Origin of the sequence: Oricola nitratireducens, from assembly GCF_014904745.1 — a bacterium.
Taxonomy (GTDB): Bacteria; Pseudomonadota; Alphaproteobacteria; order Rhizobiales; family Rhizobiaceae; genus Oricola; species Oricola nitratireducens.
This window is the reverse complement of record NZ_JACZCS010000031.1, coordinates 1-57,671: the sequence shown is the minus strand read 5'-3', so window position 1 is coordinate 57,671 and position 57,671 is coordinate 1. Positions and strand designations below refer to the sequence as shown.

The window sequence follows — 57,671 nt, the reverse complement described above, 5'->3', positions numbered from 1 at the left end:
CCCGACGGGCCGACAAGCACGATGAATTCGCTGTCGGCGATGTCGATCGAAACCGAATCGACGGCGCGTACGCCGGCCTGGTAGTCCTTGCTGACGCGGTCGATGGTCACATGTGCCATGTTTGGGTTCTCACTTGTCGCTTTCGGTCAGGCCCTTGATGAACCAGCTCTGGAAGATCACGACGACGAGCACCGGCGGCAGCATGGCCAGGATCGCCATCGCGAAGGCCTCGTTGTAGTCGGGGATCTGGCTGCCGATCCAAACGAGCAGGATCTGCTTGATGCCGCGCACCAGCGTGTAGAAGCTCTCGTCATTGGTCATCAGCATGGGCCAGAGATACTGGTTCCAGCCATAGACGAACATGATGATGAAGATCGCCGCGATCATGGTGCGCGACAGCGGGATCAGGATATCGATGAAGAACTTGAACGGCCCGGCGCCGTCGATGCGCGCCGCCTCCAGCAGCTCGTCGGGGACCGACTTGAAGAACTGCCGGAAGAAGAATGTGCCGGTCGCCGAAGCGAGCAGCGGGACGATCAGGCCGGTATAGGTGTTGACCAGCCCGAGCTTGGTCATGACCTCGTAGGACGGCAGGATCCGCACCTCGAGGGGCAGCAGCAGGGTGGTGAAGATCATCCAGAAGAACACGACGCCCAGACGGAAGCGGAAATAGACGATCGCATAGGCGGCGAGCATCGAAAGGACGATCTTGCCGGCGGCGAAGCCGATGCCGAGAATGAACGAGTTCATCACCATGCGCGCGCCCGTCACCTTGCCGGTGAAACCACCCTGCCGCGTCAGGACTTCGCGGTAGGTCTCGTCGAAATGCCCGCCCCAGGTGAGCATCAGTCCGTCGCGGTGTATTTCGGCGGCCGCGTGCGTCGAGGTCATGAAGGCGACGACGACCGGCGCGATCATCAGGAAGACGCCGGCAAGCAGGATGACGTGGTCGAAAAATTTTGTCCTGTGCATCGTCGCATCCCTCAATTGTAGTGAACGCGCCGCTCGATGAAGCGGAACTGGAAGACGGTGAGGACGAAGACGACGATCATCAGGATGACGGACTGGGCCGAGGACCCGCCGATGTCGTTGCCGCGAAAGCCGTCCATGTAGACCTTGTAGACAAGGGTGATCGGGTTGTTGGCCGCCTTGTCCTTCACGATCACGTCGATGATGCCGAACGTGTCGAACAGCGAGTAGGTCATGTTGATGACGAGCAGGAAGAACGCAGTCGGCGCCAGAAGCGGCAGCATCACCGTCCGGAAACGCCGCGCGGGCGACCGGCAATCGATCGCCGCCGCCTCGCGGATGGATACGGGGACGCCCTGCAGGCCCGACAGGAAGAAAATGAAATTATAGGGGATCTGTTTCCAGACCGAGACGACGATCATCGCGAAGGCGGTGTCGTAATAGTTGATGCCGACCTTCATGTCCCAGCCGGCCCAGGCCGCCAGTTTGACGAAGGGGCCGATATGCTGGTCGAAGAACATCATGCCGATCAGGCCGGCGACCGGAGGCGCGATGGCGTAGACGCAGATGAGCAGCGTTTTGTAGCTGCTCGATCCGCGGATGACGCCGTCGGCCTTGGCGGCCAGAAGCAGCCCGATGGAAAGCGAGAGGAACGTCACCACGATCGTGAAGACCGCGGTGAACCAGGCGATCTTGAGATATTCGCCCGAACCGAGCGCGTCGGTGTAATTGCTCAACCCGACGAAGGTCGAGCCGAAGCCGAAGGGGTCTTCCAGATAGAATGACGACTGGATGGCCTGGACCGAGGGCCAGTAGAAGAAGATGAACACCACCGTCATCTGCGGCAGCAGGAACAGATAGGGCAGGACGGGGGAGGAGAACTGGGTGCGTTTCATCAAGGGTTCCTGGCAAGGCAAATCCGGGGGCGGGAAGCCCCCGGATCGAAATTGTCGCGCAAGACGCCCTTAGCCGGAGGTCTTCGCGAAACGCGCCAGAAGCGCGTTGCCTTCGGTCTCGATGGTTTTCATCGCGTCTTCGACGGAGGTCTCGCCGGAGAAGATGCGGTTGTACTCGCGTTCCATGACTTCGCGGATCTGCGGGTAGAAGCCCATCCGGTAGCCCTTGGCCCATTCGCCGCCCGGCAGCGAAAGCTGCTGGATGCCGACTTCGGCGACCGGCTGCTCGTCGTAGTAGCCGTCCTTCTTGGCGAGCTCATAGGCGGCCTTGGTGATCGGAACGTAGCCGGTGCTCTTGTGCCAGAAATACTGGATTTCCGCCGATGTCAGGAACTCGAAGAAGTCGGCCGTGCACTTGTTTTCGGCATCCGACCTGCCCGACATGGCGAACAGGGCGGCGCCGCCGATGAAGCTGTGCGTGCCGGCACCCTTGATCTCGTTCCAGTAGGGCAGGAAGGTTGCCGAGAAAGGCATCTGCGCGGTCTTCTGCAGGCCGCCGAACGAACCGGACGAACCGATCCACATCGCCACCTTGTTTTCCTCGAAGGGCTTCTGGTTGTCGGACCATCCGGCGCCGAAATAGCCGAAATAGCCCTCGTCGTACCATTCCTTGAGCTTCTTATACATCATGACATGCTCGGGATTGGTCACGAGGATCTTCGTGCCCTCGACGCTGTCATAGCCGTTGTTGTTGGTCGCGAACTGGATGTTGTTGCGCGAGAAGAAGTTTTCGGTGAACTCCCAGGTCAGCTGCGACTGGACGAGCGGGATGTAGCCGGCTTCCTTGAGCTTCGGCGCGACGGCTTCGAACTCTTCCCAGGTTTTCGGCGGCTGAACGCCGGTTTTCTCGAACGCGCCGGTGTTGGTGTACATGATCGGCGCCGAGGAGTTGAACGGCATGCCAACGAACTTGCCGGTGGAATCGGCATAGAAGTAGCGGACGCCGTCGATGAAGTCGTCGCGGTTGAACGTGTAGCCGGCCTGGGTGATCAGGTCCTCGGCCGCAATGGCTGCGCCCTTCGCGTTGATGATCGTGGCGGCGCCGGCGTCGAACACCTGCAGGATGTTCGGCTGTTCGCCGGAGCGGAACGCCGCGATGCCCGCGGCCAATGCTTCCTCGTAGGTGCCCTTGGAGACCGGGGTCAGGGCGCAGGCGTCCTGCGATGCGTTGAACTTCTTGGCGATCTCGTTGATGACTTCGCCATTGCGGCCGCTCATGCCGTGCCACCAGGTGATGTCGGTCGCGGCGAAAGCGTTTGCGGAGGTGGAAAGCAGCAGAGAGGCTGCGAGGATGTTGCGGATCATAGGAATTCCCTCGTGGTGAGACCCCGGAATCGGAATCTTGACTGACGCCCCGCGACGGGACGTTGGGAAGCGCCTAGGAGAGTCCGGTGTAGCTTTCTTGACCGTTTGGTGAAAATACGGTGACAGGCGGAGGATTGCTGGGGATGAAGTTCCGGCAGGGCATGCAAGCGCGTTGCGCTTAGCGCCGCTGCGCCTCGGTGAAGCGCCGGAAGGCCGCGAGTGTCTCCTCGCTGACATGGTGTTCGATGCCCTCGGCGTCGCGCTGCGCCGTCTCCGGCGGAACGCCGATCGCGACGAGGAACTGCTCCACGATTTCATGCCGTTCGCGCGAGGCCTGGGCGAGCTCCCGGCCGCTATCCGTCAGGAAGACGCCGCGATAGGCCTTGCGCTGGACGAGACCCTCCTCGACCAGCTTGCGCAGCATGCGCGCAACCGTCGGCTGGGCGACGCCGAGCCGCGCCGCGATATCGACCTGGCGCGCCTCGCCGCCTTCGCGAATCAGGTCGTCGATAAGCTCGACATAATCCTCGGCCAGTTCGCTGCGCCGGGCCTCGCGCGCCTGCTGGAACGCTTCGGTGCGCAGGGCCGGGTCATTGGAAAGGTCCGGCTCTTGCGGCCTGATGGCGACATTTTTTTTCACGTGGCCTCCCTTGTTTGCAGTGCAAACTTAGCATATGGAAATAAATATAGCATATGCTATATTGATCTTGAATCCTGAACCTTGGATGGAACGAAGTGGCTGACATTGCAATGAAGGAAGGCCTGACGGGGCGGACCGAATTCGCGATCCGCGAAGTGATGGCGGGCCGGCGCAGCGGAGTCCGCGCAATATTGCCTTTCTTCGGTCCGGCGGTAATCGCGTCGATCGCCTATATGGACCCGGGCAATTTCGCCACCAACATCCAGGCCGGGGCGAAATACGGCTATACGCTGCTTTGGGTGGTGCTTCTGGCCAATCTGATCGCGATGCTGTTCCAGTCGATGTCGGCCAAGCTCGGGATCGTGACCGGACGCAACCTTGCCGAGATGTGCCGCGAGACCTATCCGCGCCCGCTGGTCTGGGTGATGTGGGCCGTTAGCGAACTCGCCGCCATGGCGACCGATCTCGCCGAATTTCTCGGCGGCGCCATCGGCCTGTCGCTGCTCGCCGGCATTCCGCTGCTCGAGGGCATGGCGATCACCGCGATCGTGACCTACGGCATTCTCCTGTTCGAGGGCCGCGGCTTCCGCTTCATGGAAATGGTCATCGGCTCCATGGTTGCCATTATAGGTCTTTGTTATCTGGTCGAACTGTTTCTGGCGCCCGTCGACTGGGGCAGCACGGCCGTCGGATTGGTGACGCCGAGCCTGCCCGACCAGGGCGCTCTGCTGATCGCCGTCGGCATCGTCGGCGCGACGGTGATGCCGCATGCGGTGTTCCTGCATTCCGGCCTGACCCAGTACCGCACCGTCGCGAAAGACGACCGCGAACGCAGCCTGCTGGTGCGGTTCTCGAACCGCGAGGTCGTCATCGCGCTGGCGGTCGCCGGCATGGTCAACATGGCGATGGTGATCATGGCCGCCGCGGCCTTTCACCTCGGCCACTCGGAAGTCGCCGAAATCGAGACCGCCTACCACACGCTGGCGCCGCTGCTTGGCGCGGCTTCGGCCTCGGTCTTTCTCGTCTCGCTGATCGCGTCGGGTGTCTCCAGTTCCGTCGTAGGCACCATGGCCGGCCAGATGATCATGCAGGGCTTCGTCAATTTCCGCATTCCGATCTGGTTGCGCCGCGCCGTGACCATGGTGCCCGCCTTCATCGTGGTGGCGATGAACACCAACGCCACCGAAACGCTGGTGATGAGCCAGGTCGTGCTCTCGATCGCCCTGCCGATCCCGATGATCGCGCTGCTCCACTTCACCTCGAGCCGCCGCGTCATGGGCGAATTCGTCAACAGTCGGAAAATCGTCGCCGTCTCCGTGGCGAGCACGGCGATCGTGCTGGGCCTCAACTTCGTGCTGCTGGCCGGCGTGTTCGGGCTGACGATACCGGGCTTCTGAGGGCCCGGATCGCCGGCCGCGCCGTCACGGCGCGTGCCTGAACACGCCGAAACGGTTGCCGGTTGTCGACCGGGCGCGCATGAGAACCGCGATTGCCGTAGCAATCGCCAGCAGCTCGGCCGTCGGCCCCGCCATCCAGATCCCGGTTTCGCCGAAGGCGAAGGGAAGCAGGAGGGTCAGCGGCAGGGCGTAGGCATAGGTTCGCGTCAGGCTCAGGACCGCCGCGCGTCCCGCTTCGCCGATGGCCTGGAAATAGGCCGAGAGGACCGCGAGCGGGCCGGCGGCGAACAGCATCACGGTGATGATCGGCAGGATCCGGGCGACCTCGGCGGCTGTCGCCGCGTCCTCGACGAAGAGAAAGCCGATCCGGTGCCGTGCCGCGAACAGGATCGCCTGGGCGGCGCCGTTGTAGACGAGGCCGATCGTTATCGCCAGCCGCAGGCTCGCGTCGGAGCGATGCCAAAGCGATGCCCCGAAATTGTTGCCCGTGATCGTCTGCATGGCCATGTTCAGGCCGAGCAGCGGCAGATAGACGAAGGTCAGGATGCGCGTGATGATGCCGTAGGCGGCAACCGTCACCGCATAGTGATCGCCGCCCCACCGGTGGATCGCCGCGATGATCGCGCCCGAGCCGAGCGAAATGCCGAGAAAGGTGAGGCTTTGCGGCGCGCCGAGCGCCAGGAATTTGGGCCAGCGCCGTACGAGACCGCGGCCTGGCATGCGGCGCAGATGCAGCGGCGTGTCGGCGGCAAGCCGGAAGGCGACGACCGCCAGAAGCGCGGACCCCTGCGCGAAGACCGTTCCCCAGGCCGAGCCGGCAACGCCCCAGTCGAGGACCGCGATCAGCACATAGTTGAAGCCGATATTCGCCAGCGACGTCGATAGCGCGATCAGGGCCATCAGCCCCATCCGTCCTTCGCAGCGCAGCGCGTCGGAATTGACCGACAGGAAGAACATCACCGGCGAGCAGAAAATCAGGACGGAGATGTAGTCGTATCCCATCAAGGACAGATCGTCCGAGCCGGCGGCAAGGCCGATCATCGCCTTGCCGCCGACGAAGAAGCCGGTGACCAGGATCATGCAGACCACCAGCGACAGCCCGTGCGCGCCGACAAAGGCCTCGCGCGCCTTCTCGTGCTCCGCAGCGCCGAGCAGGCGGGCCAGCAGGCTTGCCATGCCGCCCGCGACCAGCGTCGCCAGCGCCACGAGCAGCATGTAGACCGGGAACATCAGCGTGACGGCGGTCAGCGCGTCGGGACCGACATAGGTACCGAGGAAAAAGGCGTCGATGACGGTCAGGAGACCGTTCATGGCCATAATGAAGATGATCGGCGCGGCCGTGCGGGCGTAGAGCCCGGGCAGCGGCTGCGTCAGGAAATTGTTGCGTGGATCGCCAACAGGTCGGGTCATCCCAGGTCTCCCATGCGCATCGGATGTCTTGAATGGGGCCCGCTTTGCCATCGGTCCGATGCTTGGGTCGGATCGGGATTTCCAGGGAGGCTTCACCAGAGCTTGCGCTAGCGGGCGGCCGGTGCCTCTGACCGAGCGCTGCACATATGGATTTGCGGGGGTCCTGTCAATCGGTGCGGCGCAGCGCGATGCGCAATAAAAAAGGCCGGGCACAAAGCCCGGCCTTTCGCAAGCGTGGCGAGTAAGCGCGTGGCTTACATCATGCCGCCCATTCCGCCCATGCCGCCCATGTCGGGCATGCCGCCGCCGGCGGATTCCTTCTTCGGAATTTCGGCGATCATGGCTTCGGTGGTGATCAGCAGGCCGGCAATCGACGCTGCGTCCTGCAGGGCGGTGCGCACGACCTTGACCGGGTCGACGATGCCCATCTTGATCATGTCGCCATATTCGCCGGTCTGGGCGTTGAAGCCGTAGGTGTTCGACTTCTGGTCCATGATCTTGCCGACGACGATGGAGGCTTCCTCGCCCGAGTTCGTCGCGATCTGACGGGCCGGAGCCTGCAGTGCGCGGCGCACGATGTTGATGCCGGCTTCCTGGTCCGGATTGGCGCCCTTGACGGTGAGAGCCTTGGAAGCGAGCAGCAGGGCCGTGCCGCCGCCCGGAACGATGCCTTCTTCGACGGCAGCGCGGGTTGCGTTGAGCGCGTCGTCGACGCGGTCCTTCTTCTCTTTCACTTCGACTTCGGTCGCACCGCCGACGCGGATGACGGCAACGCCGCCAGCGAGCTTGGCAAGACGTTCCTGCAGCTTCTCGCGGTCGTAATCGGACGAGGTTTCCTCGATCTGGGCCTTGATCTGCGAGACGCGGCCTTCGATGTCGGACTTCTCACCGGCGCCGTCGACGATGGTGGTCTCTTCCTTGGTGATCGAAACCTTCTTGGCGGTGCCGAGCATGTCGAGGGTGACATTTTCGAGCTTGATGCCGATGTCTTCGGAGATCACCTGGCCGCCGGTCAGGATGGCGATGTCTTCGAGCATGGCCTTGCGGCGGTCGCCGAAGCCCGGAGCCTTGACGGCAGCGATCTTGAGGCCGCCGCGCAGCTTGTTGACCACGAGGGTGGCCAGTGCTTCGCCTTCGACGTCTTCGGCGATGATCAGCAGCGGACGCGAGGACTGTACCACGGCTTCGAGAACCGGGAGCATCGCCTGCAGGTTCGAGAGTTTCTTCTCGTGCAGCAGGATGTACGGATCTTCGAGATCGGCGATCATCTTTTCCGGGTTGGTCACGAAGTAGGGCGACAGGTAGCCACGGTCGAACTGCATGCCTTCGACGACTTCCAGCTCGGTTTCCGCGGTCTTGGCTTCCTCGACGGTGATGACACCCTCGTTGCCGACCTTTTGCATCGCTTCCGCGATCATTGCGCCGATTTCGGATTCGCCGTTGGCCGAGATGGTGCCGACCTGGGCGACTTCTTCCGAGGTCTTGATCTTGGTGGCCTTCTTCTGAAGGTCGCCGACAACTTCCGCAACGGCGAGATCGATGCCGCGCTTCAGGTCCATCGGGTTCATGCCGGCGGCAACGGCCTTGTGGCCTTCCTGCACGATCGACTGTGCCAGGACGGTTGCCGTCGTGGTGCCGTCACCGGCGATGTCGTTGGTCTTCGAGGCGACCTCGCGCAGCATCTGCGCGCCCATGTTCTCGAACTTGTCTTCCAGTTCGATTTCCTTGGCGACCGAGACGCCGTCCTTGGTGATGCGCGGCGCGCCGAACGACTTGTCGATGACGACGTTGCGGCCTTTCGGGCCGAGCGTGACCTTGACGGCATCCGCAAGGATGTTCACGCCGTTCAGCATGCGCTCCCGCGCGGTGCGGCCGAATTTGACTTCTTTGGCTGACATTATTCAAACTCCCGGGCGTATCGCCCATTGCCAATAATCAGAATGAGGGTGAGGGGGACGTGGGCTTAGCCAACGATTCCCATGATGTCGGATTCCTTCATGATGAGGAGATCCTGGCCATTCAGCTTGACTTCTGTGCCGGACCATTTACCGAACAGAACGCGGTCACCGGCCTTGACGTCGAGCGGCTGGACCTTGCCGTTTTCGTCACGGGCGCCGGGGCCCACGGAAACGACTTCGCCTTCGGACGGCTTTTCCTTGGCGGTATCGGGGATGATGATGCCGCCTGCGGTTTTTTCCTCGGATTCGACGCGACGAACGACAACGCGATCGTGCAGCGGACGGAAATTCATCTCTGCCATTGATTTTGAACCTTTGAAACGTTGGCTTTGGTTGGATTAGCACTCACTCCTCATGAGTGCTAGCGCGCCGGAGATAGTGATGCCTGCGGCACGAGTCAAGGACACCCGGTCAACCTTTTGCGCGCCCGGGCCTGTTGCCCGTATCGATGGTAAACGGCCGCGGCGGCTGGCGGCCCGTCAGGACGGGTTCGCCTCGCCAACGGTGTAGGTGACCGCGCTGTAGAAGGTTTTCGGAAGAATGATGCCGCCCAGCGTCAGCCGGGTCGCCGTGGTGACGACGACTTTCAGGGCGCCGTCGGCGCTGCGTGAAAAGACCGGCATGGTGGATGACTGGCCGTGCGGCAGGTCCAGGCTGGAGGCATAGAGCTCGCGGGCGCGGCCGGTGTCGATCCGGCCATCGGGATGGAAGGACGCGCTGACGGCCGTTTCGAGTGCCGATGCGGCGGCGTTGCGCGCATGGGCGATACGCTCGTAATCCAGGGAAAGCCCGGCACCCATGATGATAGGCACCGATAGCAAGGTCGCGGCGAAACAGAATTCGCCGCACCTTTTTCCCGAAGAGGAAGGGCGCATCGCCATCATGGCATCCTGTCTGACATTCCAACACCGATGGTTGGCCGTGACAGGTTAACGCCCAATCCTTATCCGCCGAGTAAGCCGGCGCGAAGAATTTTAATCATGCAAGATCTTGTAGTCCGGCCGCCGGGAGAGGCCCGGCGGCGGTGCCGGGCCCTACTTGACGATGCGCAATTTCGACAGTTCCGCGCCGATGGCGCCGAATGCGTTCTCCAGCGTCGCCTTGCCGGGCGCGTGATAGTATTTGCCCGGATCCGATGCGCAATCCTGGAACAGTTGCTGGGTGCTCGAACTCGGGCTCGATCCGAAGGTGACCGTGAAGATGAGGATGCCCTGGTTCTTGGCCGTCGTGCACAACGACAACAGCCGGTCGTCGACAATGCCCTTCGCGGTGTTCTTGTTGGTTGTACCGAAAATCGCGTCGGCCTGACTTTCGCCGAGCCGGCCATAGGCCGTGTAGTCGGAATAGCCGGGATGCGGAGAATTCGGACCGGCATTGCTCGGCAGGTCGTAGAAGAGGTTGTCGCCGTCGGTCATCATCACGATCGCCTTGCGCCAGCGCGGGCTGTCCCAAAGCGTGGCCCCGGTCTTCGGATCGATTTCCGTGCTCTGGTCGAAGGGAATGCCGGGCGACAGCGTGCGGATGCCCCAGGCCATGCCGATGTCGCCGAGCGTGCCGCCGCGGTTCCACGCCGACAGGGCGCTGACCGCCGCGGTGACGTCGTCGTAGGAATTGGTCAGCGGCAGGATCGGCGTCGGGCAGCCGATATTCGGTCCGGTGATCCCGTTGGAATTGTAGAGTCCGCCCGGATAGATCGTTGTCGGATCGGACAGTGTATAGTTGTTGTCGACCGACGGCTCCCAGAAGAAGGGCTTCCATTTTTCGACATCGGGTCCGGTGTCGGCGATGGAATTGGCGCCGCTGCGCTCCATCACGCAACCTTTCCAGGCGTCCTTCTGGGTCGGGTCCAGCGGGCCGTAGCTGTGCGTGCCGACGATGCTCGCGGCCTCGGCGCCGGGATTGACGGTCGCCGCATAGGGAACGATCGCGACGCGCAGGTCTTCCGGCGTGCTCTCGCCGTCGAAGATCGCGTCGACGAGGATATCGGATGCACCGCGCAGCGATTCGATCTTCGACGGGCTGTCGCTCCACATCGAACCGGTATTGTCGAGCACGAGACTGACGAGCAGGCCGCCGCCGGCGCGTTTCACCTGGGTCGATGCGGCCACCTGGACCTCGCTGACCTGCAGGATCGACATGAACAGCGTCTTCATCGTCGCCGTGCCGTTCACGGTGATGATGTCGCCGGAGACGCTGGTCGAAACGGAGGTCAGGCTGGCGTCGGCGAGCGAGAAGTTCTTGGCGACGAACTTGTCGGCGAGCGCGTCAAGCGTCGCCTGGTCCTGATAGACGGTGGCGACGGCCAGCGCCGACGCGTCGACCGCCGATTGCAGATGATAGCGCGTCAGGAGGAACCGCGATCCGTCGATGGAAAAGCCGACCGCGGCGAGGAGCGGAACCAGAAGAATTGCGAAACTGACCGCCGTTGCGCCGCGGCGGTCGCCGCCAAGCGCTTTCAGGCGGGCGAGCAAACGCGGCAGGTGTCGCCGCAGGATCGCTTTCGTTTCTTGTTCGTCTCTTGTCATCATGGCGGCGCCTCCCGGGTCGCTCTCGTCACGCCGGCGGGATGTAATCCCAGTTCGGGTCGTATTCGGAAACTGCCCCGTCCATGGCGATCGCGCGGGTTTCGCGCGGACGGAAATAGGCAACGGATGAAAGGGTGCGGGCCGTCGAGGCCCATACATAGTTGAACGGGCTCGTATAGTGCAGGTGCGCCTCGAACCGGAGCACCGTGTCGGTTGGAAGGCCCATGCCCGCGACGTCGCTGACGTCCGGTGTCACGGCCGTGGCGCCCGCCGCACGCGTCCACAGAAGCACCGGCGTGCCGTCGGCCTTGAAGCCGATGCTGGAGACCTGGATGTCGACGGTCCGGCTGGCGTCGAAGCCCTTGATCATCTGGTCAGCGGTGTTGAGGATCGACGTGATCGAAGCCGTCGTCAGGGTCGGCTCGCGCGCGAGGATGTCGCCGGACTGGTGCACGTAGCGCAGGAACTGATCCTCGGTCGCATGATCGACATAGACTTCGGCGAGCCCGAAAGCGAGAAGCATCATGACCGGCAGCAGCAGGACGAATTCCATCGCGGCCACGCCGCGCCGGTTGCGCGCAAAGCGCCGGATCAAGACCCGGAGGAACGATAAATGCCAGCGATGCGCAACGACAGTCTGCATGGCGGCTCCTAGAATGGCTCGTTCTTGAAAATGGAGAACCCGACCATGATGACCGGCGCGCCGTTCGGTTGCAGAATGTCCCTCAGGAAAGGCGTGACGAACTCGAACGTCGCCGAGGCGCGCATCGCCGTGATCTGGGCCGAGCCGCCCGGCTGGAAAACGAAATTGGTCGGCTTGCCCGTGGAATCGAAGGTCGCCGTCGGAAAGACGACATCGGCGACGGTCGCGAAATTGCGGACATCGAGATAGACCTGCGAGCAATCGAAGACGATTTTTGCCGCGTCGCAGACATTGGCGTCGAAATCGGCCTTGGGGGTCGCGCTCTTCTGGATCTCGCCGGTCTGGACATGGCGGCCGGCCTGAGACAGCACGAATTTAAGATGGCTCTGCTTGTAATAGTAGACGGATGTCTCGACGGTCGAGAAAACGAGAAACAGCAGGACCGGCGCGATCATGCCGAATTCGAGGGCCGTGGTCGCGGATGTGCTGTCCCAGAAGCCGCCGATCGCGCGGCGGACAAGCTGGACGGCGTTTGCACCGCCCAAAAGGCGTTTGTGGTGCATGAATTCCATCGGCCACGGCATCCGTTAGAGTCCGTGGTTTTATCAGCCGTTGCTTTTTGTCGGGTTCACGCCGAGGCGGGCATTCTTGCTCGCGTCTTCACGCGTTGTTAACGAACGCGTCGCGCTGTTACCGGGCGCAAGCTGAATCCGACGGCTTCCAATTGCGCCGGAAACACTCTAATCGGTCGCCGACCGCCCGGCCGGAATCCGGCTGGCGCAACGCAACTCTGGCGCCGTCATTGGCGCAAACCGGGAACAGGCAATTGGGCGTTCGGCAAATCGCATCCCTGGCGGAAATCACCGGCGGCTACGACGCCATTTTCTGTGACGTCTGGGGCGTCCTGCACAACGGCGTGCGCTCATGGACGGCGGCATGGAAAGCGCTTGCCGCCGAACGCGAGGCGGGCAGGGCGGTCGTGCTGATCACCAACGCGCCGCGCCCGAAGGGACCGGTCGCCGAACAACTGGCGAGCCTCGGCGTGCCGGCGGAAGCCTTCGACGACATCGTCACTTCGGGCGACGTGACCCGCGCGCTGATCAGCCAGAATGCCCGCATGGTCTTCCATATCGGCCCGGATCGCGACACGTCGCTCTATGACGGTCTCGATGTCGAACTGGTCGAGGAACGCGAGGCGTCGGTGGTTGTCTGTACCGGGCTCTTTGACGACGATAACGAGACGCCCGCCGATTACCGCGAGATGCTGCAGCGGCTGCGCGCGCGCGACCTGCCCTTCATCTGCGCCAATCCGGACATCGTCGTCGAGCGCGGCGACCGGCTCATTTATTGCGCCGGCGCGCTGGCGAAGGATTTCGGCATGCTCGGCGGCCGCACGCTGATCGCCGGCAAGCCGCACGCGCCGATCTATCACGATGCGATGGCACGCGCCGCCGCGGCGCTCGGGCGCGATCTCGACCGGTCGCGCGTGCTCGCCATCGGCGACGGGCTGACGACGGATGTGAAGGGAGCGATGGATTACGGTCTCGACTTTCTCTTCGTCTCCGATGGCATCCATGCGCGCGAATACGGAACGCCGGGCAATCCGGATTACGAGAAAATGGCCGCCCATCTCGACGGCTTCGGCGCCCGTCCCGTCGCCACTATGACGAAACTCGCCTGAACGGGGCAATGCTGTGATGTTCCGGTTCAAATCCCTGCAGGACCTTCCAGACGCCTTGCGCGGCTCCGTCGTCGCGATCGGCAATTTCGACGGCGTGCACCGCGGCCACCAGTCGGTGCTGGAAACGGCGCTCGGGTTTGCGCGTGACCACGATTGCCCGGCGCTGGTGCTCACCTTCGAACCGCATCCGCGCCAGTTGTTCCAGCCGGACGTGCCGCTGTTCCGCATCACGCCGGCGCATATGAAGGCCGACATCCTGCGCGCGCTCGGCTTCGACGGCGTCATCGAAATCCCGTTCACCCGCGAATTCGCCAGCCACACCGCGGACGAATTCGTCGACCGCGTCCTCGTCGGCGGCCTCGCGGCGCGCCAGGTCGTCACCGGGTTCGACTTCCATTTCGGCAAGAACCGCCAGGGCGGCCCGGCCTTCCTGATGGAAGCGGGCGAAACACGCGGTTTCCATGTGACCCTGGTCGACGCCTTCCGGGACGGCGAGGCCGAGGTGGTCTCGTCCAGCCGCGTGCGCGACAGGCTCCATGCCGGCGATCTCGCCGGCGCCAACGAACTGCTCGGCTATCGTTACCGCGTCGAGGCGGACATTGTGCGCGGCAAGCAGCTTGGCCGCACGCTCGGCTATCCGACCGCCAACATGGCCCTGCCCGAAAACGCCGCGCTGCGGCACGGTATATATGCGGTGCGGTTTTTCCGCCCCGACGGCGCGTCTTATGACGGCGTCGCTTCTTTCGGCCGCCGCCCGACGGTAGACGAGAACGGCGTCGCGCTGCTCGAGACCTATGTCTTCGGCCTCGACCAGGAAATCTACGGCGAGACCTGCACGGTCGCGGTCTGCGCCTTTCTGCGCGGCGAGGAGAAGTTCGACTCGCTGGAGGCGCTTACCGTCCAGATGAAGAAGGACGAGGCCGAGGCCCGCGCGATCCTTTCCGCGCTGGAGCCACTTGGCCACCTCGACCGCAAGCTGACTTTCTAGCCGGCTCTTGCCGCTGCCGGCTCTTCGTTTTCCTCCTCATCGCCCCAGGAAAAGAGCATTTCCAGAATCGGCCCGAGGCGTCTGCCGCGCGCAGTGAGCGAATATTCCGTCCTTGGCGGGATGGTCGCGAAGGCACGGCGATGCAGGATGCCGTCCTCCTCCAGTTCGCGCAGCTGCTGGGTCAGCGTCTTGTGGCTGATCGAGGGGATGGCGCGCTGCAGTTCCCCGAAGCGCATGGTTTTCAGGCTCAGGAAGTAGAGAATGGCGGGCTTCCACTTGCCGCTCATGGAATTCAGCGCCCGCACGGCAGGGCAATTGAGCGGCTCAATCGTGTGCCACGTGTCGAGATCCATGGTTACCTCCAGGTGCGTTTCGAACATAAAAGTGCATACTTTTCAATAATTTAAAGATCGGATATGGATCCTGCGTCCCGCATGAAACAGGAAGGCAGGCCATCATGCAAGCGCAGGTAGTCCGGGTTCCGATCGCCCCGATGCACATGATCAACGCCTATCTCGTCATCGGCGACGGCGGGGTGGTGATCGTCGATGCGGGACTGCCGGGATCGGCGCCGCGTTTCGAACAGGCGCTCGCCCGTCACGGCAAGCGCTTCGCCGACGTCCGGCTGATCGTCGTCACGCATGCCCATGTCGATCACGCAGGGGCGGCGGCGCGCCTGCGCGAACTGACCGGCGCCGCGATCCTGGCACATCGCGCCGACCGGCCCTTCTATACCCAGGCGGAGCCGGTCCGTTATTGCCCGACCGGGCCGTTCGGGCGGCTGTTCAAGGCGTCCGGCGTCGCCAATGCCGCCTATGACGGCTTCGAGGCGGATATCGAACTGACCGGCGACGATCATTTTCCGCTGCATCGCTTCGGGGTCGCCGGTACGGTGCGCTACACGCCCGGACACACGAGCGGGTCGCTTTCGGTGCATCTGGAAAGCAGGGACATGCTGGTGAGCGATCTCGTTTCTTCCGGCATTCTCCTTGGCGGCATCATCCGGCTCGGCAGCCCGAAGCGCCCGCCTTTCGAGGACGATCCGCGACTGGTCGCCCGGCAGCTCGATGCGCTGATCGCGGCCGGCGGCGAGCGGTTCCATGTCGGCCATGGCGCGACTCTGACCACGGACCGGATCCGACGCCATATCCGGATGCTTGAGCGCCTGCCGCATCGGTCCGCGAGCAAATAGGGGCCGGTTCGTCCGGCCTGCGGCGACATTATCCCTTTTCACGCAGGCACTGCGTTGCTAAATACCGCGCCATGACCACGGCCCTGATCGCCATATTCCGAATTATTGGCCCGGCCTGCCGCTGAAAAAGCGCCGCAGGGCCGGGAAAACGCGCATTTTTTCGCGCACCCCATCCGATTTTCCGTTATTGACCGCTCAACCTTTCCGCTGAGCCCTAAACGAATGCAGACGAATGACCGATTCCGCTGAAAATTCCGCGCTGGACTATTCCACTACGCTCTATTTGCCGCAAACCGATTTCCCGATGCGCGCCGGGCTTCCCAAGAAGGAACCCGAGATCGTCGCCCGCTGGCTCGACCTCGGCCTCTACAAGAAGCTGCGCGAAGACGCCAAGGACCGTCCGCGCTACGTGCTGCATGACGGCCCGCCCTACGCCAACGGCAACATCCATATCGGCCACGCGCTCAACAAGATCCTCAAGGACGTCATCACCCGCTCCTTCCAGATGCGCGGTTACGACTCCAACTACGTGCCCGGCTGGGACTGCCACGGCCTGCCGATCGAGTGGAAGATCGAGGAACAGTACCGCGCCAAGGGCAAGAACAAGGACGAGGTGCCGGTCAACGAGTTCCGCAAGGAATGCCGCGACTTTGCCGCCCACTGGATCAAGGTCCAGACGGAGGAGTTCCAGCGTCTCGGCATCGAAGGCGATTTCGAAACGCCTTACACGACGATGGATTTCCATTCGGAAGCCCGCATCGCCGGCGAACTGCTGAAATTCGCCATGTCCGGCCAGCTCTACCGCGGCTCCAAGCCGGTGATGTGGTCGGTCGTCGAGCGCACCGCGCTGGCCGAGGCCGAGGTCGAGTACCAGGACTACGAGTCCGACACGATCTGGGTGAAATTCCCGGTTGTGAATGGGCCCGACGACCTGAAGGGTAACTTCGTCGTCATCTGGACGACCACGCCCTGGACGATCCCCGGCAACCGCGCCATCGCCTATTCCGGCCGCATCGCTTACGGCGTTTACGAGGTCACGGCGGCCGAGAACGATTTCGGCCCGCAGCCGGGCGAGAAGCTGGTCTTCGCCGACGCGCTGGCCGAAGAGTGCTTCGCCAAGGCCAAGCTCGAATACAGGCGTCTGCGCGACGTGAAGGCCGACGAACTCGCAACCGTCATCTGCGCCCATCCTCTGGAAGGTCTGGCCGACGGCTATCAGTTCGCCGTCCCTCTGATCAATGGCGAGCATGTGACCGACGACGCGGGTACCGGCTTCGTCCACACCGCACCCGGTCACGGCCGCGAGGACTTCGACGCCTGGATGGATTTCACCGGCGACCTGATGCGGCAGGCCGTTTTGTCAGGCTCCGGCAAGACGCAGCACTTCTCTTTCGATTCCGCGCGCGAGTGTTTCGTTACTGCCGGCAAGGATTTCCATACGACGATCCCGTTCACGGTCGACGATGCCGGTTTCTTCACCGGGGACGCGCCGGGTTTCGGCCCGGATCGCGACGGCGGGCCTGCGCGCGTGATCGACGACAAGGGCAAGAAGGGCAACGCCAATCAAACCGTCATCACCGCTCTGATCGAGGCGGACAGGCTGTTCGCGCGGGGCCGGTTGAAGCACACCTATCCGCATTCGTGGCGATCGAAGAAACCGGTCATCTTTCGCAACACGCCGCAATGGTTTGTCCATATGGACATGGATCTCGGCGACGGCACGACGCTACGAAGCCGCGCGCTCAACGCCATCGACGACACCCGCTTCGTGCCGAAGGCCGGCCAGAACCGCCTGCGCGCCATGATCGAGGATCGCCCGGACTGGGTGCTTTCCCGTCAGCGCGCCTGGGGCGTGCCGATCTGCGTATTCGCCGACGAGGACGGCAATGTGCTGAAAGACGAGGCGGTCAACAAGCGCATCCTGGAAGCCTTCGAGGCGGAAGGCGCGGACGCCTGGTTCGCCGAGGGCGCCAAGGAGCGCTTCCTCGGCAACGATCACGATCCGGCCAAGTGGATCCAGGTGACCGACATTCTCGATGTCTGGTTTGATTCCGGTTCGACCCACGCCTTCACGCTGGAGGATCGCCCGGACCTGAAATGGCCGGCCGACGTCTATCTGGAAGGCTCGGACCAGCATCGCGGCTGGTTCCATTCCTCGCTGCTCGAAAGCTGCGGCACCCGCGGCCGCGCCCCCTACGACACCGTCATCACCCACGGCTTCACCATGGCCGAGGACGGCAGGAAGATGTCGAAGTCACTCGGCAACCAGGTCTTCCCTCAGGACGTGATGGCGAAGTCCGGCGCCGACATCCTGCGCCTGTGGGTGATGAACACCGACTACTGGGAAGACCAGCGCCTCGGCCAGACAATCATCCAGACCAACATCGACGCCTATCGCAAGATGCGCAACACGGTCCGCTGGATGCTTGGCAGCCTTGCCCACGATAAGGGCGAGAGCGTCGATTATGCCGACATGCCGGAACTCGAAAGGCTGATGCTGCACCGTCTGTGGGAGCTCGATGCCGTCGTCAACAAGGGTTACGACGATTTCGACTTCAAGCGCATTTCGCGCCACCTGCTCGATTTCATGGTGCTGGAACTGTCGGCCTTCTACTTCGACATCCGCAAGGACACGCTCTATTGCGACGCGCCGTCGAGCACGCGCCGCAAGGCCGCGCTGCAGGTCGTCCATCATATCTTCGACCGGGTGGTGACCTGGCTCGCGCCGATGCTGCCCTTCACGATGGAGGAAGCCTGGCTCGACCGCCATCCCGACGCGGTTTCGGTGCATCTGGAACAGTTCCGCAAGTGCCCGGACGAGTGGCGCGACGACGAACTGGCGGCGAAATGGAAGAAGGTGCGCACCGTGCGCCGCGTCGTCACCGGCGCGCTGGAGATCGAGCGCAGGGAAAAGCGAATCGGCTCCTCGCTCGAGGCGGCTCCCTTCGTCCACGTCACCGATGACGCGTTGCGCGAGGCGATCGAGGATCTCGACATGGCCGAGATCTGCATCACCTCGGGTGTTTCCGTCTCCTCGACGCCGGCACCCGGCGGCGCCTTCACCCTGCCCGACGTCAACGGCGTGGCGGTGGTTCCGGCGCTGGCGAAGGGCCGTAAATGCGCGCGGTCGTGGCGGGTCACCGAGGATGTCGGGTCCGATCCCGAATTTCCGGACGTTTCGGCCCGTGACGCTGCGGCTTTACACGAGTTGCGCAAGCTCGGACGCATCTGATGCCGGTGCGGCAATGCGTGCGGCCGATTGGCCCGCGCATTGCCGATCGCACGATTTTTCGCTAGAGCATCATCAATTCGCCGGATTTACCGGTCAGCGCCAAGGCATATCGGGCACAACGCCTTTGACGACAGGAATGGCAGAACCGTCATGAAGCAAGCATACCGCCTTACCCGGATCGCAGCCCTCGGCGCGCTCGGGGCCAGCGTGCTGACCCTTACCGGATGCATGGGGCCGACCTACGGCACCGACAAGCCCGCGATGACACAGTTTTTCGACGATCTTGGCGGCACGATGCGGCTCGGCAAGAGGAAGAAGGCAGCCATCGACTACAAGCCGCGGCCAGGCCTTGTGCAGCCAGCCGACACGGCGAACCTGCCCGAACCGCAGAAGAACATCGCCGAAGCATCGGGAGATTGGCCGGAATCGCCGGAACAGCGTCTCGCCCGCATCCGCAAGGACGCCGACGAGGGCAAATACGTCTCCGGTCTGGCCAGGACAGACAATTCCCAGAGGAGCAACAACAAGCAGGAGGTGGACAAGCCGTTGCAGAGCAATGTCCGCCCGGTCGCCGCGCCCGGACAGCGCATCTACCTGACCGATCCGCCGGCCGAATACCGCAAGCCCGCGGAAACCGCGCCCTACGGTGATCTCGGCGAGAAGGAATCGGTCAAGGAGCGCGCCCGCAAGAAGGCGAATGCCGAGCCGAAAACCGGCTGGCGCAAGCTGGTTCCCTGGCTCTGATCGGCAGCTACAGACCGCGTTTTTCCTGAAAGAAGGATTTCAGCAGGCTCGACGCCTCGCTTTCGCCGATCCCCGCATAGATGTCGGGGACATGGTGGCAGGTGAGGCTCGAGAAGAACTTCACGCCCGAAACCACCGCGCCGCCTTTCGGATCGTCGGCGGCGTAGTAGAGCCGGCGGATGCGCGCAAACGAAATCGCCGCCGCGCACATCGTGCAGGGTTCGAGCGTCACATAGAGATCGCAGCCCTCGAGCCGCTCCTGTTCCAGGTTGCCGCAGGCTTCGCGTATCGCCAAAAGCTCCGCATGAGCGGTCGGATCGTTGAACTCGCGGGTGCGGTTGCCGGCGGACGCCACGACCAGGTTGCCGCGCACGATGACGGCGCCGATCGGCACCTCGTCGCGCTCGCCGGCCAGGCGGGCCTCGCGGATCGCGAGGTCCATGAAGCTCGGCGGTGCGGCGCTCGGGTGTTCGGACAAAGTTTCTCTCGCAAGACCGGCCCCTGCCTGATAGGGAGCCGTTGAAAAAGGCAAACAGCAAATGGCGAATGAAGACAAGCCCCGCGGGCGGCCCGGCAAGCCGGCAGCCGGCGGCAGGGATCGCGCAAAGGGCGCACGGCAGCAGGGCCCCGGCGGCAAGGACGGCGGTGGATTGCGCTCGCGCGGGTTCAAGGACACACCCGGCGGCGGCAAGCCGGGCGGCAAATCGCGCGGCTTCAGGGATCGGCCGGAGGGCGGCGCGGGCGGCGACAAGCCGCGGCCATTCAGGGACAGATCATCCGGTCCTGGCGGCGACCGCCCGTTCCGGGACCGGCCCGGCGGCGACAGGCGCACCCCGAGAGAGAGGCCTGAACGTGACGGGCCCGAGCGCACGGTGCCACGCGAACAGCAGGCCGCAGCCGTGGAAACGGATACGGCTGCCCGGGCCGAACCCGAACGCATCGCCAAATATCTAGCCCGCGCCGGCGTCGCATCGCGCCGCGACGCGGAGCGCATGATCGAGATGGGGCGGGTGACGCTGAACGGCGCGAAGCTGGAATCGCCGGCCATCAACGTCACGCCGAGCGACGTCATCCTCGTCGACGGTCAGCCGATCCCCGAGATCGAACGCACGCGGCTGTGGCTCTACCACAAGCCGGCGGGCCTCGTGACGACCAATCGCGACCCGGAAGGCCGTCCGACCGTCTTCGAGAAACTGCCGAAGGATCTGCCGCGCGTATTGTCCGTCGGCCGCCTCGACATCAATACCGAAGGCCTTCTGCTGCTGACTAATGACGGCGGGCTGGCCCGCATGCTGGAACTGCCGCAGACCGGCTGGCTGCGCCGCTACCGCGTCCGCGCCCACGGCAAGGTCGAACAGAAACGTCTCGATGAACTGAAGAACGGCATCGTCGTCGACGGCGTCTTCTATGGCGCGGTCGAAGCCGAGATCGAGCGGGAGCAGGGCGCCAATATCTGGCTGACAGTCGGTCTGCGCGAAGGCAAGAACCGCGAGGTCAAGAACATCCTCGGCGCGCTCGGACTCGACGTGAACCGGCTGATCCGCATTTCCTTCGGTCCGTTCCAGCTCGGCGAACTGCCGGAAGGCGCCGTCCTCGAGATCAAGGGCAAGACATTGCGCGACCAGCTCGGCGATCGGCTGATCGAAGAGGCGGGCGCGAATTTCGACGCTCCGGTTCGCAAAGCCTTCTCCAACAAGCCTGTTCGGGCGGAGGAGGGCGAGACCCGCCTGGTGCAGGTGAAGAAAAGCGGCGACTGGGTATCGGCCTCGCCGGTCCGGCAGGAAACCGGCAAGGGCGGTGAGCGCAAGCGTTTCGATCGCGACGACGCGCTGTCGCGCCTCGACACCAGGAAACCCGAACGTGGCGACAGCAAACCGGGCAAGCGCGCCGGCCCGTCCGCGGGCGGCGATACCGACAAGCAGCGTCATGGACGGTCTTCCAATGTCTGGATGGCGCCCGGCGCGCGTCCGCAGGGCAAGAAGCCGAAGCCGCGGCCCGAGGGCGGCAAACCCGGCCAAAAGCGCGGCCCGCGGCCCGGTGGGCCGAAACGGAAGGGCTAAACGGTGCGCGTCGTCGGCGGAGTGTTTCGCGGGCGCACGCTCGCCTCGCCGAAGCCCGGCGCCGCCGGCATCCGCCCGACGACGGACCGCACCCGCGAAAGCCTGTTCAACATACTCGCCCACAACTGGCCCGAGAAGCTCGATCGCGCGCGCGTGCTCGATCTTTTCGCCGGAACGGGCGCTGTCGGCATCGAGGCGCTGTCGCGCGGCGCCGCCATGGCGCTGTTCATCGAGCAGTCGACGGAAGGCCGCGGCCTTATCCGCGCCAATATCGAGGCGTTCGGATTGCAGGGGCGCACCAAGCTGTTCCGGCGCGATGCGGCCCGCATGGGTGACGTCGGCACGATGGAGCCGTTCGATTTCGTTTTCGCCGATCCGCCTTACGGCAAGGGGCTCGGCGAGCGGGCGCTTGCCGCGCTGCGTGACGGCGGATGGCTGAAACCGGACGCGCTGGTCGTGGTCGAGGAGGCCGCGACGGCGGGTTTTTCACCGCTTGCCGGCTTCAGGCTTGCCGACTCGCGCGAATTCGGCGACACCCGTATGTATTTCATGATTGGCGGTTGCGATGACCGAACTGGTTAGGAAGGACGAGGAAAAGCAGCCGGCCGTCTCCGGCGGCCCGACGGTTGCGGTGGCCTTCGGCGGCGGCGGCGCACGCGGTCTCTCGCATATCCACGTCATCCGCGCTCTCGACGAAATGGGCATCCGGCCGGTGGCGATCAGCGGCGCGTCGATCGGCGCGATCATGGGCGCCGCGATGGCGAGCGGCATGTCGGGCAACGAGATCAAGGACTACGTGCTTGGCATGCTCGGCAACCGCGCCGACATCGTCGCGCGCCTGTTTCGCCGTCCCGCCTCCGTCGCCGCAGTGGTCGATCGCGGTTTCCGCATCGGCCAGTTCGACGTGCAGCGCATCGTCCAGAATTTCATGCCCGACACGATCCCGCATGATTTTTCCGAACTCGGCATTCCGCTTCACGTCATCGCGACGGATTTCTACGGCCATCACGAGACGGTCTTTTCCGAGGGGGAATTGTGGTCGGCACTCGCAGCATCAGCGGCGATACCGGCGCTGTTCAGGCCGGTGAGACGCGACGGCCGCATCTTCATCGATGGCGGGATATTCAATCCCGTGCCCTACAATCATATCCTCGACAAGGCCGACATCGTGCTCGGCATCGACGTTGTCGGCACGCCGCGCGGCGATCCGCGCCGTATCCCGAAACCGATCGACAGCCTCTACGGCACGTCGCAATTGATGATGCGCTCGATCCTGAAGCTGAAATTGCAGCTGCAGCCGCCGGACGTGTTCATCCAGCCGCCGGTCTCCAATTTCCGGGTGATGGATTTCCTCAAGGCCAAGCAGATCATCGCGATGACGGAACCGGTCTACGACGAGGTCAGGCGCAAGCTCGATCAGGCTATCGAAGCGCGGTTGAAGGCGCCTGTTTCGGGCTAACCCAGCGTTGCCGCCTTGCCGGTCGAAAACGGCGAATTGGCCGTCGGCGGCGGTCCGGGCGTCCGGTCGTGACCGGGCCTGTCGCGCTGCTCGATGGTGCCGATGACGCGGAAGCACAGGAAAACCGCGGCGATCCCGAATACCACAGCGCCCAATGCCCAGCCCGCGATGACGCCGGTCGCACCATAATATTGTGCGCCGAGCCACACGAAGGGGATGACGCCAAGCGTCGAGCGGCCCCAGTTGAGCAGGGTCGAATAGAGCGCGAAGCCGAGATTGTTGAAGGCGGCATTGGCGACGAAGAGTGCGCCGTTGAACAAAAAGCTGCCGGCCGCGAAGAGGCAGAAGAACACCACCAGCGCATGCGCTTCGCCCGTCGCCCGGAAGATGCCCGCGATCTCGTGCGAGAACATTGCAAGCAAGCCCCATACGACCAGCACGTAGAGCGTCGTGAAGATCAGCGCGTCGCGCATCGTGTCGGACAGCCGCGGATAGAGCCGCGCGCCGTAATTCTGGCCGAGGATCGGCCCGACGGCGCCGGACAGCGAGAAGATCACCCCGAAGGCGACCGGAATGACCCGGCCGATGATCGCCCAGCCGGCGACCGCGCCGTCGCCAAAGGAGGCGATCTGCGCGGTGACATAGGCATTGCCGACCGGCGTGGCGAGCTGGGTCATGACTGCCGGGCCGGCGATGCCGAGGAACGGGCGCAGCTTCGTCCGGAACGCGGCGAGGTCAGGGAGGCTGATCAGCCCGTGTACCACTGATGCGCCGTAGAGGCCGACGCCGAGCAGGGCGAGCCGCGAAAACAGGGTCGACAGCGCCGCTCCGGTGATCCCGAGATCGAGGCCGAAGATCAGGATCGGGTCCATCACCGCCGCCACCATGCCGCCGGCCAGCGTCACATACATGGCGCGCTTGGCGTCGCCGATGCCACGCAGGATACCCGACGCGCCCATGCCGATCGCCATGATCGGCGTCGAAGGGAAGACGATGCGCAGGAAGCCGTCGGCAAGCGCATGCGTCTCGCCCTGCGCGCCGAGCATCGACAGCAATTCGGGAATGAAGATCCAGGCGAGCGCCGAGATCGCCGTCATGGTGATACCGAGATAGACCAGCGACGCGCCGCCGGATTTCGCCGCTTCGTCACGGTCCCCGGCGCCGAGCGCCCGCGAAACCAGCGCACCGGTCGCGATGGTGCAGCCGATCGCGATCGAGACGGTGAAGAACATCAACGTGCCGGCATAGCCGATCGCGGCGGCGAGCTCGGCCTGACCGAGCAGCGAGATGTAGAACAGGTTCAGCGCGTCGACCGCGAAGACCGAGATCAGGCCGACCGAGCCGGTCAGCGTCATGGTGACGACATGGCCCATGGTCGAGCCGGTCGTGAACTTGGCCTTGTTGCCCGCCGCCGGTCCCGCCATCGAAAGACCCTAGCTTGCGAAGACGGCGTCGAGCGAGGCGAAGCCCTTGAATTCGAGCGCGTTGCCGGACGGATCGCGAATGAAAAGGGTGGCCTGTTCGCCGGGATCGCCGGCAAAGCGGATCATCGGCCGGTGCAGCCAGTCGATGCCCTCGGCCGCTTCCAGCCGCGCCGCCAGCTTCTTCCAGTCGTCCATGGGCAGCACGACGCCGAAATGCGGGATCGGCACATCCTTGCCGTCGACGGCGCCGCTCGATCCGGCGCTGCCGCCGGTGCGCAGATGCGCCGACATCTGGTGGCCGAACAGGCTGAAATCGGTCCAGGTCCCGGACGACCGTCCGGGCTTGCATCCGAGCACGTCGCAGTAGAACCGCCGCGTCGTCTCCAGGTCGTCGACCGGAAAGGCAAGGTGAAACGGCGTCAGGGTCATTGTGTTTCCTCTTCGAACGCCGGTTCGGCGGTGTTGGCGCCGTCTCCGGTGACATAGACCTTCGCTTCGCGGCGCGGCTTGACCAGCGGTTCCGGCGTGACCGGGCGGGTATGAAGCATGTCGCCTCCGGCGTGGATGCCTTCGGCCTGCTGTATCAGCAGCCGCGCGGCGTCGCGTTTTTCGACGTCCTCGGCGATTGCCTGCGTCAGGTCCTCCGGTGTCCCGAGTTCCGCCAGCGTCCGCTTGCCGAATTCGAGACCCGACTTGAAGGTCTCGCGCATTTCATAGTCGACGCCGCGCGCCCTCAGTTCGAGCGTGTGGGTACGGTCGTACGAGCGCACGAAGAGTTTGGCGTCGGGATATTCCGATTGGACGAGATCGACGATCTTGTCGGTGATCTCCTTTTTCTGGGTGCAGACGGCGACGATCTTTGCACGCTTGATGCCGGCGGCCTCGAGCACGTCCTTGCGCGTGCCGTCGCCGAAATAGATCCGGAAGCCGAATTTCTGCGCCGAGCGTACCCGGTCGGCCGAATGGTCGATGATGGTCACGTCCGAACCGCCGGAAAGCAGGATCTGCGAGGCGATCTGGCCGAAGCGCGAGAAGCCGACCATCAGCACGTCGGCGCCGGCGTCCTTGAAGTCCTCGTCCATCTCCTCGGGTTTTTCGTCGCGCACGACGAAGCGCCCGAGCATGACGCTGAGCGGCGTCAGCGCCATCGACAGCGTGACGACGGAGACGAGCTGCGACGCGGTCTCCAGCGGGAAGATGCCCATGGCGACGGCAGTCGAAAACAGGACGAATCCGAATTCGCCGCCCTGCGGCAGGATCAGCGCGGTGCGCACGCTGACGTCGTGCTCGGTGCCGAACAGGCGGCACAGCACGTAGACGATCGCCGCCTTGACGCCCATCAGAACCGGAACGGCGAGCAGGATTGCCAGCCAGTTGTCGAGGATGACATCGATTTGCAGCGACATGCCGATGGCCATGAAGAACAGGCCGAGCAGCAGTCCGCGGAACGGCTCGATGTCGGCTTCCAGTTCGTGCCGGTAGGACGATTCCGCCAGCATCACGCCGGCGATGAAGGCGCCCATCGCCATCGACAGGCCGGCGACATGCATCATAAGCGCGGACCCGATGACGACCAGCAGCGCGGCGGCGATCATCGCCTCGCGCGCGCCGGTGTTGCCGATGATCTGGAACAGCGGGTTGAGCAGGAAACGCCCGGCAAAGAGCAGTGCCGCCACGGCGGCGACGGCGACGAGGAAGTCGCGCAGGTGATTGCCGCCGTCATCGGCGACCGCCGGCGCGAGAAACGGCAACAGCGCCAGCAGCGGCACGATGGCGAGATCCTGGAACAGCAGGATGGCGAAAGACTTGCGGCCGTGCCGGCGGTTGATCTCGCCGCGTTCCTCCAGCACTTGCAGCGCGAAGGCCGTCGAGGACAGAGACAGGCCGAAGCCGATCGCCACTGCCGCCCTGAACTCGAAACCGGCGAGAGTGTTGGCGAGCGCCGTCAGCACGGCCCCGGTGATGATGACCTGGGCGAGCCCGAGACCGAATATGTCGCTGCGCAATGTCCACAGCCGCGACGGTTTCAGTTCCAGTCCGATGATGAACAGAAGGAAGACGACGCCCAGTTCCGCGAACGACAGGATTTCCTCGCCCTCGGTGATCATCCGGCCGATCGGGCCGATCACGATACCGGCGGCGAGATAGCCGAGAACGGTGCCGAGGCCGATGCGCTTGAACAGCGGCGCAGCGATGACCGCGCCGCCCAGCAGCATCACCGCTTCCGTGTAAAGACCGGGTGCGCCGCCGCCCGCCATGCACGTTCTCCCTTGCCGTCAGTCTTAACTGGTACCCGGTTGTCGCGTTCGTGTCTTGATGCCGGGCGTCCCGGGCAATACATGACAGCCGGAACCTCATCCGCTTTGGCGCACTATCTAAGCGCTTTTCGCCGTTCGGCAAAGCGGCATACCATCGGAGAAACAATGCAAGACCATACCCAGAGCCTGATCGACCGCGCCGCATCGCTCGTCGAGGCGGCGAAACGCGCCGGTGCGGATGCGGCCGATGCCGTCGTTGTGCGCTCGCGCTCGAAGAGCGTGTCGGTGCGCCTCGGCAAGGTCGAGGGAACCGACGCTTCGGAAAGCGACGATTTCGCGCTGCGGGTCTTTCTTGGCAACAAGGTCGCCAGCATCTCCGCCAATGTGACCGGCGATGTCGACGGGCTCGCCGAACGCGCCGTAGCCATGGCGAAAGTCTCGCCCGAGGACACGTTCAACACGCTGGCCCCCGAGGATCGCCTGGCGACGGAGTTTCCCGATCTCGATCTTTTCGACGGCACGGAAGTTCCCGCCGAGAAGATGACCGAGGACGCGCTGGCCATGGAAGAGGCGGCGTGGGCGGTGGACGGCGTCACGAATTCGTCGGGCGCCGGTGTCTCGTCGGGGTCCGGCGGACTGGTGCTGGTCACCTCGCACGGCTTTTCCGGCGCCTACCGGCGTTCGCGCTTCTCGCGCTCGGTGAGCGTGATCGCCGGCGAGGGCACGGGCATGGAACGCGACTATGATTTCTCCTCGAAGCTGTTTTTCGCCGATCTGCGCGAGCCGGCGGAGATCGGCCGCGAGGCGGGCGAGCGCACGGTGCGCCGCGTCAATCCACGCAAGGTTCCGACCCAGACCGTCACGGCGGTGTTCGATCCCCGGGTCGCGCGCGGCATCCTCGGCCACCTCGCCGGCGCGATCAACGGCGCGTCGGTGGCGCGCAAGACCTCTTTCCTGAAGGACAGGATGGGCCAGCAGGTCGCCAATGCCGCCGTCACCGTGATCGACGAACCGGCGAAGCAGCGCGGCCAGGCCTCGCGGCCCTTCGACGGCGAGGGCGTGCAGGGACCGACGCTGACCATGGTCGGCGAGGGCGTGTTGAACCACTGGTTCCTGTCGACGTCGATCGCCAAGGAACTCGGCCTCCAGACCAACGGCCGCGGCGCGCGCAGCGGCACGTCGGTCTCCGCATCCTCGACCAATCTCTCGCTCGAGCCGGGCAGCCAGTCGCCCGAAGAGATGATGAAGGCGCTCGGCACCGGCTTCTACGTGACGGAAGTGTTCGGCCAGGGCGTCAACATGGTGACCGGCGAATATTCGCGCGGTGCGTCGGGCTTCTGGATCGAGAACGGCGAGATCGCGTTTCCGGTGTCCGAGGTGACGATCGCCTCGAACCTGAAGGAAATGTTCATGCGCATGCTTCCGGGCAACGACCTCGACCGCGATTTCGGCACTGCCGCGCCGACGCTGGTGATCGAGGGCATGACGCTGGCGGGGCAGTAGGCACGTGGCGCAAGAGGTCAAAAGCGACGGCGATCTAGCACCGGTCGAGCACGACCTGGCGCTGGTCCGCGCAGCTGCGGAACAGGCCGGCCGCATCGCGCTGACCTATTTCCATGGCCACGAGGAAATGGATGTCCGGATGAAGGGCGGCACCTCGCCCGTCAGCGCCGGCGATCTGGCCGCCGACACCTTTCTGCGCGAGTTTCTGATGACCGCCCGCCCGGCCTATGGCTGGCTGTCGGAGGAAAGCGTCGATGTTTCCCGCACCAAGCGCCTGACCGCGCCGCGCAGCTTCGTCGTCGATCCGATCGACGGCACGCGGGCCTTTATCGACGGACGCGAGACCTGGTGCGTCTCGGTCGCGGTGGTCGAGGACGGCGCCGCGGTCGCGGGCGTCCTAGAATGCCCGGCTCTGGGCTTCACCTATCATGCATCAACCGGTGGCGGGGCGTGGAAGAACGGCGATCGGCTGGCGGTGCGGCCGCCGCGCGAGCGGCCGATCGTGGCGGCGCCCAAATCCTTCGCACCGCAACTCGAACGGGCGTTTCCGGCCGGCTTCGAGCGGCATGCGCATATCCCGTCGCTTGCCTACCGCATCGCCATGGTCGCCGACGGCTCGCTCGACGCGACGTTGATCAAGCCGAACGCCCACGACTGGGATGTCGCGGCAGCCGGTCTGATCCTGCGGGAGGCGGGCGGGCGGCTTGCCGAATTCAACGGCACAACGGTCGGGCTCAACGCGGAATCGGTCATAAAACCGGCGATGATGGCCGGATCGGACGCGATCCTCGACGCCATGTTCGGTGTTGTGACCGCCGACGCATTCGGTTAGAGCGCTTTCAACCGGACGCGAAACGCACTAAGCCTCGCGTCGAACTATCGAAAATGAGACTCAAGGACAACGGACCATGCCAGAGAGCGGCGAGGACAAACAACTTCTCCACCTCGTATTCGGCGGGGAACTCGAATCTTTGGACAGCACGCGCTTTCGCGATCTGAACGACCTCGACATTGTCGGCATCTTCCCCGACTACAAGAGCGCGCAGACGGCGTGGAAGGCAAAGGCCCAGCAGACGGTCGACAATGCGCATATGCGCTACTACGTGGTGCATCTGCACCGACTTCTGGACCCCGAAAAAGACACATAAAGCTGGTTTGGCGAAGTATACGGCCGAGCGGTGAATCGCGCCGGCCCTTCGCCGTACCGGAAAACGACAGGACGCCGCTTCGCACAGATTCGGTATCCGGCAAGCATACGATGGAAAACGAGATCGCAATCAGCAGAACACCGCAGAAAAGCGTTGGCTGGAAAAAGCGTTTGTGGCGCAAGATCCGCGCACCGCTTGCCGAATCGCGTTTCGCGGCCGATGCGATCGTTCTCGGGCTTACGGCCTATTTCCGCCTGGTCCACAAGACGAACCGGCTCGTTCGCTACGATGCGGAACAAGCGGACCGGATCCTCGATACATATGGTAAGGCGATCATTACCTGCTGGCACGGCCAGCATTTCATGCTGCCGTTCGTCGCCTACCGGGGCCATCCCTCCGTCGCGATGGTGTCACGCTCGAAGGATGCCGAACTCAATGCGCGCATCATCGAGCGCATGGGTTTCGAGACGGTGCGCGCCTCCGGCGGCCGCAAGCGGCTGCGCATGCACGACAAGGGCGCCATTCGCGGACTGATCGCGCTGCGGAATTTCCTGAAACAAGGCAAATCGGTGTTCATGGTCGCCGACATTCCGCACGGGACACCGCGCGAGGCGGGTCTCGGCGTTATCTCGATCTCGCGCATCTCCGGCGTGCCGATCATCCCGGTCGCCTACGCCTCCTCGCGGCGGCATGTCTTCGAAAAGGCCTGGGACAAGGCCGTCCTCAACCTGCCCTTCGGGCGGGCCGCCTTCTGCATCGGCGATCCGATCGAGGTGCCGCGGGACGCCGACGACAAGACGATGGAAGCCAAGCGCGGTGAATTGCAGGACGCGCTCAATCAGAAGCTCGACGAGGCCTATGCAATTGTGGATGCGCCGGTATGAGCGAGTTGTGGGCCAGAACCGCGTTGCAGACCTATCGCTGGGTCGGCGCGGCGCTGTTTCCGCTGATGGGCACCTATGTTGCCATCCGCGCCTCGCGCGGCAAGGAAGACCATAGCCGCCGGCGCGAGCGCTACGGCCGTAGTTCGGTGCCGCGCCCGGAGGGTCCACTGGTCTGGATACATGCCGCAAGTGTCGGTGAAACCGGCGCCGTATCCGCTCTCATCCAGCGCATGCGCGCGCTCGGCATCGAGGTGATCCTGACGACGGGAACCGTCACGTCGGCCAATTTCGCGCGCGAACGCCTCGGCCCCGATCTTCTGCACCAATATGTCCCGCTCGACATCAAACCCGCCGTCAGCCGTTTTCTCGACCACTGGAGCCCGGATCTCGCGATTTTCGCCGAATCCGAAATCTGGCCGATGACGATCCTCGAACTGGGCGCGCGCCGCATCCCCCAGGTGCTGATCAACGGACGCATGTCCGACCGCTCCTTCCAGCGCTGGCAGAAACGCATGGCGCTCGCCGAATCGTTGTTCGAAAACCTGTCGCATGTCGCCGCACAGAGCGACCTGGACGGCGAGCGGTTCCGTGCGCTTGGTGCGCGGCCGGTTACGGTGACCGGAAACCTGAAGGCCGACGTCGCGATGCCGCCCGTCGACGAGACGGAGCTTCAGCGCCTCTCCAAGGCTGTCGGCGAAAGGCCCCGATGGGCCGCGATCTCCACCCATGACGGCGAGGAACTGGTTGCGGCGCGCGTGCACAAGGCGCTGCTCAAATACCGCCCCGGTCTTCTGACCATCGTCGTCCCGCGTCATCCCGACCGTGCGGCCGGGCTGAAGAAGATGTTCGAGGAACGCGGATTGAAGGTCGCCTGCCGCAGCGCCGGCGACGCGATAACCGCCGATACGGATGTCTTTCTCGGCGACACGATCGGCGAGATGGGGCTTTACCTGCGCCTGACGAACATCGCCTTTGTCGGCAAGTCGCTGACCGGCAAAGGCGGGCAGAATCCGCTCGAGCCGGCAATGCTCGGCGCGGCCGTGCTCAGCGGCCCGAACGTGTCCAGCTTCGTCGAGATCTACGAGCGCCTGACCGAGGCGCGCGGTGCGCGCATCGTCACCGACGAGGCGATGCTCGCCAAGATGGTTCATCATCTGTTGTCGCAACCGAAAGTCTGCGATGCGATGGCGCGCGCCGGCGCGCGCGTCGTGGAAGAGATGGGCGGTGCGCTCGACCGCACCTGGGCCGCGCTCGACCCCTATATCCATCCGTTGCGCGTGGAGGCCGCCTTGCACGGCGAAGCGCCGGACGGCGAGCGTGCGCAGTCCCTCAACGGAGGTTTCCACGGCCGGAGGAGCCCCCTTGGCTGGAAGTGAGGCGCCGCCTTTCTGGTATGAGAAGATCGGCTGGCAGGCCCGGTGTTTGAAGCCTGCGAGCTGGGCCTATGGCACGATCGCGCGAATGCGGATGGATTCGGCGCGCCCGCCCCAAGTGCTCGCGCCTGTCCTGTGCATCGGCAACCTGACCGTTGGAGGCTCCGGTAAGACGCCGACGGCGATTGCCGTCGGCAAGGCCGCAGAGGCCGCCGGCTACCGGCCCGGATTCCTCACCCGCGGTTACGGCGGCAGCCATATCGGCCCGCACATGGTCGACCTTGAGCACGACACCGCGCTTTCGGTCGGCGACGAACCGCTGCTGCTCGCCCGCATCGCGCCGACGGTCGTCGCCCGCAAGCGCTCGACCGGCGCGCAGCGCCTGATCGACGAGGGCGTGGACTTCGTCATCATGGATGACGGTTTCCAGAGCCGCAGCGTCCACTACGACTACGCGCTCGTCACCCTCGACGCGCGGCGCGGCATCGGCAACGGCGCGGTGATCCCGGCCGGGCCGCTGCGCGCGCCGATGATTGACCAGATGCGCCATGCCGACGCGGTGTTGCGGATCGGCGACGGCGAAGCGGGTGCGACGGTCATCCGCGCGGCGGCGCGCGCCGCCAAGCCGCTGATGCGCGCCGATATCGTTCCAGGCGCGCTGCGCGGCCTGAAGACAAAGCCGTTGCTGGCCTATTCGGGGATCGGCGATCCCTCCAGGTTCTTCGATACGCTGACATCGGCCGGATACAAGATCGCGGCGCGGCGCGCCTTCGGCGACCACCATTTCTTCACCGAGGAGGACGCGCGCGACCTCGTTGAAAAGGCGCGCTCCGACGGACTGTCTCTGGTCACGACCGAAAAGGACGCGGTCCGCCTCAGCCACACCGAGGGGCCGCTCGGCGAATTGCGCGAACTGACCCGCGCGCTTGGCGTGGAACTGGTTTTCGAGAACAAGGCATCGCTCGACGCACTGATCGCCGAGGTCGCGGAGCGTTATCAGCAGCGGCGCATCAGCCGCGCTTCATGAATTCCATCTCGCGCTTCAGCGAAGCCTCGACATCGACATAGGGTTCCTGGCGCTTGACGCTCCAGTATTTCAACTCGTCGAGGGGAATAGGCTTGCCGGTCACCGAACACTTCACGAAGGTGCCCGGCGACAGGACCTGATAGTCCGCGTCGAGATACCGGATCTTGGCTTCTGCTGCGTTGGCCATGTCGAATATATTCATCGTTTCTTAGCGCCACAAAATCCCGCGCGCGTCAACGCCTGACCGCTCAACGGCGGCCGAAAAGCCGCTCGATATCCGTCAATTTCAGCTCGATGAAGGTCGGACGGCCGTGATTGCAGGTGCCGGAACCCGGTGTCGATTCCATCTGCCGCAACAGCGCGTTCATCTCCTCGGCGCGCAGCCTGCGTCCGGACCGCACCGATCCGTGGCAGGCCATGGTCGAGGCAACCTTCTCGATATTGTCGCGGATGCGCAACGCCCCGTTGCCTTCGGCGAGGTCGTCGGCGAGATCGCGCAGCAGCCCGTGCGCATCGACCTCGCCGAGCATCGCCGGCGTCGCGCGTACCGCGATCGCGCCGGGCCCGAACCGCTCGATCTCCAGCCCGAAACGGGCCAGCGTCTCGCTTTCGGCGGCGAGCCGGTCGGCGTCCTCGACGGGCAGATCGACGATGTCGGGCACCAGCAGCATCTGCGAGGGCAGGGTGCGCGCGGCGAGCGCGGTCTTCAGGGCCTCGAAGACGAGCCGCTCATGCGCCGCATGCTGGTCGACGATCACCAGGCTCTCCGGCGTTTGGGCGATGATGTAGTTCTCGTGGATCTGGGCGCGCGCCGCGCCGAGCGGATGATCCCGTGCGGCTTCTTCCTGCGGGATTTCGGCCTGCGCCGCCGATGGCGTGAAGCCGCCGAGATCGCTCTGGCGCTGTTCGTGCAGGCCGCCCGGATAATCGAGCGGCCGGTTCGGCGAAACCGTGGCGCCGATACCGCTGGCGCCGTTGCGCCATGGCGCGGATGGCTGTGGGACATGGCCCGGCCTGAAGGCGGCCGCCATGGCGCTTGCCGCCTCGGTGGAGGCGCGCACGCCTTCGCCGGCGAGCGCCCGGCGGATCGAGGAGATCATCAGCGCGCGCACGAGGCCCGGATCACGGAAGCGCACCTCTGCCTTGGCCGGGTGCACATTGACGTCGACGAGCCGCGGATCGATGTCGATGAAGATGGCGCAGACCGCGTGCCGGTCGCGCGCCAGCATGTCGGAATAGGCGCCGCGCAGCGCTCCCGACAATTGCCGGTCGCGCACCGGCCGGCCGTTGACATGCACGAACTGGTGCGTGGCCGACGCGCGGTTGAATGAGGGCAGACCGGCAAAGCCGGCGAGCCGCACGCCTTCCTTCTCGGCGGCGATCTCGACGGAATTGTCGCGGAAATCGCGGCCGAGGATCTGGGCGATGCGGGCGATCAGCGCGTCGGCGCCGTCGCCGGTGGCCGGCAATTCGAGCGTCGTCCGGTCGGATCCGGCCAAGGTGAAGGCGACGCCGGGCCAGGACATGGCGAGGCGCTTGACCATGTCGGTGATGGCGTTAGCCTCGGCCCGGTTGGACTTCAGGAACTTGAGCCGGGCCGGAACCGTGCGGAAAAGGCCGGTGACCTCGACCATCGTGCCGCGGTTGCCCGGCGCCGGGCGCGGTCCGGTCAGCGCGCCGCCGTCGACGATGATTTCGGTGCCTTCGCCACCTGCCTTTGGCCGCGACCGGATGACGAGCCGGGAGACCGATCCGATCGAGGGCAGCGCCTCGCCGCGGAAACCGAGTGTCGCGATCGCGCCGAGATCTCGCTCGATCTTGGAGGTGCAGTGGCGCGAGACGGCGAGCGGCAGTTCACCGGCGTTCATGCCCGACCCGTTGTCGGTGACGCGGATCAGCGTCTTGCCGCCGGCCGCCGTCAGGATCTCGATCCGGTCGGCGCCCGCGTCGAGCGCGTTCTCGACCAGTTCCTTGACGACATTGGCCGGCCGCTCGATGACTTCGCCGGCGGCGATCTGGTTGACGATCGTGTCGTCGAGACGGTGGATTCGCGATTGTTCCATTGCTCGCAATATAGGCGCGCGGGCGCGGCGGCGAAATGCCGGGGCGGGACTATCAACCGGTCGATTGGATCAGGCGGACGCCTTGTCCTCGTCGTAAAGCGGGATCGGTGTGCCGGGGGCGTGGATCTGCAGCCATTCGGTCAGCAGGTCCGCGTCCATCGGAAAGGCGACACCGAAGCCCTGCACGTTCGGACAGCCGATTTCGCGCAGTGTCTCCAACTCGCCGATGGTCTCGGCGCCCTCGGCGACCACGGCGATCCCGAGGCCCCTGGCGAGATCGATCAGCGCCCGCACGATCCGGCGCTTGCTCTTGTCGGTATCGATGCCCTGGATGAACTGTTCGTCGATTTTCAGCCGGTCGATCTCGTTGGAATTGATATGGCTGAGCGAGGCGTAGCCGGTGCCGAAATCGTCGAGTTCGACATAGACGCCGGCATTGCGAAGCTGACGCAGCTTGCTCGCGACGTCGAGACTCTCGTCGTCGAGGATCACGCCCTCGACGACCTCGACGGAAAGCTTGCTGGCGGGCAGGCCATGCGTTTTCGCCTGGCCGAGAACGAAGGCGACGAAGTCGTCCTTGACCAGTTCCGTGCGTGACGCATTGATGCCGATCCGCCCGAATTCAATGCCGGCCTTATGCCATCTTGCGGCTTGTTCGATCGCGCTGGAAATCACCTGGCGGCCGATCGCCTCCATGATGCCCGCCTTTTCGGCGATCGGAATGAAGACGTCGGGCGAGACATAACGGGTCCCGTTGCGGTTCCAGCGCGCCAGCGCCTCGATCCCGGTCACGCGCGCCGTGGCGAGCGAGACCTGCGGCTGATAGTTGACGGTGATCTCGCCGCGTTTGAGACTCTCGCGCAGGTCCGTCTCCATTTCGCGGCGGTATTCGTGCTGCTGGCGCAGGTCGCTGGAGAAGAACCGGATGCAGCCGCGCCCGGCGTCCTTCGCCCGGTAGAGCGCGAGATCGGAATCGATCAGCAGGTCCTCGGGTTTTTCCGCGTCGTCGGGGAAGATCGAGATGCCGATCGACGCGCCGCTGCGGAACACCATGCTCTCGAACTCGATCGGCTCGTTGACCGACCACAGGACGCGGTTGGCGACGCGGGCGATGTCGTCGGTGTCGCCCGGACCGTTCAGCAGGATGACGAATTCGTCGCCGCCGATGCGCGACGGAATGTCGGCGGCGCGTACGACGGACTTGATGCGCGCCGCGACCGTTTGCAGAACGTGGTCGCCGGCCATGTGGCCATAGGTGTCGTTGACGGACTTGAAGTTGTCGAGGTCGACATGCAGCACCGCGACCCGTTCCTTGCGCCGCCGGGCGTTCTCGATCATGTGCTCGAAGTGGTCGGTCAGGAACATGCGGTTGCGCAGTCCCGTCAGCCGGTCATGCGCAGCGAGATAGGCCATCTCGTTGCGCGCGGCCATCAGGTCGCGGGTCCGCTGCACGACATTGCGGATCATCGGCCGGAATATGAACAGGACCGAAGCCGCGAGCACCAGCATCATCGCCGCGAACAGGAGGCGGTAGACCGAGGCGGCCTTGGCGATGGACCGGCGGGAATTTTGCGTCAGCACGTCGGAAATCTGCTGGTAGCCGGCAAGCGCGGCGGACGCCGCCGCCATCGAAACGGGAACCGCTTGCGCGCGCCGGGCCGGGTCGGCGGAAAGCGAAACGAACTGCCGTGCGTTCTTCACGATGCCGCTGGCGTAGAAATCCACGTCATAGGGCGGACCGGTCATGAGTTCGGCCAGCCGGCTTTTCGCGCTCTCGGCGAGCCCGCCGCCCGCCTTGGCGGTCGCGAGGAACTTCCCGTGATTGGTTTCGAATTCCGAGATGCGCTGGCGCAACTCGTTGAGCGCCGCCGCATGGACATAGACGCGATCCGTTTCGTGCGCAGTCTGCGTCAGCGCCGCGATGCGCTGCGACAGCATCGTCTGTTCCCCGGCCAGGAAGATCAGGTCCTTGTCGGCGGACTGCCCGCGGATCTCGCGGTCCATGATCCAGAAAGACGCTGTCGCGAGTGCGGCGATAAGCAGCACTGCAAGCCAGTACGATATGCGGATATTTTTAGCGACGCCCAGCGTGTCGCCTAGATCCGGTGCAACGGTGTCGCGCATGGAATTCCGCCTTGAATTGCCGTACGGACCACCGTTCCAGATCGTCGTTAAGAAATGGAAATCATGCGTATGCGACTTGCCGCAATGGTGAAGAAATTGATAATCGGGCCCAACAACGGAGTTTCGCCCAAAATGAATACGACCCCTGCAAGGTTGCCGGCCGATATGCGTCAGGTCGGCAACGGATTTTTCGTTGCCGGCCAGATCGCGCCGCAACATGTCGCCGCGCTTGCCGAGGCGGGCTACACGACGATCATCTGCAACCGTCCCGACAATGAAGGTCCCGGCCAGCCGCCGGCCGACACGATCAAGGCGGAAGCCGATCGTCACGGTATCGCCTTCCACTACGTCCCGGTGGTCCACGCCGGCATCACGCGCGAAAATGTCGACGCCATGCAGAAGGCGCTTTCCGAGGCGGAAGGCCTGGTCTTCGCCTATTGCCGCTCGGGCGCCCGCTCGACTCATCTTTACGCCTTTTCGCGTCCCTGACCGCGAGCCCGTGCATTTGCCGGGCGAAAACGGCGATGCGCCATGGCGCGTTCCCGTATTTACCTGTTAGGGAAAAACCGTTCCGGGTCGGATCGGAGTGGCGGGAAACGTGACCAACATCGAGTGGCGAGGTGTGGCGATTGCGCTCGGCGCCGGTTTCGGCGGCGCGCTGATCGCGCTTCAACTGGGCCTTCCGGCAGCGGCGCTTCTGGGTAGCACCTTGGCGGTGACGCTCGTCTCGTTCCTGCGGCTTCGCCCGGCCGTTCCCGATCTCCTGCGTGATGTCGGCTTCTGCGTGATTGGCGTCTCCCTCGGGTCGGGCGTGACGCCCGACATCTGGTCGGACGTCGCGCGCTGGCCGCTGAGCATCGCGATGCTCGCGCTCACGGTTCTTGCGGTGCTGTTGTCCTGCGGCCTCGTGCTGCGGCTGATTTTCGGCGCCGACACCCCGACGTCGCTGCTGGCGACCTCGCCCGGCGCGTTGTCCTACACCTTGTCGCTGGCGAGCGACCGCGGCGTCGACCTGCGTTTCGTGATGGTGCTGCAAAGCCTGCGGCTTCTGCTGATCACGATCTTCCTGCCGCCTCTGATCGGTTACGCGGGCGGCGGCGAGGGCGCCGCGCCGCATGCGAACCTGCCGCATCTCGCCTATGGCGAGGGGATCGTTCTGCTCGCCGCCACCTTCGTGCTCGGCGCTGTCATGGCGCGCCTGCGTTCGCCGGCGCCCTTCATCCTCGCCGGTTTGCTTATAAGCGGCGGCGCGCATGCGGCGGGCCTCGTCTCCGGCCGGCTCGCCGATCCGCTGACTTTCTTCGGTTTCAGCGTCACCGGCGCGGTGATCGGTGCGCGTTTCGCGGGCATCACCCGGGCCGAACTGAAACGGCTGAGCCTCGCCGGCGTGGCGTCCACGGGCGTTGCCGTCGCCATCTCCGTGCTGGGTGGCTTCGCGGTATCCCGGATGCTCGATCTGCCATTCGGGCAGGTCTGGGTATCCTTCGCGCCGGGCGGTGTGGAAGGCATGTCCTCGATGGCGCTGGCGCTCGGTTACGACCCCGTCTATGTCGCAACGCACCATGTGTTTCGCATCCTCCTGCTGATTGTGATCCTGCCGGTGCTGATCGGGGTGTTTTCCAGAAAACGCTGATATTTCAGCAGGTTGAGGAAAAAGGCGGCGGCGCCTTCCGTTGGGGCGTTGCTTTCTCGAAATGATCGCGCGATCCTGCTCCCTTTACGTAAAGGGAGAAAGCCATGAACATGTTACTGCGAACGATTGCAGCGGGCGCGCTCATCCTGGGCGCACAGACCGCGGCGGCCGAGGAAACCTTCATCACGATCGGAACCGGCGGACAAACCGGTGTCTATTACGTCGTCGGCCAGTCGATCTGCAGGCTCGTCAACCGCGGAACCGCAGAACACAACATCAAGTGCACGGCGCCCTCGACGGGCGGCTCCATCGACAACATCAACGCCATCAAGAACGGCGACCGCCAGATGGGCGTCGCCCAGTCGGACTGGCAGTACCACGCCTATAACGGCACGTCGAAATTCGAGGGAGACAAGTTCGACAAGCTGCGCGCGGTCTTTTCGGTGCATGCCGAACCGTTCACGGTTGTCGCCCGCGCCGATTCCGGCGTGAAGAATTTCGACGACCTGAAAGGCAAGCGCGTCAATATCGGCAATCCCGGATCGGGCCAGCGTGCCACGATGGACGTCGTCCTGAAGGCCAAGGGCTGGACCACCGACGACTTCGCCCTCGCGTCCGAACTGAAGGCCGCCGAGCAGGCCGGTGCGCTCGGCGACAACAAGATCGACGCCATGATCTACACCGTCGGCCATCCGGCAGGCGCCATCCAGGAAGCCACGACCACGACCGATGCGGTGCTCGTCAATGTCGACGGTCCGGCAATCGAGGGCCTCGTCAACGACAACCCGTATTACGCCTGGGCGACTATCCCCGGCGGCATGTACAAGGGCAACCCGGACGACATCAAGACCTTCGGCGTGAAGGCCACCTTCGTGTCCTCCGAGGACGTGCCGGAAGAGGTCATCTATCAGGTCGTCAAGGCGGTTTTCGACAATTTCGACCGCTTCAAGAAACTGCATCCCGCCTTCGAGAACCTGACCGAGGAACAGATGATCAAGGACGGCCTGTCGGCGCCGCTGCATGCCGGCGCGGTGAAGTACTACAAGGAACGGGGCTGGATGTAGGCCCCTGCGCGGCCCCGCGGGCATCGGTCCGCGGGGCCTCTTCATACTGACTGTTCCGGGGCGGGGCGAAATCAGCCGCATGATGCGGCGCTATCGGGGATATCTGACATGGCGGACGCGGCGCAATCGAGGGAACATGAGGGCCTGACCCAGGCCGAAATCGATGAACTGGTCGCGCAGGCCGATACCGGCGGACGCTCCGCAGGCGGCTTCGTCGGACGGCTGATCGCCGGCCTCGCGCTTTTATGGTCGCTGTTCCAGCTCTGGTTCGCCTCGCCGCTGCCCTTCGCCGTCGGCTTCGGCGTCTTCAACGACACCGAGGCGCGCTCGATCCACCTGGCCTTCGCCGTGGTGCTCGCCTATCTCGCCTTCCCGCCGGCACGCTCGACCGTGCAGACGGTGCTCGGCGTTGGCGTGCCTCTGGTGCTGGGCGGCCTGCTCGCCCTGTCGGCCGGCGATGTCTTCCCGGCCTGGATCGTGCTCGTGATCACCATTGTCGTGGCCGGCGCCTGCGCGCTGCCGACCCGCAACGACCGGGTCGCCATCCATGAATGGATCATGGCCGCGGTCGGCGGCTTTTGCGCCGCCTATCTGTTCCTGTTCTATTCACCGATCGCCGACCGCGTCGGCCAGCCGATCTTCCTGGACTATGTCGTGGCGATTGCCGGTCTGTTGCTGCTGCTCGAGGCGACGCGCCGGGCTCTGGGGCCTGCGCTGGTCATCGTCGCGTCGCTGTTCCTCGTCTACACGGTGCTCGGCCCCTGGATGCCCGAGATCATCGCCCATAAGGGCAACAATCTGCGCGAGATCGTCAATCACCACTGGATCACGACCGAAGGCGTCTTCGGCATCGCGCTCGGCGTCTCGACCTCCTTCGTCTTCCTGTTCGTGCTGTTCGGCGCGCTGTTGGACAAGGCCGGTGCCGGCAACTACTTCATCCAGGTCGCCTTCTCGCTGATGGGTCACATGAAGGGCGGGCCGGCCAAGGCGGCCGTCGTCTCCTCGGCCATGACCGGGCTGATCTCCGGCTCCTCGATCGCCAACGTCGTGACGACCGGCACCTTCACCATCCCGCTGATGAAGAAGGTCGGCTTTTCCGCCGAAAAGGCCGGCGCGGTCGAGGTCGCTTCCTCGGTCAACGGCCAGATCATGCCGCCGGTGATGGGCGCCGCCGCCTTCCTGATGGTCGAATATGTCGGCATTCCCTATTTCGACGTGGTCAAGCACGCGGTCCTGCCGGCGGTGATCTCCTACATCGCGCTCGTCTATATCGTGCATCTGGAAGCCGCCAAGGCCGGCATGGAAGGCCTGCCGCGCGCCTATGAGCCGGGGCCGATCATGCGCCGCCTCGTCGGCTTCGTCTTCGGCGTTCTCGTGCTGTGCGCGGTGTCCGTTGCCGTCTATTACGGCATGGGCTGGATACGCCCGACCTTCGGCGCGGCGTCGCCCTACGTTATCTTTGTCCTTTTGACCGCGGCCTATGTGGCGCTGCTCGCCTTCGGCGCGCGCTATCCGGAGCCGAAGATGGATGATCCGAACGAGCCGGTGGCCTCTCTGCCGCTGCCCGGCCCGACGATCAAGTCCGGCCTGCATTTCATCCTGCCGGTCGTGGTTCTGGTGTGGGCGCTGATGGTCGAGCGGCTGTCACCCGGCCTGTCGGCCTTCTGGGCCTCGGCCTTCATGATCTTCATCCTGCTCACCCAGCGTCCGCTCCTCGCCGTCTTCCGCGGCGAGGGCGAGATGGGCGCGGCGATCAGGCGCGGCTGGGACGAACTGATCGAGGGGCTGATCGCCGGTGCGCGCAATATGATCGGTATCGGCATCGCCACGGCGACGGCCGGCATCATCGTCGGCGCTGTCTCCCAGACCGGCGTCGGATCGGCGCTCGCCGACGTCGTCGAGGTCCTGTCCGGCGGCAACCTGCTGGCGATCCTGTTCCTCACCGCGATCCTGTCGCTGATCCTCGGCATGGGCCTGCCGACGACGGCCAACTACATCGTCGTCTCCGCGCTGCTCGCGCCGGTCATCGTCACGCTCGGCCAGGAAAACGGCCTGCTCGTCCCGCTGATCGCCGTCCACCTCTTCGTCTTCTATTTCGGCATCATGGCAGACGTGACGCCGCCGGTCGGGCTGGCGTCCTTCGCCGCAGCCGCCGTCTCCGGCGGCGACCCGATCCGAACCGGTGTCGTTGCCTTCTTCTATTCGCTGAGAACGGCGGCGCTGCCGTTCTTGTTCATTTTCAACACCGATCTGCTGCTGATCAATGTCGACTGGATCCATGGCATCTTCATCTTCATCGTCGCGACGGTGGCGATGCTGCTCTTCGCGGCGGCGACGCAGGGCTGGTTCCTGGCGAAGAACCGCATCTGGGAGTCCGTCGCATTGCTGCTGCTCGCCTTCACCTTCTTCCGGCCGGGCTTCTGGATGGACATGATCTCGCCGCCCTACGAGGAAGTGCCCCCCGCCGAGATCGCGGCCGCCGCGGGCGACGTGCCTGCGGGAGAGAGCCTGCGGATGCGGGTTTCAGGCATGGACGCCGTCGGCGACACGCGCGAATGGGTGGTGCTGCTGCAACTGCCTGACGGCGCCACCGGCGCGGAAAGGCTGGAGGCGGCGGGGCTGACCCTGGTCGACCGCGACGGCAAGACGATCATCGACGATGTCGCCTTCGATTCGCCGGCCCAGAAGGTCGGGCTTGACTGGGATCAGGAAATCGTGCGCGTACTCAAGCCGGCGAACCCGCCATCGAAATACTGGATGTATATTCCGGCGCTGGTACTGCTCGCGCTCGTCTTCTGGGCGCAACGCCGCCGAACGGGTGTGCCGCCGCGCAAGGCGCAAGAGGCCACGGTCTAGGGAGAGGACGCAAAGATGTACAAGGCAATCATGCTGCCGATCGATCTCGAACACGAGAGTTCATGGCAAAAAGCCATTCCGGTGGCGCGCGCCCTGGCCGGGACATTCGGCGCGAAGCTGCATGTCGTCACAGTAGCGCAGGATATCCGCAACGCGGTGGTCTCGCAGTATTTCCCGAAGGATTACGAGGAACAGCTGGTGCGCCACGCGGCAGAGAAGCTCTCCGCGCTCGTGGCCCGGGAAATGCCCGATGCCGACGTGACCGAACACGTGGCCGTCGGACAGGTCTATCGCGAGATCGTCCGCGCCGCGGAAGACAATGCCTGCGACCTGATCGTCATGGCCTCGCACCGGCCGGAACTCTCCGATCTGCTGATCGGCCCGAACGCGGATCACGTCGCGCGCCATACCACGGCGTCGGTGATGATCGTCCGTTCGTAACGTTCTTTCCGGCGCCCGCAATTCCGCCTCAATCGGGGATCACGCGGCGCCGCGAAATCGATCGGGCGGGACTGGTCCGGAACCGGTCGGAAGGAGTGAAATCGTGGGATCGCATATTTTCGGCCGCTCCACAGCGGGGCAACTGCCCGTGGCCGCCAAGGGTGACGGCTGCTACATCATCGACACGCAGGGCAAACGCTATTTCGACGGATCGGGCGGCGCGGCGGTCTCCTGCCTCGGCCATTCCGACACGGAGGTGACGGCGGCGATCAAGGATCAGGTCGACGCGATCGCCTTCGCCCATACCGGCTTCTTCACCTCGCAACCGGCCGAGGACCTCGCCGACCTTCTGGTCGCGCATGCGCCGGAAGGGATCGACCGGGTCTATCTGGTGTCCGGCGGATCCGAGGCGGTCGAGGCGGCGATCAAGCTGGCACGGCAGTATTTCCTCGAGATCGGCCAGGACCGCTACCGCGTCATCGCACGCCGCCAGTCCTATCACGGCAACACGCTCGGTGCGCTTGCCGCCGGCGGCAATGAGTGGCGCCGCCGCCAGTTCGCGCCGATGCTGGTCGAGACCTCGCATGTTTCGCCCTGTTACGAATATCGCGGCAAGCAGGACGGCGAGAGCGCCCTCGACTACGGCCAGCGCGTCGCCAACGAACTGGAAACCGAGATCGAGCGGCTCGGGCCGGAAACGGTACTCGCCTTCATCGCCGAGCCGGTCGTCGGCGCGACAGCGGGCGCGGTGCCGCCGGTGGAAGGCTATTTCAAGCGCATCCGCGAGATCTGCGACAGATACGGCATCCTGCTGATCCTCGACGAGGTGATGTGCGGCATGGGCCGCACCGGCACGCTGTTCGCCTGCGAGCAGGAAGGCATTGCACCCGACATCGTCACCATCGCCAAGGGCCTTGGCGCCGGTTACCAGCCGATCGGCGCGATGCTGTGTTCGGGCAGGATCTATGACGCGATCGCCGCCGGCTCCGGCTTCTTCCAGCACGGCCACACCTATATGGGCCATCCGGTGGCGACCGCCGCCTCGCGCGCCGTCGTCAACGCCATCCTCGGCCGCAACCTGCTGCCAAGGGTGCGCGACCAGGGCGCAAGGCTAAGGGCCGAACTGGAAAACGCCTTCGGCCAGCATCCCCATGTCGGGGACATTCGCGGGCGCGGCCTGTTCCTCGGTCTGGAATTCGTCGAGGACCGCGAGACCAAGGCGCCATTCGATCCGAAACGCGGCGTGGCGAAAAACCTGAAGAAACAGGCCTTCGAGGCTGGCCTGATCTGCTATCCGATGAGCGGCACGATCGACGGCGCCAAGGGCGATCACGTCCTGCTCGCGCCGCCCTTCATCATCGAGGATGCGCAGATCGACGAGGTCGTCGGCAAGCTCGACACCGCGATCAGGGCGGTCTTTTGACCATGGCATTCATGCCGCTGCCGAAGATCATGGTCGCGCCGAACGGCGCCCGTCGCACCACGTCGGACCATCCGGCCCTGCCGGTGACGATCCCGGAAATCGTGAAAGCCGCCAACGCGTGTTTCGACGCCGGCGCGGGCGGCATCCACGCCCATGTCCGCGACGCCGAGCAGAACCATGTCCTCGACGCCGGACTGTATCGGGAACTGGTCGCCGAACTGGCGCGCGCCGTGCCGGAGATGGCGGTGCAGATCACAACCGAGGCGGTTGGCCGCTACACGCCGGAGGAACAACGCGCCGTGGTCCGCGCGGTCATGCCGAAGATGGTGTCGGTTGCGCTGCGCGAGATGGTTCCCGATGCCGACACCGCCGAAGCCTCCCGCTTCTACGGCTGGGCGCACGAGGCCGGGATATCGGTCCAGCATATCCTCTATGCGCCGGACGAACTTTCCCGGCTCCAGGAACTGGTCGAACACGACGCAATCCCCGGCGGCGATCTGCAATGCCTTTTCGTCCTTGGCCGTTACGTGAAGGACCAGGAGAGCGACCCGCTTGCCCTGCTGCCCTTCCTCGACGCCTTGCAGATGTCGGACCTGTCCGCCGACTGGGCGGTTTGCGCCTTCGGCCGCAACGAGACCGCAGGGCTCTCCGCAGCCTTTGCGGCCGGTGGCAAGGCGCGCGTCGGGTTCGAGAACAGTCTCTGGAACGCCGACGGCTCGCTCGCCGCCGACAATGCCGAGCGGGTTCGTGAAATCGCCGCACTCCTCGCGCATTGACCGGCAGCGCCCTCTGGTGCAGATCAGGGCCGGACGAAAACCGGGCGGTGCGGCTGCCCCAAGGGAGTGAAAATGCTCACGAAAACCAGTGCCTTTCTCAAGGAAGCCAATCTGATCGGCGGCAAGTGGATTGCAGCCGACAGCGGCGCGACGCTGACCGTCACCAATCCTGCCAACGGCTCGACGCTCGGCACCGTGCCGAAATCGGGTCAGGCGGAAACCGAGCGCGCCATCGAAGCCGCGGCCGAGGCCTTCAAGAGCTTTTCGAAGACCACCGCGGCCGAGCGCGCCGCGATCCTGCGCCGCATGCATGACGTGATGATCGAGAACGCGGATGCGCTCGCCGAATTGCTGACGCTGGAGCAGGGCAAGCCGCTCGCCGAAGCCAGGGGCGAGATCGTCATCGGCGCCAACTACATCCTCTGGTTCGCCGAGGAAGGCCGCCGCGTCTATGGCGACATCGTGCCGTCGCCCTGGGCGGACCGCCGCATCCTCGTGCGCAAGGAGCCGGTCGGCGTTGTCGGCGCGATCACGCCGTGGAATTTCCCGTCCTCGATGCTGGCGCGCAAGATCGGGCCTGCAATCGCCGCGGGCTGCACCGCCGTCATCAAGCCGGCGTCGCAGACGCCCTATTCGGGTCTTGCCTGGGGCGTGATCGCCGAAATGGCGGGGCTGCCGGCGGGCGTCATGAACATCGTCACCGGTTCGGCTTCCGAGATCGGCAAGGAACTGACATCCAATCCGGCCGTCAAGAAGATCACCTTCACCGGCTCCACCGAGGTCGGCAAGGTGCTGCTCAAGCAGTGTGCCGACACCGTCAAGAAGGTGTCGATGGAACTCGGCGGCAACGCGCCGTTCCTGGTCTTCGATTCGGCCGATGTCGACCGCGCCGTGGAAGGCGCCGTTGCCGCGAAATACCGCAATTCAGGCCAGACCTGCGTTTGCACCAACCGTTTCTATGTCCAGGCCGGCGTCTATGACGAATTCGCGGAGAAACTGGCGAAGAAGGCGGATAGCCTCAAGGTCGGGCCGGGCACCGAGGAAGGCACCCAGCAGGGACCGCTGATCGATATGGCAGCGGTCGAAAAGGTCGAGGAACTGATCGCCGACGCCGTCTCCAAGGGCGGCAAGGTGCTCGCCGGCGGCAACCGGCATGAACTCGGCCAGTCCTTCTTCCAGCCGACGGTCATTTCGGGCGCGACATCCGCGATGCGTTTCTCGCGCGAGGAGATCTTCGGTCCCGTTTCGCCGGTCTTCAGGTTCGAGACCGAGGAAGAGGCGATCGCGCTCGCCAACGACACCGAATACGGCCTTGCCTGCTATTTCTACACGCAGGATCTCGGCCAGGCTTTCCGCATCATGGAGGGGCTCGATTACGGCCTCGTCGGCATCAACGAGGGTGTCATCACGACGCCCGAGGCGCCGTTCGGCGGCCACAAGGAATCCGGTGTCGGCTCCGAGGGCGGCAAGGAAGGCATCCTCGAATATCTCGACACCAAATATGTCTGCATCGGCGGGCTGGGTCTTTAACCGAACCAGGGGAGAATGCAGGCAATGATCCGTTTTCACGGCTATTTCCGCTCGTCATCGTCCTATCGCTGCCGCATTGCCTTCAATCTGAAAGGCGTCGACTACGACTTCGTGCCCGTGCATCTGCTCAACGATGGCGGCCAGCAGAAGAAGCCGGAATACAAGGCACTCAATCCGCAGATGCTGGTGCCGACGCTGGAAGCGGGCGACCTGACCATCGGCCAGTCGATGGCAATGCTCGAATGGCTGGACGAAAAATATCCGGAGCCTGCATTCCTGCCGGACAATGCGGATGACCGGGCGCGGGTTCGCGCCTTCTCGCAGATCATCGCCTGCGACATCCATCCGCTGCAGAACCTGCGGGTCCTGGCCTATCTGCGCGAAAACTATGGCGAGGACCAGGAGGGCATCGAACGCTGGTGTCAGCGCTGGATCGGCGACGGGCTCGCCGCCTGCGAGGCATTGCTGGCGCGCCGGAACAAGCAGACGACTTACTGTTTCGGCGAGACGCCCGGACTCGCCGACATCTGTCTGGTGCCGCAGGTCTTTTCCGCGCATCGTTTCAAGGTCGATCTGGCGGAGATGCCGCTGGTGCGCGCGGTGCACGAAGCCTGCGAACAACTGCCGGCCTTCGCCGACGCCCACCCGTCGAAGCAGCCCGACGCCGCCTAGAACCGGTTTTCCAACCGGCAGGAATTGCCCGCCCGCCCAATTGGCGCGGCGGGCTTTTTCATGCGCGGGCGTTGCCGCTGCGTTCCGCCGCGGACGGCAGCTGCGAGGGCTCCGCCATCGGCGTGGCCGCGTGAGATTTCCGGCGTCCAAGTTTAGAACAATTAAAAACTAGAGTATTTGACACAAGTTTTCGGCTGCGGCATAAACCTGATCGCAAATATCAAGTTTAACGTCCGCGAGTCCAATTGTGTCCAACCGTTTCGATTGCCAGAGTTCGACTGCCGCCGCCTATCTCGCGCGGCCGGCCGAACGGCTTGTGCTGGAAGGCTATCGCCGCTGGATATCCGGGGCGGTTTCGGGAAGCCTCGAGCCCTGGCATGAGGCCGCCGCTCTCTATCGCACCATTCTCGGCGACGGCGGCGCCACGGCGGCGGTCCATGCGCTGTCGGAATTCGTCGCGACGCTCGGACGCTGCGCGACCTGTCCGCTGAAGATTTTCGAATGCGGATCGCGCCACATCTGCCGCGACGAGGTGCTCGTCCTCGGTCTGATCGCGGGCATCCAGAATCATGACGAAACGGCAGCCACGATCTGCCTCGACGAACTGACCTGCCCGACGCGTTGCGACGAGGTCGCGCTTGCCGCCGGATCCTTCGCGCTGCTGTTACATGGGCTTGATAAGACGCTTCTGCCCATTCCGGTGCATGTCGTGCGGGACATCCTCGACAGATCGCGCGCGCCGTGGGGCGGCGCGAGCCACACAACCACCTTGCATTGATAGAAAGATACGGGAGACGACGATGATTGCCAGACAAACGGCAAAACTGTTGGCGGGGCTGACGCTCGCCGGAACGCTGGCGACGCCGGTATTCGCGGCGGATGTGACCGCAGAGGCCGTGGTCAAGACCTATGCGGATCTCGCGCTCGCCAAATATGGCGACGCGCTGACGACGGCCAGGGCGCTCGATGCGGCGACCGACGCGCTGATCGCCAATCCGTCGCCGGAGACGCTTCGGGCGGCAAGGGACGCATGGCGCGCCGCGCGGGTGCCCTACCAGCAATCGGAGGTCTACCGTTTTGGCAACGCCATCGTCGACGACTGGGAAGGCCGCGTGAATTCCTGGCCGCTCGACGAAGGCCTGATCGACTATGTCGACGCCTCCTACGGGACGGAAAGCGACGAGAACACCCTCTACACCGCCAATGTCATCGCCAAATCCGAAATCACCATCAACGGCAGGACCGTCGATGCATCGGACCTTTCGCCGGAATTCCTGTCCGGAACGCTGCAGGAGGCCGGGGACATCGAGGCCAATGTGGCGACCGGTTATCACGCGATCGAGTTCCTGTTGTGGGGGCAGGACCTGAACGGCACCGGCCCGGGCGCCGGCGACCGTCCCGCGACCGACTATTCGACCACGCAATGCACCAACGGTCATTGCGACAGGCGCGCGCAATATCTCGATTCCGCGACCGATCTCCTCGTGTCCGATCTCGAGGAAATGGTCGGAGACTGGCAGGACGACGGCGCGGCGCGCAAGCAGCTTCTCGCCGATCCGAAGGCCGCCCTTTCGGTAATCCTCACCGGCATGGGATCGCTCTCCTACGGCGAGCTGGCCGGCGAGCGCATGAAACTCGGGCTGATCCTGCACGATCCCGAGGAGGAGCAGGACTGCTTTTCCGACAACACCTACAACTCCCATCTCTACGACGCCGTCGGTATCCAGAACGTCTATCTCGGCACCTACAGGCGCGTCGACGGCACGACGGTTTCCGGTCCCTCGATCTCGCAGCTGATCGCCGCGCGCGACGAAGCCGTCGATGCCGAGCTGAAGGCCAAGCTGCAAACCACCGTCGATGCGATGCAGGCGATGGCGAAACGCGCCGAGACCGTGGAGGCCTACGACCAGATGATCGGCGAGGGCAATGCGGAAGGAAACGCCGTCGTCCAGACCGCCATCGACGGCCTGATCGACCAGACCCGGTCCATCGAAAGGGCGGTTGCGCTGCTCCAGCTCGACGGAATTCAGTTCGAGGAGTCCGACAGCCTCGATAATCCGAACGCGGTATTCCAGTAAGAGTGCGCATCCATGATCGTTTGCAGTTGCAACGTCATCATGAAGAAGGAGATCGAGGAGGTGATCTACCGCCTCCTCGACGAAGACGCATGGCGGCTGATCACGCCGGGCGTGGTCTATCATGCCATGAAGATGCGCGGCCGCTGCTGCGGATGCTTTCCGAACGTGATCTCGATCATCATCGAGGCCAGCGAACGCTATCACCGCGAGCGCCGGACCCCCGACGAGCAGATCGTCCCGTTCATCCAGAAAATCAGGGTGGAACATGAGCGCTGCGAAACCGCGCGCATGATCGCCGGCCAGGCAAGGATGCGGCGCAGCGCGGCGTGACCGCGTGCCGGACCGGTCGGCGACTTATGACCATCCGCCATCGGACAAGTCACTGAAGAAGGGGACCATGATGAACAGGAAGTTTGCCGGCGCGGGCGCGCTGGCTTGCGCATTTCTCGCCGCGCTGGCGGGAAGCGCACTGGGCGGCGATCTGCCGAAGGAACGCGCCGACCTGACGCCGAAGGATCTCGCGCGCGTCAAAAACGTGACCGCGCCGGCGACAGATTTCTCCAAGGCAGAGCCCTTCGAGGCGATGCCCGGCGGGGCGGCGACCTCGCGCAAGAAGGTAAACCGCGACGCGTTTTCGCAGTTCTCGGCAAACCTGACCTTCGAGCAGGAGCGCGATTTCAAGCTCGGCAATGCGTTGTTCCGCAAGCTCTGGGTTTCGGCGCCGTCCTCGACGCAGGCCTCCGACGGGCTCGGTCCGTTCTTCAATTCGCGCAGCTGCCAGACCTGTCATCTGAAGGACGGCCGCGGCCATCCGCCGGAAGGACACGAGGAGGCATCGTCGATGTTCCTGCGGCTTGCCCGCCCGCCAGCGACGGACAAGGAGCGCGCCGCGATCGAGAACTACCTTGCCGTCAACATGCCCGACCCCGTCTATGGCGAGCAGCTGCAGGATTTCGCGGTCCCGGGCCTGATGGCCGAAGGCAAGATGCGCATCGACTACGAGGAAATCCCGGTCACGCTCGGCGATGGCGAGACGGTTTCGCTGCGCAAGCCAGCATACCGCATCGACGATCTCGGTTACGGGCCGCTCGATCCGGCGACGACTCTGTCCCCGCGCGTCGCCAATCCGATGATCGGTCTCGGCCTCGTCCAGGCGATCGAACCAGCCGATATTATTGCCCATGCCGATCCGGACGACGCCGACGGTGACGGCATTTCCGGCCGCGTGCAGCTGACACGTGAGACCGCCGGCGGTCCGGTGGAAATCGGCCGTTTCGGCTGGAAGGCGCAAAATCCGACTATCCGCAAGCAGGCGGCCGGCGCCTTTGCCGGCGACATCGGCATCTCGACGCCCGACGTCCCGAAAAGCTACGGAGACTGCACCGCCGCCGAGGCGGCCTGTCTCGCCATGCCGAACGGCGTCCAGAAACGTCTCGGCGAGACCGAGGCGCCGGACCCGGTTCTGGATCTCGTCACCTTCTACTCCGAGAACCTCGCCGTTCCGGCTCGCCGCGATGTCGAGGATCCGCAGGTCCTGCACGGCAAGGAACTGTTCTACGGCCTCGGTTGCACGAGCTGCCACCAGCCGAAATACGTCACCAGCCGCAAGGCGAAATACAAGGCCCACAAGTTCCAGCTGATCTGGCCCTACTCGGATTTCCTCCTGCACGACATGGGTGAGGGGCTGGCCGACGGCCAGCAGGTCGGCGTGGCGAACGGCCGGGAATGGCGAACGCAGCCGCTTTGGGGCATCGGCCTGACCGAGACGGTCAACGGCCATACCCTGTTTCTGCATGACGGGCGCGCGCGCAACCTGACCGAAGCCATCCTCTGGCATGGCGGCGAGGCGCAGACCGCGCGCGACGGGTTCGCGGCGCTGGAAAAATCCGAGCGCGATGCGCTGATCCGTTTCCTGGAATCCCTTTGATGCGTTCGTTCGCGATTATCCTTGCCGCCGCCACGCTGCTTGGCGTCAATTCCGCCCATGCGCTCACGGTGAGCGACGAGGCGGCGGTCGAGCCGGTCCGCAATGTCGTCGCCGGCTTCATCCAGCCCGCTTTCGAACGTTTCGACGAAAGCGCGGAACTGGCGGGCGTTGCCGTCAACTCGCTGTGCGAGGAGCCGGCGAAACGGACGCTGGAGTCGGCGCGCCAAGCGTTCCGCGACAGCGCGCTGGCCTTCGCCCGCATCGAGTTCCTGCGTACCGGACCGCTGGCAAGGGACAACCGGCTCGAGCGGCTGCTGTTCTGGCCCGACCGGCGCGGCATCGCGTTGCGCCAGGTCCAGGCCGCGATCGCCACCGGCGACGAAAGCGTCACCGACGCCGCCAACCTGCCGGCAAAAAGCGTTGCGCTGCAGGGTTATACGGCGCTCGAATATCTGCTGTTCGGAACCGGCTCCGACAAGCTTGCCGGCGCGGGAAGCAGCCATCGCTGCGGCTTTGCCGCCGCCGTCGCCGAAAACATCCATGCGATCGCCAAGGCGCTGGACGCCGAGTGGCATGACAAGAACGGCTATGCGGCGGTCTGGTCCGCGCCCGGTCCCGACAACGAAACCTTCCGCAGCGTCGAGGAAACGGTCGGCGAACTCGTCTCCCTGCCCTCCGAAGCCTTCGAGATCATCCGCGATCAGCGTCTCAAGCCGATCCTGCCGGACGATGGCAAGCCGAAGCCGAAACTGGCGCTGTTCTGGCGCTCCGGCCTGACCATGGCTTTCACGCAAAGCAGCTTCGAGGCGCTGCGCACCTATTTCGAGGCGTCCGGCCTGGCCGGCGTCCTGCCGGAAGACGAACGCTGGCAGGCACGCTCGATCGAGTTCGAATTCAACAATGCCGGCGACGCCCTATCGCGCCTGCAGATGCCGATCGAGGATGTGCTCGCCAACGAGGATCGCGTCAGCGACCTGAAATATCTGATGATCCTGTCGCAAAGCCTGCAGCGCCTTTTCGGCGAGCAGATAACCGCAACGCTCGGCCTTTCCGTCGGGTTCTCTTCGCTGGATGGTGACTGATGCAACTGTTTTCTCCGACCGGACTGATCGAACGCCGGACGCTCCTGCGCGCGGCGGGCGGCGCCTTTCTCGCCGGGCTGGCGCCGCGCGCGGCCGAGGCCCTTACCGAGACGGACGCGGTCTTCGCTTCCGCCTATTTCGACCGCGAAGGCCAGTACGGCGTCGCGCTCCTGACCGAATGCGGCGAGATCGTCCACCGCTACGTTCTGCCCGAGCGCGGCCACGACGCCGTCTTCGATCCGACGGGCCGCACCCTTGTCGTCTTCGCGCGCCGGCCGGGGACGTTCGCCGCCGTCATCGACACCGCGAACGCCGCTACGCCGGTCGTCTTCCACGCGCCGGAAGGTCGGCACTTCTACGGCCACGGTCGGTTCTCCGCCGACGGCAGGCTGCTCTATGTGACCGAAAACGACTACGACAATGCCCGTGGCGCGATCGGCATCTATGACGCCACCGACGGATTCAGGCGCATCGGCGAATTCTCCTCCGGCGGGATCGGCCCGCATGACATGACGATCCTGCCCGGCGCGCGCACGATGCTGATCGCCAATGGCGGCCTCGAGACCCATCCGGATTACGGCCGCACGATCCTCAATCTCGCGACGATGAAGCCCAATCTGGCGCTGGTCGATCTGCGCGACGGGTCGATCATGGCGACGCATGAACTGCCGCACGAAATGCACAAGCTGTCGATCCGCCATCTCTCGATGACCGCCGACGGGACCGTCTGGTTCGCCTGCCAGGACCAGGGCGACATCCACGAATTGTTCCCGCTTGCCGGATCCGTCTCGCCGCAGGGCGAACTGGCCCTGCTCGATATTCCCGAGGAAGATCTGCGCCGGTTGCATGGCTATATCGGCTCGGTCGTTGTCAACGAACGCGCCGGCTCGGTCGTCTTCACCTCGCCGCAGGGCAATGTCGCCTACGAGATCGACCGGGAAAGCCGCGCGGTGCGCGCCCGCCACGACCTTGTCGATGTCTGCGGCGCGGCGGCCAGGGGCGACGGCTTCTTCCTGTCGACCGGGCAGGGCATGCTCGACGGCCGCCAGACCAGCCTCGCCTGGGACAATCACATCGTCAGGCGGCCTGCCTGACCGAGACGGGTGCGTCGAGGCCCGCGAGAAGATCGTCGACACGTGCCTTGACCTCGGCGATCGCCTTTTCCTTCACCGGCCCGTAGCCGCGAATGTCCATCGCCGCTCCGGCTATCGGCAGCAGCGCGTCTGCGCCGGTTCGCGGCAGAGCCTCTTCCATCCGCGTGATCAACGCCTCGTACCAGCCGATCAGGTCGCGTTCCATCCGGCGCTCCGCCGTGTAGGCGAAAGGATCGAACGCGGTGCCGCGCAGGAATTTCAGCTTTGCCAGCACCCGCATCGGCGCCTGCATCCACTGGCCGAGTTCGACCTTGCGCGGGCGTCCGCGATGGTCCTCGCCGAGCGGCAGAACCGGCGGCGCCATGTGGTAATGGACCTTGAAGTCGCCCTCGAATTCCGACCGCAGCCGGTCGATGAAACCGGTCTCCATGTGCAGCCGGGCGACCTCGTATTCGTCCTTGTAGGACATCAGCTTGAACAGCGACTTCGCGACCGCGCGGGTCAATGCCTCGTCACCGTCATGGGCGCTTTCGGCCTTGCGCATGCGTTCGATCCGGGCGCGGTAGCGGTCCGCCCAGGCGTTGTTCTGGTAGTTGGCGAGGAACGCCGCGCGGCGCGCGATCAGGTCGTCGAGGCTTTCCTCGCCGCTGCCTGGCGCCTCCGTGCCGAGCGCGTCCGGATCGCCGCAGGCAAGCCGGCCGATCGAAAAGGCGGCCTTGTTGCGCTCCACCTGGACGCCGTTCAGTTCTATGGCACACATCATCGCCGGCAGCCCGACCGGCACGAGGCCGTCCTGCCACGCCATGCCGAGCATGATCATGTTGGCGTAGATCGCGTCGCCGCAAAGGTCCTCGGCGAGCCGGCTGGCATCGGTAATGCGCAGATTACCGGTTCCGGTGACACCGGCAATGGCGTCGACGCGCTTGTCGACATTCAGGCTGGCGTCGCGGTGCAGGACGATGTCGCCGGTCGGCATTTCGGCGGTGTTGAGGACGGCGCGCATGCCGGCGCGGTAGGTGGCTGACGCCTTCGACGACGACGAAACGACGATGTCGCCGCCGATCAGCGCGTCGGCCGCGCCCGCATCGACGCGCACCTGGTTGATCGCGGCCGGATCGGCGCCGAAGCGCACATAGGAGATCACCGGTCCGAATTTCTGAGCGAAGCCGGTGAAGTCCAGCACGCTGGCGCCCTTGCCCTCGAGATGCGCGGCCATCGTCGTCACCGCCCCGATGGTGACGACGCCGGTGCCGCCGACACCGGTGACGACGAGGTCGAACGGCTTGTCGAGACTTGGCAGGTCCGGCAGCGGCAGGGCGTCCGCCTTCGCGGCCAGCGCCGATGTGTCGGGCATCTTTCTGCGCCGTGTCGCGCCCTCGACGGTGACGAAGCTCGGGCAGAAGCCGTTCAGGCAGGAGAAATCCTTGTTGCAGTTCGACAGGTTGATCTTGCGCTTGCGGCCGAACGGCGTCTCCACCGGCTCGACGCTGAGGCAGTTCGATTCCACCGAACAGTCGCCGCAGCCCTCGCAGACGAGGTCGTTGATGAAGGCGAAGCGCTTCGGGTCTTCCATCGTGCCGCGCTTGCGCCGCCGCCTCTTTTCGGTCGCGCAGGTCTGTTCGTAGATCAGGATGGTCACGCCGGGGATGTCGCGCAATTCGCGCTGCACGGCGTCGAGATCGCTGCGGTCGTGGAAGCTGACGCGCGGCGGAAAATCGCCGGGCGAAAACTTTTCCGGATGGTCCGACACCAGCGCGATGCGCTCGACACCCTCTGCGCGCACCGAATGCGCGATCGCCTGTACGCTGATCGGCCCGTCGACCGGCTGGCCGCCGGTCATCGCGACGGCGTCGTTGAACAGGATCTTGTAGGTGATGTTGGCCTTTGCGGCGATCGCCTGGCGGATCGCCATCGAGCCGGAATGGTAATAGGTGCCTTCGCCGAGATTCTGGAAGATATGGCCCTTGCCGGTGAAGATCGACGAAGCCGCCCAGTTCACGCCTTCGCCGCCCATCTGGATCAGCGAGGAGGTGTCGCGGTCCATCCAGCTCGCCATGAAATGGCAGCCGATCCCGGCAAGCGCCCTGGAGCCTTCCGGCACGCGCGTCGAGGTATTGTGCGGGCAGCCGGAGCAGAAATACGGCGTGCGTGTCGCGCCCTGCACCTGCAGCGAGATGGAGGGCTGCGCAAGAATGTTCTCTGCCCGCTCGGAAAAGCCCTGGCCGGGGAAGACGCCGTCCAGCCGCCTGGCGACGATGGGCAACAGCAGGCGCGGCGACAATTCGCCGGTCCACGGCACCAGCCGTTCGCCGGTCTCGTCGCGCTTGCCGACCATGGCGTGCGGCTTGTGGCCCGGCCAGTCGTAGAAATATTCCTTGAACTGGCTCTCGATGATGCCGCGCTTTTCCTCGATGACGAGGACCTCCTGCTTCTCCTTGACGAAATCCAGCGCGTCGCGCCGCGCCAGCGGCCACACCATGCCGACCTTGTAGATGTCGATGCCGAGTTCGCGGCATTGCTTTTCGCCGATGCCGAGCAGGCGCAGCGCCTCCATCAGGTCGAGATGCGCCTTGCCGGTGGTGACGATGCCGAAGCGGGCGTTCCTGACGTCGTAGATGTGGCGGTCGATCGGATTGGCCTCGGCGAAGGCGAAGACGGCGTGCTTCTTCGCCTCCATCCGCTCCTCGATCTGCGGGCCGGGCAGGTCCGGCCAGCGGTAATGCAGCCCGCCCGGCGGCGGCGTGAAATCGGGCGCCCGGAAGTTTCGGTCTGTCGGAAGGTCGACCGAGGCCGCCGATTCCACCGTTTCCGAGACCGCCTTGAAACCGACCCACATGCCCGAAAAGCGCGACAGGGCGTAGCCGTATTCGGCGAATTGCAGATATTCGGAGACGCCGGCCGGGTTCAGCGTCGGCATGAACCAGGCCATGAACGCGACGTCCGACTGGTGCGGCATCGAGGAGGAGACGCAGCCGTGATCGTCGCCGGCGACGACGAGGACGCCGCCATGCGGCGACGAGCCGTAGGCATTGCCGTGCTTGAGCGCGTCGCCGGCACGGTCGACGCCCGGCCCCTTGCCGTACCAGAGCCCGAAGACGCCCTCGACCTCGCGGTCCGGATTGGTCTCGACCTGCTGCGATCCCAGAATGGCGGTCGCGGCGAGGTCCTCGTTGATCGCCGGCAGGAACTCGATGCCGAGATCCGATGTCAGGTCGCGGGCCCGCCACATCTCCAGATCGAGCGCGCCGAGCGGCGAGCCGCGATAGCCGGAAACGAACCCGGCGGTCTTCAGCCCGGCTGCGCGGTCGCGGCGCGCCTGGTCGAGCGCGGCGCGGACAAGTGCCTGCGTGCCGGTCAGGAAAACACGGCCGTTTTCCTTTGTGTAGCGATCCGAAAGCGCATAGGGCGCGAGCGAGACTATGTCGGTGACGTGCTGGTTCATCGCGATATCCTCCCGAAGGGCGGTTTTCATTCCGATTTTACCAGATGCGGGCGAGAAAACTTGCCAGAATGGCCGTTTCAAAGCTAGTTTGTGGGTGAATTATCCAAAACCCGGTATTAGAACGGTTATTCCTTTCAGATGACGCAGACCGCCCCGCTATCCGAAACCGACCGCCGCCTGCTCGCGCAATTGCAGGAAGATTGCCGGATCTCCAACCAGGAGCTTGCCAATGCGGCGGGCATGTCGGCGTCGGCCTGCTGGCGCCGTGTTCGGGCGTTGGAGGAAGAGGGTGTCATTTCCGGCTACGTCGCGCTCGTCGATGCCGAGCGGGTTGGCCAGCGCTTCAGCGCCATCGTGCAACTGACGCTGGAGCGCCACGAGCGCGACCATGTCGACAATTTCATCGATGCGATCTCGCGCCGGCCGGAGGTGCTGCAGGTCTTCGCGACAACCGGCGAGGCCGACTACCATGTGCTTGTGCTGTGCGAGGACAAGGACGCCTACAACGCCTTCCTGGAGGACTTCCTGTTCCGCCTGCCGGGCATTGCGCATGTGCGCACCAACCTCGTCCTGAAATCCATCAAGTCGACGCCGCGCATTCCGTTGTGAGTCGGCGGACAGGAAAGAGGCCCCGCACGAAGCTAGAGCTTTTCAGGGATAGATAGAAGCATTCTGCCAGAGCAGGCTTGC

52 protein-coding genes (1 of these 52 running past the window's edge) are annotated in these 57,671 nt (G+C 64.6%); 31 read left to right on the top strand and 21 right to left on the bottom strand.

From position 1 onward, the window contains the following. From ugpC to mntR, 5 genes are all read right to left on the bottom strand, one after another. Positions 1-119, bottom strand: partial view of a sn-glycerol-3-phosphate ABC transporter ATP-binding protein UgpC gene (gene ugpC, locus IG169_RS15330; RefSeq protein WP_193177098.1) — the beginning only. 937 nt of this gene lie to the left of the window's left edge; only the first 119 of its 1,056 coding nucleotides appear in the window; the start codon lies at positions 117-119; the stop codon falls past the left edge of the window. A 10-nt stretch (positions 120-129) separates the two neighbouring features. Beyond that, positions 130-972 (bottom strand): sn-glycerol-3-phosphate ABC transporter permease UgpE, encoded by an 843-nt coding sequence (gene ugpE / locus IG169_RS15325; protein ID WP_193177097.1) that lies wholly within the window; start codon positions 970-972, stop codon positions 130-132. An 11-nt stretch (positions 973-983) separates the two neighbouring features. Further along, entirely contained in the window at positions 984-1,865 is an 882-nt protein-coding gene (locus IG169_RS15320; RefSeq protein ID WP_193177096.1) for an ABC transporter permease subunit, read from the bottom strand. Positions 1,866-1,934: 69 nt separating this feature from the next. Next, the gene (locus tag IG169_RS15315; RefSeq protein WP_193177095.1) at positions 1,935-3,230 is read right to left on the bottom strand and encodes an extracellular solute-binding protein; all 1,296 of its coding nucleotides are present in this window, start codon (positions 3,228-3,230) and stop codon (positions 1,935-1,937) included. A 178-nt stretch (positions 3,231-3,408) separates the two neighbouring features. Then, the gene (gene mntR, locus IG169_RS15310; RefSeq protein WP_193177226.1) at positions 3,409-3,852 is read right to left on the bottom strand and encodes a manganese-binding transcriptional regulator MntR; all 444 of its coding nucleotides are present in this window, start codon (positions 3,850-3,852) and stop codon (positions 3,409-3,411) included. Between the two features lie 128 nt (positions 3,853-3,980). On the opposite strand from mntR, the gene IG169_RS15305 reads away from it, so the two are divergent. Beyond that, the gene (locus IG169_RS15305) at positions 3,981-5,267 is read left to right on the top strand and encodes an Nramp family divalent metal transporter (protein ID WP_193177225.1); all 1,287 of its coding nucleotides are present in this window, start codon (positions 3,981-3,983) and stop codon (positions 5,265-5,267) included. A 24-nt stretch (positions 5,268-5,291) separates the two neighbouring features. On the opposite strand, the gene IG169_RS15300 is transcribed toward IG169_RS15305, so the two are convergent. From IG169_RS15300 to IG169_RS15270, 7 genes are all read right to left on the bottom strand, one after another. Continuing rightward, positions 5,292-6,677: an MATE family efflux transporter gene (locus tag IG169_RS15300; RefSeq protein WP_193177094.1), complete on the bottom strand. Its 1,386-nt coding sequence runs from the start codon at positions 6,675-6,677 to the stop codon at positions 5,292-5,294. Positions 6,678-6,931: 254 nt separating this feature from the next. Beyond that, positions 6,932-8,575, bottom strand: coding sequence for a chaperonin GroEL (groL, locus tag IG169_RS15295; RefSeq protein ID WP_193177093.1), 1,644 nt, complete (start codon positions 8,573-8,575; stop codon positions 6,932-6,934). A gap of 65 nt (positions 8,576-8,640) precedes the next feature. Continuing rightward, a complete protein-coding gene (gene groES, locus IG169_RS15290; protein WP_193177092.1) occupies positions 8,641-8,937 on the bottom strand; it encodes a co-chaperone GroES in 297 nt (98 codons plus the stop codon). A gap of 177 nt (positions 8,938-9,114) precedes the next feature. After that, positions 9,115-9,435 carry a hypothetical protein gene (locus IG169_RS15285; RefSeq protein ID WP_193177091.1) on the bottom strand — a complete coding sequence of 107 codons (321 nt, stop codon included), beginning with the start codon at positions 9,433-9,435 and terminating at the stop codon, positions 9,115-9,117. Positions 9,436-9,669: 234 nt separating this feature from the next. Then, positions 9,670-11,163, bottom strand: coding sequence for a TadE/TadG family type IV pilus assembly protein (locus IG169_RS15280; protein WP_193177090.1), 1,494 nt, complete (start codon positions 11,161-11,163; stop codon positions 9,670-9,672). Between the two features lie 25 nt (positions 11,164-11,188). Next, a complete protein-coding gene (locus IG169_RS15275) occupies positions 11,189-11,803 on the bottom strand; it encodes a pilus assembly protein (protein ID WP_193177089.1) in 615 nt (204 codons plus the stop codon). Between the two features lie 8 nt (positions 11,804-11,811). Further along, positions 11,812-12,366 (bottom strand): TadE/TadG family type IV pilus assembly protein, encoded by a 555-nt coding sequence (locus tag IG169_RS15270; RefSeq protein WP_193177088.1) that lies wholly within the window; start codon positions 12,364-12,366, stop codon positions 11,812-11,814. 263 nt (positions 12,367-12,629) lie between these two features. Between IG169_RS15270 and IG169_RS15265 the strand changes: the two genes are divergently transcribed. Next, positions 12,630-13,484 (top strand): TIGR01459 family HAD-type hydrolase, encoded by an 855-nt coding sequence (locus IG169_RS15265; RefSeq protein WP_193177087.1) that lies wholly within the window; start codon positions 12,630-12,632, stop codon positions 13,482-13,484. Positions 13,485-13,500: 16 nt separating this feature from the next. Beyond that, a complete protein-coding gene (locus IG169_RS15260) occupies positions 13,501-14,472 on the top strand; it encodes a bifunctional riboflavin kinase/FAD synthetase (RefSeq protein ID WP_193177086.1) in 972 nt (323 codons plus the stop codon). Here the strand turns inward: IG169_RS15260 and IG169_RS15255 are convergent. Continuing rightward, positions 14,469-14,825, bottom strand: a complete 357-nt coding sequence (locus IG169_RS15255) for a winged helix-turn-helix transcriptional regulator (RefSeq protein ID WP_193177085.1) — start codon at positions 14,823-14,825, stop codon at positions 14,469-14,471. The genes IG169_RS15260 and IG169_RS15255 overlap by 4 nt on opposite strands. Positions 14,826-14,929: 104 nt before the next feature. On the opposite strand from IG169_RS15255, the gene IG169_RS15250 reads away from it, so the two are divergent. From IG169_RS15250 to IG169_RS15240, 3 genes are all read left to right on the top strand, one after another. Next, positions 14,930-15,664, top strand: a complete 735-nt coding sequence (locus IG169_RS15250; protein ID WP_210326049.1) for an MBL fold metallo-hydrolase — start codon at positions 14,930-14,932, stop codon at positions 15,662-15,664. 232 nt (positions 15,665-15,896) lie between these two features. Then, the gene (gene ileS, locus IG169_RS15245) at positions 15,897-18,896 is read left to right on the top strand and encodes an isoleucine--tRNA ligase (RefSeq protein WP_193177084.1); all 3,000 of its coding nucleotides are present in this window, start codon (positions 15,897-15,899) and stop codon (positions 18,894-18,896) included. A 150-nt stretch (positions 18,897-19,046) separates the two neighbouring features. After that, a complete protein-coding gene (locus tag IG169_RS15240; RefSeq protein WP_193177083.1) occupies positions 19,047-19,640 on the top strand; it encodes a hypothetical protein in 594 nt (197 codons plus the stop codon). A 7-nt stretch (positions 19,641-19,647) separates the two neighbouring features. On the opposite strand, the gene IG169_RS15235 is transcribed toward IG169_RS15240, so the two are convergent. Next, a complete protein-coding gene (locus IG169_RS15235; RefSeq protein ID WP_193177223.1) occupies positions 19,648-20,082 on the bottom strand; it encodes a nucleoside deaminase in 435 nt (144 codons plus the stop codon). A gap of 97 nt (positions 20,083-20,179) precedes the next feature. Between IG169_RS15235 and IG169_RS15230 the strand changes: the two genes are divergently transcribed. Genes IG169_RS15230 through IG169_RS15220 form a run of 3 tightly spaced genes read left to right on the top strand, consistent with a single transcriptional unit; the run spans position 20,180 to position 23,159 of the window. Further along, positions 20,180-21,700, top strand: coding sequence for a pseudouridine synthase (locus IG169_RS15230; protein WP_193177082.1), 1,521 nt, complete (start codon positions 20,180-20,182; stop codon positions 21,698-21,700). A gap of 3 nt (positions 21,701-21,703) precedes the next feature. Next, positions 21,704-22,282, top strand: coding sequence for a 16S rRNA (guanine(966)-N(2))-methyltransferase RsmD (gene rsmD / locus IG169_RS15225; protein WP_193177081.1), 579 nt, complete (start codon positions 21,704-21,706; stop codon positions 22,280-22,282). Next, on the top strand, positions 22,266-23,159 hold the full coding sequence (locus IG169_RS15220) for a patatin-like phospholipase family protein (RefSeq protein ID WP_193177080.1): 894 nt from the start codon (positions 22,266-22,268) through the stop codon (positions 23,157-23,159). Before rsmD ends, IG169_RS15220 begins: the two co-directional genes overlap by 17 nt. Here IG169_RS15220 and IG169_RS15215 read toward each other — a convergent pair. Genes IG169_RS15215 through IG169_RS15205 form a run of 3 tightly spaced genes read right to left on the bottom strand, consistent with a single transcriptional unit; the run spans position 23,156 to position 26,841 of the window. Next, the gene (locus IG169_RS15215) at positions 23,156-24,583 is read right to left on the bottom strand and encodes an MATE family efflux transporter (protein WP_246717406.1); all 1,428 of its coding nucleotides are present in this window, start codon (positions 24,581-24,583) and stop codon (positions 23,156-23,158) included. The genes IG169_RS15220 and IG169_RS15215 overlap by 4 nt on opposite strands. A gap of 9 nt (positions 24,584-24,592) precedes the next feature. Continuing rightward, positions 24,593-25,006, bottom strand: a complete 414-nt coding sequence (locus tag IG169_RS15210) for a VOC family protein (RefSeq protein ID WP_193177221.1) — start codon at positions 25,004-25,006, stop codon at positions 24,593-24,595. A gap of 2 nt (positions 25,007-25,008) precedes the next feature. Beyond that, positions 25,009-26,841 carry a monovalent cation:proton antiporter-2 (CPA2) family protein gene (locus IG169_RS15205; RefSeq protein WP_193177079.1) on the bottom strand — a complete coding sequence of 611 codons (1,833 nt, stop codon included), beginning with the start codon at positions 26,839-26,841 and terminating at the stop codon, positions 25,009-25,011. Between the two features lie 165 nt (positions 26,842-27,006). On the opposite strand from IG169_RS15205, the gene IG169_RS15200 reads away from it, so the two are divergent. The 6 genes from IG169_RS15200 (at position 27,007) to lpxK (ending at position 32,776) form a co-directional block, all read left to right on the top strand. Then, positions 27,007-28,344 (top strand): TldD/PmbA family protein, encoded by a 1,338-nt coding sequence (locus tag IG169_RS15200; RefSeq protein WP_193177078.1) that lies wholly within the window; start codon positions 27,007-27,009, stop codon positions 28,342-28,344. A gap of 4 nt (positions 28,345-28,348) precedes the next feature. Further along, positions 28,349-29,176, top strand: coding sequence for an inositol monophosphatase family protein (locus tag IG169_RS15195; RefSeq protein WP_193177077.1), 828 nt, complete (start codon positions 28,349-28,351; stop codon positions 29,174-29,176). A 76-nt stretch (positions 29,177-29,252) separates the two neighbouring features. Then, positions 29,253-29,492: a DUF4170 domain-containing protein gene (locus tag IG169_RS15190; protein ID WP_193177076.1), complete on the top strand. Its 240-nt coding sequence runs from the start codon at positions 29,253-29,255 to the stop codon at positions 29,490-29,492. A 110-nt stretch (positions 29,493-29,602) separates the two neighbouring features. Continuing rightward, positions 29,603-30,376 carry a lysophospholipid acyltransferase family protein gene (locus IG169_RS15185; RefSeq protein ID WP_193177075.1) on the top strand — a complete coding sequence of 258 codons (774 nt, stop codon included), beginning with the start codon at positions 29,603-29,605 and terminating at the stop codon, positions 30,374-30,376. Further along, positions 30,373-31,752 carry a lipid IV(A) 3-deoxy-D-manno-octulosonic acid transferase gene (gene waaA, locus IG169_RS15180; RefSeq protein WP_193177074.1) on the top strand — a complete coding sequence of 460 codons (1,380 nt, stop codon included), beginning with the start codon at positions 30,373-30,375 and terminating at the stop codon, positions 31,750-31,752. Before IG169_RS15185 ends, waaA begins: the two co-directional genes overlap by 4 nt. After that, positions 31,739-32,776 (top strand): tetraacyldisaccharide 4'-kinase, encoded by a 1,038-nt coding sequence (gene lpxK, locus IG169_RS15175; protein ID WP_193177073.1) that lies wholly within the window; start codon positions 31,739-31,741, stop codon positions 32,774-32,776. Before waaA ends, lpxK begins: the two co-directional genes overlap by 14 nt. Here lpxK and IG169_RS15170 read toward each other — a convergent pair. The 3 genes from IG169_RS15170 to IG169_RS15160 form a co-directional block, all read right to left on the bottom strand. Beyond that, positions 32,760-32,963, bottom strand: a complete 204-nt coding sequence (locus IG169_RS15170; RefSeq protein WP_428982255.1) for a DUF2093 domain-containing protein — start codon at positions 32,961-32,963, stop codon at positions 32,760-32,762. The genes lpxK and IG169_RS15170 overlap by 17 nt on opposite strands. Positions 32,964-33,024: 61 nt before the next feature. After that, complete coding sequence (gene mutL, locus IG169_RS15165; protein ID WP_193177071.1) at positions 33,025-34,839, bottom strand: DNA mismatch repair endonuclease MutL; 1,815 nt, start codon at positions 34,837-34,839, stop codon at positions 33,025-33,027. 69 nt (positions 34,840-34,908) lie between these two features. Next, positions 34,909-36,963, bottom strand: a complete 2,055-nt coding sequence (locus IG169_RS15160; protein ID WP_193177070.1) for a putative bifunctional diguanylate cyclase/phosphodiesterase — start codon at positions 36,961-36,963, stop codon at positions 34,909-34,911. Between the two features lie 132 nt (positions 36,964-37,095). Between IG169_RS15160 and IG169_RS15155 the strand changes: the two genes are divergently transcribed. The 15 genes from IG169_RS15155 to IG169_RS15085 all read left to right on the top strand — a co-directional run bounded on the left by IG169_RS15155 (position 37,096) and on the right by IG169_RS15085 (position 53,539). Next, positions 37,096-37,452 (top strand): protein tyrosine phosphatase family protein, encoded by a 357-nt coding sequence (locus IG169_RS15155; RefSeq protein ID WP_193177069.1) that lies wholly within the window; start codon positions 37,096-37,098, stop codon positions 37,450-37,452. Positions 37,453-37,561: 109 nt separating this feature from the next. Further along, positions 37,562-38,596, top strand: coding sequence for an AbrB family transcriptional regulator (locus IG169_RS15150; protein ID WP_193177068.1), 1,035 nt, complete (start codon positions 37,562-37,564; stop codon positions 38,594-38,596). Between the two features lie 110 nt (positions 38,597-38,706). After that, positions 38,707-39,660, top strand: a complete 954-nt coding sequence (locus IG169_RS15145; protein WP_193177220.1) for a TAXI family TRAP transporter solute-binding subunit — start codon at positions 38,707-38,709, stop codon at positions 39,658-39,660. A gap of 108 nt (positions 39,661-39,768) precedes the next feature. Further along, positions 39,769-42,516, top strand: a complete 2,748-nt coding sequence (locus IG169_RS15140) for a TRAP transporter permease (RefSeq protein ID WP_193177067.1) — start codon at positions 39,769-39,771, stop codon at positions 42,514-42,516. A gap of 15 nt (positions 42,517-42,531) precedes the next feature. Next, entirely contained in the window at positions 42,532-42,957 is a 426-nt protein-coding gene (locus IG169_RS15135) for a universal stress protein (RefSeq protein WP_193177066.1), read from the top strand. Between the two features lie 100 nt (positions 42,958-43,057). Further along, entirely contained in the window at positions 43,058-44,380 is a 1,323-nt protein-coding gene (locus tag IG169_RS15130; protein WP_343225666.1) for an aspartate aminotransferase family protein, read from the top strand. Between the two features lie 2 nt (positions 44,381-44,382). After that, positions 44,383-45,156, top strand: coding sequence for a beta-keto acid cleavage family enzyme (locus IG169_RS15125; RefSeq protein WP_246717405.1), 774 nt, complete (start codon positions 44,383-44,385; stop codon positions 45,154-45,156). A 72-nt stretch (positions 45,157-45,228) separates the two neighbouring features. Further along, a complete protein-coding gene (locus IG169_RS15120) occupies positions 45,229-46,686 on the top strand; it encodes an NAD-dependent succinate-semialdehyde dehydrogenase (RefSeq protein ID WP_193177064.1) in 1,458 nt (485 codons plus the stop codon). A 24-nt stretch (positions 46,687-46,710) separates the two neighbouring features. Further along, entirely contained in the window at positions 46,711-47,358 is a 648-nt protein-coding gene (gene maiA, locus IG169_RS15115) for a maleylacetoacetate isomerase (protein ID WP_193177063.1), read from the top strand. A 247-nt stretch (positions 47,359-47,605) separates the two neighbouring features. After that, entirely contained in the window at positions 47,606-48,136 is a 531-nt protein-coding gene (locus IG169_RS15110) for a hypothetical protein (RefSeq protein WP_193177062.1), read from the top strand. 22 nt (positions 48,137-48,158) lie between these two features. After that, on the top strand, positions 48,159-49,436 hold the full coding sequence (locus tag IG169_RS15105; RefSeq protein WP_193177061.1) for an imelysin family protein: 1,278 nt from the start codon (positions 48,159-48,161) through the stop codon (positions 49,434-49,436). Between the two features lie 12 nt (positions 49,437-49,448). Further along, positions 49,449-49,766: a (2Fe-2S)-binding protein gene (locus IG169_RS15100; protein WP_193177060.1), complete on the top strand. Its 318-nt coding sequence runs from the start codon at positions 49,449-49,451 to the stop codon at positions 49,764-49,766. Positions 49,767-49,836: 70 nt separating this feature from the next. Beyond that, positions 49,837-51,363: a di-heme oxidoreductase family protein gene (locus IG169_RS15095; RefSeq protein WP_193177218.1), complete on the top strand. Its 1,527-nt coding sequence runs from the start codon at positions 49,837-49,839 to the stop codon at positions 51,361-51,363. Then, complete coding sequence (locus IG169_RS15090) at positions 51,363-52,445, top strand: imelysin family protein (protein ID WP_193177059.1); 1,083 nt, start codon at positions 51,363-51,365, stop codon at positions 52,443-52,445. The genes IG169_RS15095 and IG169_RS15090 overlap by 1 nt, the downstream gene beginning before the upstream one ends. Beyond that, positions 52,445-53,539 carry a DUF1513 domain-containing protein gene (locus tag IG169_RS15085; protein WP_193177058.1) on the top strand — a complete coding sequence of 365 codons (1,095 nt, stop codon included), beginning with the start codon at positions 52,445-52,447 and terminating at the stop codon, positions 53,537-53,539. Before IG169_RS15090 ends, IG169_RS15085 begins: the two co-directional genes overlap by 1 nt. Here IG169_RS15085 and IG169_RS15080 read toward each other — a convergent pair. Then, positions 53,523-57,011, bottom strand: a complete 3,489-nt coding sequence (locus IG169_RS15080) for an indolepyruvate ferredoxin oxidoreductase family protein (protein ID WP_428982254.1) — start codon at positions 57,009-57,011, stop codon at positions 53,523-53,525. The two genes, IG169_RS15085 and IG169_RS15080, sit on opposite strands and share 17 nt — an antisense overlap. A gap of 108 nt (positions 57,012-57,119) precedes the next feature. Here IG169_RS15080 and IG169_RS15075 point away from each other — a divergent pair, with 108 nt between their 5' ends. Beyond that, on the top strand, positions 57,120-57,590 hold the full coding sequence (locus IG169_RS15075; protein WP_193177057.1) for an Lrp/AsnC family transcriptional regulator: 471 nt from the start codon (positions 57,120-57,122) through the stop codon (positions 57,588-57,590). Positions 57,591-57,671 lie beyond the last annotated feature (81 nt).

Coding starts and splice junctions, on each gene's coding strand:
- IG169_RS15155 (WP_193177069.1), top strand. CDS start 37,096: ATGAATACGACCCCTGCAAGGTTGCCGGCCGATATGCGTCAGGTCGGC.
- IG169_RS15215 (WP_246717406.1), bottom strand. CDS start 24,583: ATGGCGGGACCGGCGGCGGGCAACAAGGCCAAGTTCACGACCGGCTCG.
- IG169_RS15145 (WP_193177220.1), top strand. CDS start 38,707: ATGTTACTGCGAACGATTGCAGCGGGCGCGCTCATCCTGGGCGCACAG.
- IG169_RS15230 (WP_193177082.1), top strand. CDS start 20,180: ATGGCGAATGAAGACAAGCCCCGCGGGCGGCCCGGCAAGCCGGCAGCC.
- ugpE (WP_193177097.1), bottom strand. CDS start 972: ATGCACAGGACAAAATTTTTCGACCACGTCATCCTGCTTGCCGGCGTC.
- groL (WP_193177093.1), bottom strand. CDS start 8,575: ATGTCAGCCAAAGAAGTCAAATTCGGCCGCACCGCGCGGGAGCGCATG.
- IG169_RS15280 (WP_193177090.1), bottom strand. CDS start 11,163: ATGATGACAAGAGACGAACAAGAAACGAAAGCGATCCTGCGGCGACAC.
- IG169_RS15140 (WP_193177067.1), top strand. CDS start 39,769: ATGGCGGACGCGGCGCAATCGAGGGAACATGAGGGCCTGACCCAGGCC.
- maiA (WP_193177063.1), top strand. CDS start 46,711: ATGATCCGTTTTCACGGCTATTTCCGCTCGTCATCGTCCTATCGCTGC.
- IG169_RS15305 (WP_193177225.1), top strand. CDS start 3,981: ATGAAGGAAGGCCTGACGGGGCGGACCGAATTCGCGATCCGCGAAGTG.
- IG169_RS15135 (WP_193177066.1), top strand. CDS start 42,532: ATGTACAAGGCAATCATGCTGCCGATCGATCTCGAACACGAGAGTTCA.
- waaA (WP_193177074.1), top strand. CDS start 30,373: ATGAGCGAGTTGTGGGCCAGAACCGCGTTGCAGACCTATCGCTGGGTC.
- IG169_RS15085 (WP_193177058.1), top strand. CDS start 52,445: ATGCAACTGTTTTCTCCGACCGGACTGATCGAACGCCGGACGCTCCTG.
- IG169_RS15240 (WP_193177083.1), top strand. CDS start 19,047: ATGAAGCAAGCATACCGCCTTACCCGGATCGCAGCCCTCGGCGCGCTC.
- IG169_RS15120 (WP_193177064.1), top strand. CDS start 45,229: ATGCTCACGAAAACCAGTGCCTTTCTCAAGGAAGCCAATCTGATCGGC.
- IG169_RS15285 (WP_193177091.1), bottom strand. CDS start 9,435: ATGGGTGCCGGGCTTTCCCTGGATTACGAGCGTATCGCCCATGCGCGC.
- IG169_RS15090 (WP_193177059.1), top strand. CDS start 51,363: ATGCGTTCGTTCGCGATTATCCTTGCCGCCGCCACGCTGCTTGGCGTC.
- IG169_RS15255 (WP_193177085.1), bottom strand. CDS start 14,825: ATGGATCTCGACACGTGGCACACGATTGAGCCGCTCAATTGCCCTGCC.
- IG169_RS15205 (WP_193177079.1), bottom strand. CDS start 26,841: ATGGCGGGCGGCGGCGCACCCGGTCTTTACACGGAAGCGGTGATGCTG.
- IG169_RS15095 (WP_193177218.1), top strand. CDS start 49,837: ATGAACAGGAAGTTTGCCGGCGCGGGCGCGCTGGCTTGCGCATTTCTC.
- IG169_RS15300 (WP_193177094.1), bottom strand. CDS start 6,677: ATGACCCGACCTGTTGGCGATCCACGCAACAATTTCCTGACGCAGCCG.
- IG169_RS15260 (WP_193177086.1), top strand. CDS start 13,501: ATGTTCCGGTTCAAATCCCTGCAGGACCTTCCAGACGCCTTGCGCGGC.
- IG169_RS15125 (WP_246717405.1), top strand. CDS start 44,383: ATGGCATTCATGCCGCTGCCGAAGATCATGGTCGCGCCGAACGGCGCC.
- IG169_RS15235 (WP_193177223.1), bottom strand. CDS start 20,082: ATGGACCTCGCGATCCGCGAGGCCCGCCTGGCCGGCGAGCGCGACGAG.
- IG169_RS15315 (WP_193177095.1), bottom strand. CDS start 3,230: ATGATCCGCAACATCCTCGCAGCCTCTCTGCTGCTTTCCACCTCCGCA.
- mutL (WP_193177071.1), bottom strand. CDS start 34,839: ATGGAACAATCGCGAATCCACCGTCTCGACGACACGATCGTCAACCAG.
- IG169_RS15190 (WP_193177076.1), top strand. CDS start 29,253: ATGCCAGAGAGCGGCGAGGACAAACAACTTCTCCACCTCGTATTCGGC.
- IG169_RS15200 (WP_193177078.1), top strand. CDS start 27,007: ATGCAAGACCATACCCAGAGCCTGATCGACCGCGCCGCATCGCTCGTC.
- IG169_RS15105 (WP_193177061.1), top strand. CDS start 48,159: ATGATTGCCAGACAAACGGCAAAACTGTTGGCGGGGCTGACGCTCGCC.
- IG169_RS15080 (WP_428982254.1), bottom strand. CDS start 57,011: ATGAAAACCGCCCTTCGGGAGGATATCGCGATGAACCAGCACGTCACC.
- IG169_RS15075 (WP_193177057.1), top strand. CDS start 57,120: ATGACGCAGACCGCCCCGCTATCCGAAACCGACCGCCGCCTGCTCGCG.
- IG169_RS15185 (WP_193177075.1), top strand. CDS start 29,603: ATGGAAAACGAGATCGCAATCAGCAGAACACCGCAGAAAAGCGTTGGC.
- IG169_RS15275 (WP_193177089.1), bottom strand. CDS start 11,803: ATGCAGACTGTCGTTGCGCATCGCTGGCATTTATCGTTCCTCCGGGTC.
- ileS (WP_193177084.1), top strand. CDS start 15,897: ATGACCGATTCCGCTGAAAATTCCGCGCTGGACTATTCCACTACGCTC.
- IG169_RS15270 (WP_193177088.1), bottom strand. CDS start 12,366: ATGCACCACAAACGCCTTTTGGGCGGTGCAAACGCCGTCCAGCTTGTC.
- groES (WP_193177092.1), bottom strand. CDS start 8,937: ATGGCAGAGATGAATTTCCGTCCGCTGCACGATCGCGTTGTCGTTCGT.
- IG169_RS15160 (WP_193177070.1), bottom strand. CDS start 36,963: ATGCGCGACACCGTTGCACCGGATCTAGGCGACACGCTGGGCGTCGCT.
- IG169_RS15100 (WP_193177060.1), top strand. CDS start 49,449: ATGATCGTTTGCAGTTGCAACGTCATCATGAAGAAGGAGATCGAGGAG.
- IG169_RS15220 (WP_193177080.1), top strand. CDS start 22,266: ATGACCGAACTGGTTAGGAAGGACGAGGAAAAGCAGCCGGCCGTCTCC.
- IG169_RS15320 (WP_193177096.1), bottom strand. CDS start 1,865: ATGAAACGCACCCAGTTCTCCTCCCCCGTCCTGCCCTATCTGTTCCTG.
- IG169_RS15170 (WP_428982255.1), bottom strand. CDS start 32,963: ATGGCCAACGCAGCAGAAGCCAAGATCCGGTATCTCGACGCGGACTAT.
- IG169_RS15250 (WP_210326049.1), top strand. CDS start 14,930: ATGCAAGCGCAGGTAGTCCGGGTTCCGATCGCCCCGATGCACATGATC.